Genomic DNA, 55411 nt, shown 5'->3' with positions numbered 1-55411 from the left:
TGGTGGACAAGGGGCTTCGGCGCGAGCTGCCGAGCCGTGAAGAGGCGCTGGCCGTGCTGGCCACGTCCGACGACGATCTCCTGGACGTAGTGGCCGCCGCCGGGAAGGTGCGGCGGCAGTGGTTCGGGCGGCGGGTGAAACTCAACTATCTGGTCAACCTCAAGTCGGGCCTGTGCCCGGAGGACTGCTCGTACTGTTCGCAGCGGCTCGGTTCCAAGGCCGAGATCCTCAAGTACACGTGGCTGAAGCCGGACGAGGCCTCGCAGGCCGCGGCGGCCGGGGTCGCGGGCGGCGCCAAGCGGGTCTGCCTGGTGGCCAGCGGCCGGGGGCCGACCGACCGTGACGTCGACCGGGTCGCGCAGACCATCGCCGCGGTCAAGGAGCAGAACGAGGGCGTCGAGGTGTGCGCCTGCCTCGGTCTGCTCTCGGACGGGCAGGCGGAGCGGCTGCGCGGCGCGGGCGCCGACGCGTACAACCACAACCTGAACACGTCCGAGGCGACGTACGCGGACATCACCAAGACGCACACCTACGCGGACCGCGTGGACACGGTGCGGAAGGCGCACGCGGCCGGGCTCTCCGCCTGCTCCGGGCTGATCGCGGGCATGGGTGAGAAGGACGAGGACCTGGTCGACGTCGTCTTCTCGCTGCGCGAGCTCGACCCCGACTCGGTGCCGGTGAACTTCCTGATCCCCTTCGAGGGCACCCCGCTGGCCAAGGAGTGGAACCTCACGCCGCAGCGCTGTCTGCGCATCCTGGCGATGGTCCGCTTCGTCTGCCCCGACGTCGAGGTGCGCATCGCGGGTGGCCGCGAGGTCCATCTGCGCTCGATGCAGCCGCTCGCCCTGCACCTGGCCAACTCCATCTTCCTCGGGGACTACCTGACCAGTGAGGGCCAGGCGGGCAAGGCGGACCTGGACATGATCGCGGACGCCGGTTTCGAGGTCGAGGGGGCCGACCAGGTCACGCTGCCCCGGCACCGCGCGGACGCGGCGGGCTGCGACTCGCACGGGGAGAGCGGCGGCTGCGGGCCGTGCGGTTCGGCCGGGAGCGAGCCGGTGGCCGGGGCCGAGCCCGCCGAGGCGCGCACGGATCTGGTGGCGGTACGTCGCCGGGGCGCGGGAACGGACCTCGCACCCAATGCGTGACCTGCCCATCGACAATCTGGACGAGCTGGTCGAACTGGATCGCCGTCATGTGTGGCACCCCTACGGCCCGATGCCCGGCCGTCAGGAGCCGCTGGTCGTGGAGTCGGCGAGCGGGGTGCGGCTGCGCCTCGCCGACGGCTCCGGCGAACTGGTCGACGGCATGTCGTCGTGGTGGTCGGCGATCCACGGCTACAACCACCCCGTGCTGAACGAGGCCGTGCGCACGCAGCTCGACCGGATGAGCCACGTCATGTTCGGCGGTCTGACGCACGAGCCCGCCGTGTCCCTCGCGAAGCGCCTTGTCGACATGTCTCCCGACGGGCTCGAACACGTCTTCCTCGCCGACTCGGGCTCGGTCTCGGTCGAGGTCGCCGTGAAGATGTGCCTGCAGTACTGGCGTTCGCTCGGCCGCCCCGAGAAGCGGCGCCTGCTGACGTGGCGCGGCGGCTACCACGGCGACACCTGGCAGCCGATGTCCGTCTGCGACCCCGAGGGCGGCATGCACGAGCTGTGGCAGGGGGTCCTGCCGCGGCAGGTGTTCGCGGACGCGCCGCCGGACGCCTACGACGAGTCGTACGCGCAGCGGCTGCGCGAGCTGGTCGAACGGCACGCGGGAGAGCTGGCCGCGGTGATCGTGGAGCCCGTGGTGCAGGGCGCGGGCGGGATGCGGTTCCACTCCCCCGCCTATCTGCGCGTGCTGCGCGAGGCGTGCGACGCGCACGGCGTGCTCCTGGTCTTCGACGAGATCGCCACCGGCTTCGGCCGCACCGGCGCGCTGTTCGCCGCGGACCACGCGCACGTCACGCCCGACGTGATGTGCGTGGGCAAGGCGCTGACCGGCGGTTATCTGACCCTGGCGGCGACGCTGTGCACGGCGGGCGTCGCCGAGGGCATCTCGCGCGGCGAGGTCCCCGTCCTGGCGCACGGGCCGACGTTCATGGGCAATCCGCTGGCCGCGGCGGTGGCCGGCGCCTCGATCGACCTGCTGCTCGGACAGGACTGGCAGGGCGAGGTCAAGCGCGTCGAGACGGGCCTGCGCGAGGGCCTCGCCGAGGCCGCGGGCCTTCCCGGCGTACGGGATGTCCGCGTCCTCGGGGCCATCGGCGTCGTCCAGCTCGACCACCCGGTGGACATGGCGGCGGCGACGCGGGCGGCGGTGCGCGAAGGCGTGTGGCTGCGGCCGTTCCGGGACCTGATCTACACGATGCCGCCGTTCGTCACGGACGACGACGACGTGGCACGCATCGCACGCGCGGTCGGCGCGGCGGCGAAGGAGGGCTGACGTGACGGTGATCGTGGTGTCCGGCACGGGCACGGAGATCGGCAAGACGGTGACGACGGCCGCGGTGGCCGCCGCCGCCCTGGCGGCCGGGCGGAGCGTGGCGGTGCTCAAGCCCGCGCAGACCGGGGTCGCCCCCGGCGAGGCCGGCGACGCCCAGGAGGTGGCCCGGCTGGCGGGCGGCGGCGTGACCGCGCTCGAACTGGCCCGCTTCCCCGAGCCGCTGGCGCCGGACACCGCGGCCAGGCGGGCCGGGATGGCGCAGGTGCGCCCGTGCGAGGTCGCCGACGCCGCCGGGAAGCTGGCGACCGAGCACGACCTCGTGCTCGTCGAGGGGGCGGGCGGGCTCCTGGTCCGCCTCGACGACGAGGGCGGCACGCTCGCCGACGCCGCACGGCTCCTGGGCGCCCCCGTCCTCGTGGTGGCCTCGGCGGGCCTCGGCACCCTGAACACGACGGCGCTGACGGCCGAGGCCCTGCGGGCGCGCGGGGTCCGGCAGCTCGGCGTCGCCATCGGGAACTGGCCCGCCGCCCCCGACCTGGCATCGCGCTGCAACCTCGCCGATCTGCCCCGGTCCGCGGACGCGCCCCTCCTCGGCGCGGTCCCGCAAGGCGCCGGCTCCCTCGAAGGCGCCGCGTTCCGCGCGGCGGCCGTCGGGTGGCTCGCGCCGGAGCTGGGGGGCACGTGGGACGCGGCGTCCTTCACGCGGCGCGAGGCGCCCCGGGAGCGGTGAGAGAAGCCCTGGTCGGCGTGGGTGCGCTGGGGTGAGGTCCAGCGCACCGGCGCACGGCTCACGGGCCCGGACGGGGGCAATCCGCGCCGTACTTGGGCAGCATGGCGGTAACAGCTCGCCCCGCCGAGGAGGTCCCATGTCTCCGCGCTCCGCCAGGACGGCGTCCCGGGACGCCGTGCACCACCCCGTCTTCGCCCGTTTCTACGCCCGCCAGAGCGTGGCCGCGGAGCCCGTGGTCTCCGGCTACCGAGAGGAGCTGCTCGCCGGGCTCTCCGGCCGGGTGATCGAGGTCGGGGCGGGCAACGGGCTGAACTTCGCGCACTACCCCGGTGCGGTCTCCGAGGTCGTGGCCATCGAGCCGGAGCGGCTGCTGCGGCAGCTCGCCGTGGAGACGGCCCGGCGCGCCGAGGTGCCCGTCGACGTGGTGCCGGGCGCCGCCGAGGCGCTGCCCGTCAAGAGCGAGGCCTTCGACGCGGCCGTCGTCTCGCTGGTGCTGTGCAGCGTGCGGGACGTGCGGCGGGCTCTCGGCGAGCTGCACCGGGTGCTGCGGCCCGGCGGTGAGCTGCGCTTCTTCGAGCACGGCCGGGCGCCGGGCACGCTGATGGCGGGGGTCCAGCGGGTCCTGGACCGCACGGTGTGGCCGCCGCTGTTCGGCGGCTGTCACGTCGCGCGGAGCCCCCTGGACTCCTTGGCCGAGGCGGGCTTCGACGTCGGCCCCTACCGGCGGTTCGTGGTGCCGGCGAAGGGGCCGCGCATGCCCTTCTCGTACTGCGTGCTCGGCACGGCACGGCGGCCGGAGCCGGCCTGACGCGCGGCGTCCGCCGTATGGGAGTGGCCGCTCACAGGCTCCACCGGCGCAGCTCCTCCGCGATGGCCCGCACGCTCGCGCCGTCCTCCTTCACCAGCCGGGCCAGGTCGCGCACCTGCTCGGGGGAGGTGACGACCTTGGTGCCGCTGGAGACGAGGTAGGCGTAGGCGACGGAGGCGGCGAAGAGCGCGTTGGAGCGTTCGAGCGCGGGGATGTGCAGCAGGAGTTGCAGGAGCGCGGCGGCCCTGTCGTACGGGGTCTCGTAGACGGGAACGCCGAATATCTCGGCCTCGTGCCGGCTGACGGCGGCGACGAGGGCGCCCCAGTCCGTGACCGCGGGGTCCCCCGGTGTCTTGTGCTCGGCGATCATCAGGAGCCAGGCAAGATCGATTCTGAGGGTCAACGGCTCAGCGGCGATCTTCACCGAACGGGCGTGTGGCGTCGTGCAGGGCGCGGACGGGAGTGTCGCGGACGGCGCGGCTGCCCTCGCGGTCCCGGCCGAACTCCTCGACGAAGACGCTTTCGTACTGCTTCATGAAATCGGCTGCTGCCTCGACGAACGTGTGGCCTACTTCTCCGGCGTCCTGTTTCACGAGTTCCTCTATGTAGCGGTTGACGCTGATTCCTCGGGCCAAGGCGCGCTCCCGGGCGGCCCGAGCGGTGTCCTCGTCCACCCGTACGTTCAACTGAGTCTTCGCCATTCCTTCAAGCTAGCGCCGAGGTGCTATCACGACAAGGGCGCCTGATCGTGCCCCTTACACGCGCCCCGCTCCCCGACCCCGGAGGGATACCGCGGACCCAGCCCGCCCCACTACTCTGCGCGCAGACACGGGAGTTGGAACGGCCACACACCAGGAGGCGGCCTTGTCCACACCTGCTTCGGCACCGTCCACCGGCCGCCCCGGGACCGCCGCGCGTGCCCGCGGCCTCACCAAGGCCTACGGCTCGGGCGAGACGACCGTGCTGGCCCTCGACACGGTCGACGTGGACATCGCGCGCGAGCGCTTCACGGCCGTCATGGGGCCCTCGGGGTCGGGCAAGTCCACCCTCATGCACTGCCTCGCCGGGCTCGACAGCGTGTCGGCGGGGCAGGTGTGGCTGGGCGGCACGGAGATCACCGGGCTCAGGGAGCGGGAACTGACCCGGCTGCGGCGGGACCGCGTCGGCTTCATGTTCCAGTCCTTCAACCTCATCCCCACGCTCAACGCCCTGGAGAACATGACGCTCCCGATGGACATCGCGGGCCAGCGGCCCGACCGCGACTGGCTGGAGCACGTCATCGACACCCTGGGGCTGCGGGACCGGCTCAAGCACCGGCCCGCGCAGCTCTCCGGCGGACAGCAGCAGCGCGTGGCCTGCGCGCGGGCCCTGGCCTCCAAGCCCGAGCTGATCTTCGCCGACGAACCGACGGGCAACCTCGACTCCCGGGCGGGTCTCGAAGTGCTCGGCTTCCTGCGCGAGGCGGTCGACCAACTGGGCCAGACGGTGGTCATGGTGACCCATGACCCGAGCGCCGCCGCCACCTCCGACCTGGTCCTCTTCCTCGGCGACGGGCGGATCGTGGACGACATGGCGCGCCCGACGGCGGACGGGGTGCTCGAACGCATGAAGCGGTTCGACGCCCTGGGCGCGGCGCCGCCCGGCGCCCCCGCGCGCTCCGGTGACGACGCTGCCGCCGCCGAGCAGGGCTGAGCGGGGCTGCCGTGCTGAAGGCGACGCTCAGGAGCTTCCTCGCGCACAAGGGCCGACTGGCGCTGTCCGCCCTCGCCGTCATCCTCTCGGTGGCGTTCGTGGCCGGCAGCCTGATCTTCTCGGACACCGTGAACCGCACCTTCGACCGCCTGTTCGCCTCCACGTCGGCGGACGTCATGGTCGGACCGAAGGACGACCTCGACGAGGCCGTGCCGTCGGGACAGACCCCGACGGTGCCCGCGAGCCTGCGGGAGCGGGTCGCGGAGGTCGAGGGCGTCGCGGACGCGCACCTCGACGTCTCCGTCGACAACGTCACCGTCGTCGACGGCGACAACGACCCCGTGGGCTCGACGACCGGCGCGCCGACCGTCGCCACCAACTGGTACGTCACCGACCGCAGCCCCGTGGAGCTGACCTCGGGCCACGCGCCGCGCGGCGCCGGTCAGGCGATCCTCGACGCGGACACGGCGGACAAGAAGGACGTGAAGATCGGCGACACCCTCACCGTCCTCGCCCGCCCCGGCTCCTTCGAGGTGGAGATCGTCGGCATCGCCGCCTTCACCACCACCAACCCCGGCGCGGCCCTCGTCTTCCTGGAGACCGGGAGCGCCCAGCGCGAACTGCTCGGCTCGGCCGGGAAGGCGACGAGCATCTCGGTGACCGCCGACGACGGCGTCGACGACACCGCCCTCAAACGCCGCATCGCCGCCGCCCTGGGCTCCGGCCAGCAGCTGGAGACCGCCGACGAGCAGGCCGACTCCGCCGCGTCCGAACTGGGCGGTTTCCTGGACGTCATCACGTACGTGATGCTGGGCTTCGCCGGAGTCGCCGTGCTCGTCGGCGTCTTCCTGATCGTCAACACCTTCTCCATGCTGATCGCGCAGCGCACCCGTGAGCTGGGCCTGCTGCGTGCCCTCGGCGCCGACCGCGGCCAGGTGCGCCGCTCCGTGCTCGTCGAGGCACTGCTGCTCGGCCTGGCCGGTTCCACGCTGGGGCTCGCCGCGGGCGTCGGTCTCGCCGTGGGCCTCATCGAGCTGATGGGCGTCTTCGGGATGAACCTGAAGTCCGCGGAGATGGTCGTGGGCTGGGCGACCCCCGTGGCGGCGTACGTCGTCGGGGTCGGCGTCACGTTCGTCGCCGCCTATCTGCCGTCACGCCGGGCCGCGCGCGTCTCGCCGATGGCGGCGCTCTTCGACGCCGAGATCGCCGGGGTGGGGCGGCCGTTGAAGGTGCGGGCCGCGGTGGGCTGCGTCGTCGCCGTGGGCGGTGCCGCCGCGCTCGTCGGCTGCGCCGCCGCCGAGAAGACCTTAACGGCCGCGTCCCTGCTGGGCCTCGGCATCGTGCTGAGCCTCGTCGCCACCGTCATCGCGGGGCCGCTCCTGGTGCGGCCGGTGATCCGCGTGCTCGGCGGGGCGTTCCCCGCCGTCTTCGGCCCGGTGGGCCGGATGAGCCGGCGCAACGCGCTGCGCAACCCGCGCAGGACCGGTGCGACCGCCGCAGCGCTGATGGTGGGCCTCGCGCTCGTCGGCGGCCTCTCCGTGGCGAGCGCGTCGATGACGAAGTCCTTCGACAAGCAGATCGACGCCACCCTCGGCGCCGACTTCGTCGTGCAGAACAGCAACTTCCTGCCCTTCTCGCCGGAGGTCACCGACAAGGTCGAGGACATCGCAGGCACCGGGCTCGTCGTACGGCAGCGCTTCGCCCCCGTCGAACTGTCCCTGCCCGACGGCGACAGGGTGGAGTCGACCGCCGCGGGCTACGACCCGCGGCTCGACGACGTCGTCGACGTCACGTACGCCGCGGGGAGTTCGCGGGCCGCCCTCGCGCCGGGGCACATCGGCATGGACAGGGAGTTCGCGGCGGAGCACCGGGTGCGCGTCGGCGACGAGCTGCCCGTGGTGTTCCCGGGGAAGCGGAAGGCCGCGCTGACGGTCGGCGCCCTCACCGACCAGGACATGCCCGAGGGCTTCGGCGTCACGGGCGGGCTCTTCCTCGGCCTCGGCACCGTCGAGAAGTACGTGCCGGGCGGCCAGGACGCCGCCGTGTACGTCAACGCCGCCGCCGGGACGGACCCCGACACGCTGCGCGAGCGCTTGGAGAAGGCCCTCGATCCGTACCCGCAGGTGCAGGTCCGCGACCAGGCGGACTACAAGGAACTCATCCGCCGGCAGATCGCCGTGATGCTCTACCTCGTCTACGCCCTGCTCGGCCTCGCCATCGTCATCGCCGTCCTCGGTGTGGTCAACACCCTCGCCCTCTCGGTCGTGGAGCGCACCCGGGAGATCGGGCTGCTGCGCGCCATCGGTCTCGGCCGGCGTCAGCTGCGGCGGATGATCCGCCTGGAATCGGTGGTGATCGCCGTCTCCGGAGCGGTCCTCGGTCTCGCCCTCGGCCTGGTCTGGGGCGTCGCGGTGCACCAGGTTCTCGCGCTCCAGGGCATGAAGGAGCTGGCCTTCCCCTGGCCGACGATCCTGGCGGTGGTGATCGGTTCGGTGGTCGTGGGCCTGGCGGCGGCGCTGCTGCCGGCGCTGCGGGCGTCGCGGATGAATGTTCTGGCGGCGATCGCGCACGAGTGAGGCGCGGGGACGCGTCCCGGAGCCCAGACTCCTCCCTCCGCCCGCGCGGCAGGCTCACGCGGGTCTGCCGCCTCTTCTGCCCCCGCCGTCCGCATCCTGAAAACCTCGCGCGCCCCGCCCGCCCCGGTGGTGGGATGGCGCCCATGGACGATCTTCGGATACGGGCCGCCGGGCCCGGTGACCTCGACGCCGTGCTCGCCTTCTGGAAGGTGGCCGCCGAGGGGACGAGCATCAGTGACGACCGCGCCGGCGTGGAGCGGCTCGTCGGCCGTGACCCCGAGGCGCTGATCCTCGCCGAGCGGCGCGGGGAGCTCGTGGGGACGGTCATCGCGGGCTTCGACGGCTGGCGCTGCCATCTGTACCGCCTGGCCGTCCACCCCGGGCACCGCCGCCGGGGCGTCGGCTCCGCGCTGCTGGCCGCGGCGGAGGAGCGCTTCGTCCGCCTCGGGGGACGGCGCGGCGACGCCATGGTCCTCGACCGCAACGAACTCGCCCACCACACCTGGCGCGCGGCGGGCTACGCCCCGGAGCCCCAGTGGTCGCGGTGGGTGAAGCACCTCGCGGGGTGAGCGCCCGGCCGGCCGTGCCGCACGTCACGATTCGGGGCGCGGATGCGGGCGCGGGCCGGGTACACGGGCGGGATGAGCAGTCTGAACCCACCGACGCGCACGAGCGGCTTTGCTGATCCTTTACCATGGAGTGGTCACCCGTACCCTCGATCGAAAGGTGTGAGCGTCCGCCCATGGGCGAGCCTCCCAGTACCCGACATCGCGCGTTCCTCCCCACCCTGTCCGATCATGGGACGGAGGTGACCCGATGACCGAAGTGCTCCTGCTCCTCGTGGCGGTGCTGCTCTGCCTGGCCTGTGGTGTCTTCGTCGCGGCGGAGTTCTCCCTCACGACCGTCGAGCGCAGTGAGCTGGAGCGAGCCGTCGAACGCGGCGAGCGCGGCGCCGCCGGCGCCCTCAAGGCGGTCAAGAACCTCACCTTCCAGCTCTCCGGAGCCCAGCTCGGCATCACGGTCACCAACCTCGTCGTCGGCATGCTCTCCGAGCCCTCGATCGCCAAGCTGATCTCGGGCCCGCTGCACGGCATCGGTCTGCCCCGTTCGGCGTCGTCCTCGGTGGCCCTGGTCATCGGCACGGCGCTGTCGACGGTCTTCCTGATGGTCATCGGCGAGCTGGTCCCCAAGAACTGGGCGATCTCCTCACCGCTCGCCGTCGCCAAGCGGGTGGCGACGCCCCAGCGGCTGTTCAGCGCGGCCTTCCGGCCGTTCATCGCGCACCTGAACAACACCGCGAACCGTTCCGTACGCCGCTTCGGCATCGAGCCCGCCGAGGAGCTGGCCTCCGCGCGCGGTCCCAAGGAGCTCGTGGCCCTCGCCCGGCACTCCGCCAGGGAGGGCGCGCTGGAGGCGGACACCGCCGAGCTGTTCGTCCGTACGCTGAACCTCGTCGACCTCAGCGCGGAGAACGTGATGACGCCCCGCGTGCAGGTCATCGCCCTCGACGTGCACGCCACCTGCGAGGACGTCGCGAACGCCACGCGCGCGACCGGCCTGTCCCGGTTCCCCGTCTACCGCGGCAACCTCGACTCGGTCGTCGGCGTGGCGCACATCAAGGACGTCCTCGCCATACCGGCCGAGCGCAGGCCACGCGCGTCGGTCGCCGAGATGATGCGCGAGCCGCTGCTCGTGCCGGAGTCGCTGACCGTCGACCGCCTGCTCGACCGGCTCTCCGGCAAGCGCACGATGGCCGTGGTCATCGACGAGTACGGCGGCACCGCCGGGGTCGCGACCCTGGAGGACATCGTCGAGGAGGTCGTCGGCGAGGTGCGCGACGAGCACGACCCGCACGAGACGCCCGACATCGCCACCGCGGGCACCGACGAGGACGGCAGGACGCTGTGGTCCGCCGACGGCGCCGCCCGCACGGACCAGCTCGCGCGGGTCGGCCTGCGCGCGCCCGAGGGGCCCTACGAGACGCTCGCCGGGCTCGTCGCGACCGAGCTCGGCCGGATTCCCGCCGAGGGCGACAGCTTCGAGGTCGGCGGCTGGCGCCTGGTCGTCCAGGACGCCACGGGGCGGCGCGCGGCGCGCGTCCTGTTGCACGCCCCGAAGCCCGCCGATGAGCAGGAGGACGCCCGATGACCGCCATCCAGTTGCTGATCGGCCTGGCGACGCTCGTCGTCAACGCGTTCTTCGTGGGCGCCGAGTTCGCGCTCATCTCCGTGCGCCGCAGCCAGATCGAGCCCTACGCCGAGGACGGCGACCGGCGCGCCAAGAGCGTGATGTGGGGGCTCAAGCACGTCTCCGCGCTGCTCGCGGCCGCCCAGCTGGGCATCACGCTGTGCACCCTGGTGCTCGGCGTCGTCGCGGAGCCCGCGATCGCGCACCTCCTTGAGCCCGTGTTCGACGGGGTGGGCGTGCCGCACGGCCTGGTCCACCCGATCTCGTTCGTCATCGCGCTGGCCGTGGCGACGTATCTGCACATGCTGCTCGGCGAGATGGTGCCGAAGAACATCGCGCTCGCGGAGCCGGTGCGGACGGCGCTGCTGCTCGGGCCGCCCCTCGTGGCGCTCGCGAGGGCGCTGCGGCCGGTGATCTTCGCGATCAACGCGTTCGCCAACGGTCTGCTGAAGCTGCTGCGGGTGGAGGCCAAGGACGAGGTGTCGGCGAGCTTCTCCGACGAGGACCTGGCCCGCATGGTCAAGGACTCCGGTGACGCGGGCCTGCTCGACGACCGCGCGCAGGAGCGGCTGCACGACGCGCTGGAGCTGGGCCGCCGCCCCGTCAGGGACGTGGTCCTGCCGCTGGAGGACGTCGTCTACGCGCGCGTGGGCGTCACTCCCGAGGGCCTTGAGCGGCTCTCCGCGGAGTCCGGGTTCTCCCGTTTCCCCGTGGTGGACGCGGGCCGTCGCATCGTCGGCTATCTGCACGTCAAGGACGCGCTCGACCGCATGCCGCGGGACCTGCCGTTCCGGGTGCCGGACATGCGCAAGATCGCGCAGGTGCGCGAGACGACGCCGCTGGACGACGTCCTGACCGCGATGCGCGGCACCCGGACGCACGTGGCCGCGGTCCTCGGCTCCGACGGCCGCCTCGCCGGCATGGTCACGATGGAGGACGTGCTGCGAGAACTGTTCGGCCAGCCGGTCTGACACCGGGGGCCGGCCGGTCCCGCGTGACGGGGCCGGCCGGTCGGCGTCATCCGTGCGGCGGCGCCGGCCTGCTCTCCAGGCGCCGCTCCGTGAGGCCGGGGCCTTTCGCTCCGGCCTCCGAGGCGCCGATCGCCGTGAGGACGGCGCACGTGGAGTCGGTGCGCCGGTACTTCATCGACCTGCTCAGGCCCGAGCAGATCGAGGCGTTCGCGGAGATCGGCGAGACCCTGGTGGCCCATCTCACGGACCGGAAAGGCCCCGGCGCGGGCCGAGCAGCGCGGCCGGACGGTCGGCAGTGAGGAGGCACGACGTCCGGCCCCCGGGCGGGATACCATCGCAGGCGCCATGCAGATGAATGCCAAGTACAACAGTCTCGTCGCGGTCGGCGACTCCTTCACCGAGGGCATGTCCGACCTCCTGCCCGACGGCACCTACCGCGGCTGGGCCGACATCCTGGCCGGCCGGATGGCCGCCCAGAGCCCCGGCTTCCGGTACGCGAACCTCGCGGTGCGCGGGAAGCTCATCGGCCAGATCGTCGCCGAGCAGGTGGGCGTCGCCGCGGAGATGCAGGCCGACGTGGTCACGCTGGTGGGCGGCCTGAACGACACGCTGCGCCCCAAGTGCGACATGAACCGCGTCTGCGACCTCCTCGAAGAGGCCGTCGAACGGCTCGTGCCCTCGTGCAAGCAGCTCGTGCTGATGCGCAGCCCCGGCCGGAACGGCCCCGTGATGGAGCGGTTCCGCCCCCGCATGGAGGCGCTGTTCACCCACATCGACAACCTGGCCGCGCGGCACGACGCCCTGGTCGTGGACCTGTACGGCGCGACCGTCCTCGGCGACCAGCGGCTCTGGGACGTCGACCGGCTGCACCTCACCGCGGAGGGGCACCGCAGGATCGCCGAGGCCGTGTGGCAGGCCATCGGCTACCCGCCCGAGGAGGACTGGCGGGCCCCGCTGGGCGAGACCGCCCCGCCGAGGTGGGCCGCGCGCCGCGTGTCCGACGTCCGGTTCGCCCGGCAGCACCTCGCGCCGTGGATCGTGCGCCGCCTGACCGGCCGCTCCTCCGGCGACGGTCTGCCGCCCAAGCGCCCCGACCTGCTGCCCTGGGAGGACCCGCGCGTCTAGGCGGGCCCCACTCGTAGTTTCCGACGAACGGGGGCGTTGCGCTGGCCTGCATGAATGCCCAGTAGAATCAGGTCACGTGACTGCCGCGCCCGCAAAGCCCCGTATCCCGAACGTCCTCGCCGGACGTTATGCCTCCGCCGAGCTCGCCACGCTCTGGTCGCCCGAGCAGAAGGTGAGGCTGGAGCGCCAGCTCTGGCTCGCCGTGCTGCGCGCGCAGAAGGACCTCGGCATCGAGGTCCCCGACGCCGCCATCGCCGACTACGAGCGCGTGCTCGACCAGGTCGACCTGGCCTCCATCGCCGAGCGCGAGAAGGTCACGCGCCACGACGTGAAGGCCCGCATCGAGGAGTTCAACGCCCTCGCCGGGCACGAGCACGTCCACAAGGGCATGACCTCGCGCGACCTCACCGAGAACGTCGAGCAGCTCCAGATCCGCCTCTCCCTCGAGCTGATCCGCGGCCGTACCGTCGCCGTCCTCGCCCGGCTCGGCCGGCTCGCGGGTGAGTACGGCGAGCTGGTCATGGCGGGCCGCTCCCACAACGTCGCCGCGCAGGCGACGACGCTGGGCAAGCGCTTCGCGACCGGCGCCGACGAACTGCTCGCCGCCTACCGCCGCCTCGACGACCTCCTCGGCCGCTACCCGCTGCGCGGCATCAAGGGCCCGGTCGGCACCGCCCAGGACATGCTGGACCTGCTCGGCGGCGACGCCGACAAGCTGACCGACCTGGAAGGCCGCATCGCCGGGCACCTCGGCTTCGACCGCGCCTTCACCTCGGTCGGCCAGGTCTACCCGCGCTCCCTCGACTACGAGGTCGTCACCGCCCTCGTGCAGATCGCCGCCGCGCCCTCCTCGCTCGCCAAGACGATCCGCCTGATGGCGGGGCACGAGCTGGTCACCGAGGGCTTCAAGCCGGGCCAGGTCGGCTCGTCCGCGATGCCGCACAAGATGAACACCCGCTCCTGCGAGCGCGTCAACGGCCTCACCGTCATCCTGCGCGGCTACGCCTCGATGACCGGCGAGCTGGCGGGCGACCAGTGGAACGAGGGCGACGTCTCCTGCTCGGTCGTGCGCCGGGTCGCCCTGCCCGACGCGTTCTTCGCGCTGGACGGGCTCCTGGAGACGTTCCTGACCGTCCTCGACGAGTTCGGCGCCTTCCCCGCCGTCGTCGCGCGCGAGCTGGACCGCTACCTCCCCTTCCTCGCCACCACCAAGGTCCTCATGGCCTCGGTGCGGGCGGGCGTCGGCCGCGAGGAGGCCCACGAGGCCATCAAGGAGAACGCGGTCGCCTCCGCGCTCGCGATGCGCGAGCAGGGCGTCGAGCGCAATGAACTCCTGGACAAGCTCGCCGCGGACTCCCGTATCCCGCTGGACCGGGCGCGGCTCGACGAGCTGATGGCCGACAAGCTGTCGTTCACGGGTGCGGCGAGCGACCAGGTCGCCACCGTGGTCGCGCAGATCGAGGCCCTGCTCAAGCAGCACCCGGAGGCCGCCGCCTACACGCCGGGCGCGATCCTCTGACCCTTCCGGAGCACATGGCTCCACGGGATGTCGGGACGAGGGCCCCGGGGTGCGCCACCCCGGGGCCCTCGCGCTCGCCGTCCCCCTGCGCGCCTGTCGTTCCCCGTGCGCCGGAGATCCACTAGCCGTCCGCTCGTCCGAGATCAAGGGCGTCCAGAAGAGGGCAAGGTCACAGCCTGTGGTGGCACCGCGTGCCACGGGTTGAGCCCTAGCATCAGGGCATGACGGTCCTGCCTGACGACGGGCTTTCCCTGGCCGCCGAGTTCCCTGATGCGACCCATGAGCAGTGGCAGCGCCTGGTGGAAGGCGTGCTGCGCAAGTCGGGTAAGGACGTATCGGGGACGGCCGCCGAGGAAGCGCTGTCCACCGCACTCGAGGACGGGCTCATCACCCGCCCCCTGTACACCTCCCGTGACGCCGCGCCCGCCGCGGGCCACCCCGGATTCGCCCCCTTCGTACGAGGCGGCACACCCGGCGGCAGCGCCCCCGCCGGCTGGGACGTACGGCAGCGGCACGCGAGCGCCGACCCCGTGCGCACCAACGAAGCCGTGCTCGCCGACCTGGAGAACGGCGTCACCTCGCTGTGGCTCGGCGTGGGCGCGAACGGCGTGCCCGTCTCCGCGCTCCCCCGGGCGCTGGACGGCGTCTACCTCGACCTCGCGGCCGTCGCGCTCGACGCGGGCGCCGAATTCGCCCCGGCGGCACGTGCCTTGTTCGCGTTGTACGAGGCCGCGGGCGTCACGAAGGACTCCGTCCGCGGCACGCTCGGCGCCGACGTGCTCGGCCACGAGGCCCGCTCGGGCGAGGCGTTGGACGCCGCCGACGCCGTCGAGCTGGCGCGGGTGTGCGCGCGGGAGTACCCGGGCCTGCGGGCACTCGCCGTGGACGCGCTGCCGTACCACGAGGCGGGCGGCTCGGCCGCGCAGGAGCTGGGCGCGTCCCTCGCGACCGGCGTCGCCTACCTGCGCGGGCTGACGGCGGCCGGGCTCTCCGTGCCGGAGGCCTGTGCCCAGCTGGAGTTCCGCTACGCGGCCACCGCCGACCAGTTCCTGACCATCGCCAAGCTCCGTGCCGCGCGCCGCCTCTGGGCGCGTGTGGCCGAGGTGTGCGGCTCCGCCGCCGCCGGGGCGCAGCGTCAGCACGCGGTGACGTCGCCGGTGATGATGACCCGCCGCGACCCGTGGGTGAACATGCTCCGCACGACGGTGGCCTGCCTGGGGGCCGGGGTCGGCGGCGCCGACGCGGTCACCGTGCTGCCCTTCGACCACTCGCTCGGCCTGCCGGACGCCTTCGCGCGCCGCATCGCCCGCAACACCTCCACCATCCTCATCGACGAGTCCCACCTGGCCCGTGTGATCGACCCGGCGGGCGGCTCCTGGTACGTGGAGCGGCTCACCGACGAACTCGCGCAAGCCGCGTGGGCGTTCTTCCAGGAGATCGAGGGTGCGGGCGGCCAGGCCGCCGCCCTGCGCTCCGGGATGGTCGGCGACCGCCTCGCCGCGACCTGGGCGGCGCGCAGCGAGAAGCTGGCCCGGCGCCGCGAACCGATCACCGGCGTCAGCGAGTTCCCGCACCTCGACGAGTGGCCCGTGGAGCGCGAGGCCGCCCCCGCCGCACCGGCCGGCGGGCTGCCGCGGGTCCGGCGCGATGAGGCGTACGAAGCCCTGCGCGCCCGCTCCGACGCGCACCTCGTCTCGGCCGGGGCGCGTCCGAAGGTGTTCCTCGCGGCGCTCGGCCCGGCCGCCGCGCACACCGCGCGCGCCGGTTTCGCCGCGAACCTCTTCCAGGCGGGCGGCATCGAGACCGTGCACGAGCCGGTCACGGTGGACGCGGCGACGGCCGCCGACGCCTTCCTGACCTCCGGCGCACGAATGGCGGTCATCTGTTCGAGCGACGCGCTCTACGCCGAGCAGGCCGCGGCGGTGGCCGGGGCCCTCAAGGACGCGGGCGCCGAGCACGTGTTCCTCGCGGGGCGCGGTGAGTACGACGGCGTCGACACCTGCGTCCACGCCGGCTGCGACGCCGTGGCCGTGCTCTCCTCCACCCTCGACCGCATGGGAGTGGCGTAATGCGCATCCCCGACTTCTCCTCCGTAGACCTGGGGCCCGGCACACCCGCCGCGGGCTCGCACGAACAGTGGCGCACCGCCGTGAAGGAGGCCACCGGCAGGTCCGAGAGCGACCTGCTGTGGGAGACCCCCGAGGGCATCGGCGTCAAGCCGCTGTACACCGGCGCCGACCTGGAGGGCCTCGACTTCCTCGGCGCCTACCCGGGCGTGGCCCCGTATCTGCGCGGCCCCTACCCGACGATGTACGTCAACCAGCCCTGGACGATCCGGCAGTACGCCGGGTTCTCCACCGCCGAGGAGTCCAACGCCTTCTACCGGCGCAACCTCGCCGCCGGGCAGAAGGGCCTCTCGGTCGCCTTCGACCTGCCGACCCACCGCGGCTACGACAGCGACCACCCGCGCGTGACCGGTGACGTCGGCATGGCGGGCGTGGCCATCGACTCCATCTACGACATGCGGCAGCTCTTCGACGGCATCCCGCTGGACAGGATGACGGTGTCGATGACGATGAACGGCGCCGTGCTGCCCGTGCTCGCGCTGTACATCGTGGCCGCCGAGGAGCAGGGCGTACCGCCCGAGAAGCTGGCCGGGACCATCCAGAACGACATCCTCAAGGAGTTCATGGTCCGCAACACCTACATCTATCCGCCGACCCCCTCGATGCGGATCATCTCGGACATCTTCGCGTACACCTCGCAGAAGATGCCGCGGTACAACTCCATCTCCATCTCCGGCTACCACATCCAGGAAGCGGGCGCGACGGCCGACCTGGAGCTGGCGTACACGCTGGCCGACGGTGTGGAGTACCTGCGGGCCGGGCAGAAGGCGGGCCTGGACGTGGACGCGTTCGCGCCCCGCCTGTCGTTCTTCTGGGCGATCGGCATGAACTTCTTCATGGAGGTCGCCAAGCTCCGCGCCGCGCGACTGCTGTGGGCCAAGCTCGTCAAGCAGTTCGACCCGAAGAACGCCAAGTCGCTCTCCCTGCGCACCCATTCGCAGACCTCGGGCTGGTCCCTGACCGCGCAGGACGTGTTCAACAACGTCACGCGCACCTGTGTCGAGGCGATGGCCGCGACCCAGGGTCACACGCAGTCGCTGCACACCAACGCCCTCGACGAGGCGCTCGCGCTGCCCACCGACTTCTCCGCCCGCATCGCCCGCAACACCCAGCTCCTGATCCAGCAGGAGTCGGGCACGACGCGGACGATCGACCCGTGGGGCGGCAGCGCGTACGTGGAGAGGCTGACGTACGACCTGGCGCGCCGGGCCTGGCAGCACATCGAGGAGGTCGAGGCGGCCGGCGGCATGGCCAAGGCCATCGACGCGGGCATCCCGAAGCTCCGCGTGGAGGAGGCCGCCGCGCGCACGCAGGCCCGCATCGACTCGGGGCGGCAGCCGGTCATCGGCGTCAACAAATACCGCGTGGACTCCGACGAGCAGATCGAGGTCCGCTCGGTCGACAACTCCTCGGTGCGCGCCCAGCAGATCGACAAGCTGCGGCGCCTTCGCGAGGAGCGCGACGACACGGCCTGCCGGGACGCGCTGCGCGCGCTGACCGCGGCGGCCGAGCGCGGCTCCGGGCCCGGCCTCGAGGGCAATCTCCTGGCGCTCGCGGTGGACGCGGCCCGTGCCAAGGCCACGGTCGGTGAGATCTCCGACGCCTTGGAGAGCGTGTACGGGCGGCACGCGGGCCAGATCCGTACGATCTCCGGTGTGTACCGCACCGAAGCAGGCCAGTCCCCGTCCGTCGAGCGCACCCGCGCCCTCGTGGACGCCTTCGACGAGGCCGAGGGCCGCCGCCCGCGCATCCTGGTGGCCAAGATGGGCCAGGACGGCCACGACCGCGGCCAGAAGGTGATCGCCAGTGCCTTCGCCGACCTCGGCTTCGACGTTGACGTCGGCCCGCTCTTCCAGACCCCCGCGGAGGTCGCGCGCCAGGCCGTCGAGGCGGACGTGCACATCGTGGGCGTCTCCTCGCTGGCCGCGGGGCACCTCACCCTCGTACCGGCGCTGCGCGAGGAGCTGGCCGCCGAGGGCCGCGACGACATCATGATCGTGGTGGGCGGGGTGATCCCGCCGCAGGACGTCGAGGCGCTGCACGAGGCGGGCGCCACGGCGGTGTTCCCGCCCGGCACGGTGATCCCGGACGCGGCGCACGACCTGGTGAAGCGACTGGCGGCCGATCTCGGCCACGACCTGTGAGCCGGTGAGCCCCCTGCCTGTCACGATCGACATCGACGCGTACGCCAAGGGCGTCCTCGACGGGAAGCGCGCGTTCGTCGCGCGCGCCATCACCCTCGTCGAGTCGACCCGGCCCCAGCACCGGCTGCTCGCGCAGCGGTTGCTGACCGAGCTGCTCCCGCACAGCGGGCGCGCGCGGCGCATCGGCATCAGCGGGGTGCCGGGCGTGGGGAAGTCCACGTTCATCGACGCGCTCGGCACGATGCTCACCTCGCTCGGGCACCGCGTGGCGGTGCTCGCCGTCGACCCGTCTTCCACGCGCACGGGCGGCTCCATCCTGGGTGACAAGACCAGGATGGAGCGGCTCTCGCTCGACCCGGCCGCGTTCGTGCGGCCCTCCCCCTCCGCCGGGACGCTCGGCGGGGTCGCCAAGGCGACCCGCGAGTCGATCGTGGTGATGGAGGCCGCGGGGTATGACGTGGTGCTCGTGGAGACCGTGGGCGTCGGGCAGTCGGAGACGGCCGTCGCGAACATGGTCGACACGTTCCTGCTGCTCACCCTCGCCCGCACGGGCGACCAGCTCCAGGGCATCAAGAAGGGCGTCCTCGAACTCGCGGACGTCATCGCCGTGAACAAGGCCGACGGCCCGCACGAGAGGGACGCCCGCTCGGCGGCCCGCGAACTCGCGGGCGCGCTGCGTCTGATGCACCCCAGCGACGCCGCGTGGACGCCGCCGGTCCTGACGTGCAGCGCGCGGGAGTCGAGTGGTCTCGACACGCTCTGGGAGCGGCTCGAACAGCACCACACGCTGCTCGACTCGACGGGGCGCCTCGCCGCCAAGCGCCGCGACCAGCAGATCGACTGGACGTGGTCGATGGTGCGGGACGAACTGCTCGGCAGGCTCCGCGACCACGCCGAGGTCCGCCGGGTGGCCCCGGAGCTCGAACAGCGCGTCCGGGAGGGCACGCTGACGGCCACGTCGGCGGCCGAGATGATCCTCGACGCGTTCCAGGGGCCGGGCCGGGGCGGCGCTCCGGAGGCGTCCTCGCACTGAACCACGGCTTTGTGCGGGACCGGTGGCTCGCGCCGACGCGCGCCCGCCGGTCCCGCACGGCCGCCTCCGCACCACCGCGCACCACAGGAACGGAGCCACCGCACCATGAACGCCCCCTCCTCCGACGTCCCCTGCGAGGACGCCCCCGTCCTGCTCCGCCGCGAAGGCCGTGCCGCGTACGCCGTCCTGAACCGGCCGCGGGCCATCAACGCCCTCAACCACGCCATGGTCGGCCTCCTTTCCCGTGCCCTCACCGACTGGGAGGGCGACCCTTCGGTGGAGACGGTCGTCCTCACCGGCGCCGGGGAGCGCGGGCTCTGCGCGGGCGGCGACATCCGCTCGATCCACGACGACGTCACAGCGGGGCGCTCGGCGGCCCCCGCCGCGTTCTGGTACGACGAGTACCGCCTGAACGCCCGCATCGCCCGCTTCCCCAAGCCCTACGTCGCCGTCATGGACGGCATCGTGATGGGCGGCGGCGTGGGTGTCTCGGCGCACGGCGGCGTGCGCGTGGTCACCGAACGCTCCCGGATCGCGATGCCCGAGACCGGCATCGGTTTCGTGCCGGACGTCGGCGGTACGTACCTCCTCACGCGCACGCCCGGCGAACTGGGCGCGCACCTGGCCCTCACCGGCTCCCCCGTGACCGCCGGCGACGCGCTGCTCTGCGGGCTCGCCGACCACTACGTGCCCTCGGAGCGCCTGCCGGAGCTCACCGCCGCCCTCGCCGAGCTGCCCGCGGCCGACGCCGTGCGCCGCTACGAGGCCGCCGCCCCCGAGGCCGAGCTGGCCGAGCACCGCGAGTGGATCGACCACTGCTACGCGGCCGGCGCCGTCGAGGAGATCGTGGACCGGCTGCACGCCAGCGGTGACCGGCGCGCCGAGGAAGCCGCCGAGACGCTCCTCGCCAAGTCCCCGACCGCCCTGAAGGTGACGCTCGCCGCGCTGCGCCGGGCCCGTGAACTGCCGGACCTGGAAGCCGTGCTCGCCCAGGAGTACCGCGTGTCCTGCGCCCTGCTGGACGCGCCCGACCTGCCCGAGGGCATCCGCGCCCAGGTGGTCGACAAGGACCGCAGGCCGCGCTGGTCGCCCGCGGAGCTCGCGCGGGTGACGGAGGCGGACGTGGCCCGCTGCTTCACCGAGCCCGCCGGGGGACCGCTGCGCTTCGGCTGACCCGCAGCCCTTGCGGCGGTCCCGTCGCGCGCCGGGCCGGGTGTCAGGGCGGGGGTGTCTCCGTCACCACGGCGAGGAGCTGGAAGGGCAGTTCCTTGTCCCACTGGGCGACGCCGAGCGCTATCCAGCGTCCTTCCACGTGCCACAGGTGCAGATCGGGGACGGACGAGGCGAGCTGGGCCCACGGTTCCGGTATCACCTCGTCCTCGGCGGCGTCGTCGGCGAAGCCGGCGGCCGTCATCCGGTCGAAGAGGCTCGCCAGGCTGAACCGCTGCGGCGGCCCCCAGCGGTCGGCCAGCAGGACCGTGAGGCCGTCGCGCTCGGCCTCGTACTGCTCCTCCGTGAGGTGCCAGCGGGCGCCGTCGTCCTCCCAGAAGGTGTCGCTCGTCAGTAACTCCCCGATGTGGTAACCAGGCCCTGTGGAGCCGCACTCCGACCTGCCGTGCTCCGCGGGGAACTCCCGGGAGCGCAGCAGGTCGATCACGGCGAGATGCTGTGCGGTACTCATGGGGCCCAGTAAAGCGGGCGGCACTGACAATCAGTCATCCGCCGGACGACGCGGAGTCGTCGGCCAACTCACGCGTCGCGCCGGCGCACCGCCCACCAGCCCGCGAGCAGCGCCGCGGCCGCCCAGGCCGCCAGCACGGCGAGTCCCGCCCAGGGCCCCAGCGTTCCCGTGGGGGCCTCGTGCAGCACCTGCTGGCCCGCCTTGTCGGGCAGGAAGGCCGCGACGCCGCTGTCCATGTCCCCGACCACGAACGACACGATGAGCGTGAAGGGGATGAGGATGCTCAGGACGGCGACGCCGCTGCGCAGCACCGCCGTCAGGCCGACCGCGAGGAGCGCCATCAGGGCGAGGTAGATCCCGCCCCCCACGCAGGCCCGCACCGCGCCCGGATGACCGAGACCGAGCCCGTCGTCGCCCAGGAACGCCTGGCCGGTCAGGAACGTGCCGAAGCCGGTGAGGAGCCCCGCGAGCAGCGCGAGACCGCCGACGACCGCGACCTTGGAGCCGTAGAACAGCCCGCGGCGCGGCACCGCGGCGAGGGAGATCCGCAGGGCGCCGCTCGTGTACTCCGACGAGACGGCGGTCGTGCCGAAGCTGATGGCCGCGATCTGGCCGAAGTTGAAGGCGTAGAAGGCGTCGAAGAGAGGTTCGGCGTCGGCGTTGTCCGCCTCGGCGACGCCGACCGTCGCGAACACCAGGGCGGTGATGGCGACGGTCGCCGCGAACACGGTGACCAGCGAGACGAGGCTGGACCGCAGGGACTTGAGCTTGATCCACTCGGCGTGGGCGACGGGCAGCACGGCGGTGCGGGACATGGTCAGGCCTCCTGGACGGACGGGGCGGCGGCCGGAGCGGTCGCCGCGAACTCGGTCTCCGCCGCCGTGAGGGCGAGGTAGGCCTGCTCCAGGGAGGCCCGTTCGTCGGCGAGTTCGAGTACGGGGATGCCGGCGGCCGCGGCGATGGCGCCGATCTCCTCGGCCCTGGCGTCCTCGACCGTCCAGCGGCCGTCGTCCGCGTCCCCGAGCACGTACCCCTTGGCCAGGAGGAGGTCGCGGAGCCGGTCGGGGTCGGTCGTGCGCACCCGCACGCGCGGGTGGCTGTGCGCCTCGATGAAGTCGGGCATCGGGGTGTCCGTCAGGAGCCTGCCGCGGCCGAGGACCACCAGGTGGTCGGCGAAGGTGGCGGTCTCGTTCATGAGGTGGCTGGAGACGAGGACCGTGCGGCCCTCCTGGGCGAGGCGCCGCATCAACTCGCGTATCCAGATGATGCCTTCGGGGTCGAGTCCGTTGGACGGCTCGTCGAGCATCACCACGGCGGGGTCGCCGAGCAGGGCCGCCGCGATGCCGAGGCGCTGCCGCATGCCCAGCGAGAACGTCTTGATCCGGCGTCCGGCCACCGCCGCGAGGCCCGCTTCCGCGAGGACGTCGTCGACGCGGCGCGCGGAGATGCGGTTGCTGACGGCGAGGGCCAGGAGGTGGTTGCGGGCGGTGCGTGAGCCGTGGGCCGCCTGGGCGTCCAGGAGCGCCCCGACGTGGCGCAGGGGGTCGTCGAGGGAGGCGTAGGCGCGACCGCCCACCCTGGCCGTGCCCGAGGTCGGCCGGTCGAGGCCGAGGACGAGGCGCATCGTGGTCGACTTGCCGGCGCCGTTGGGACCGAGGAATCCGGTGACCTTGCCGGGACGGACGCTGAACGAAAGGGCGTCCACGGCCCGGGTCGTGCCGTACTCCTTGGTGAGGTCTTGGACGTCGATGCTGGTCATGGGGCCAGCCTCGCGGCGTGCCGGTCCTGTGGTCTTCCCCCGCCCGGGGAGTCCTTCTCCCCCGGGCGGGGGAGCCGTGCGGCGCGGGCCTGCTGGCACGATGGCGGCATGCCCGGCTTCCTGAGACCCCTGACGCGTGCGTTCACCTATACGCGCTGGCTGCACGTCCTCCTGGGGTCGGCCATCGCGTGGGTGAGCGCGTCGATCTATCCCGGGCTCTCCGAACCCTCGTACACCGACTGGGCGCTCGTCACGGTCGTGCCCGTGCCCCTGCTCGTGGCCGCCGCGATGGTGCCCGTCGTGCGCAGGGCGGAGGGGCTGCAGGCCCGCATGATGCTGTTCCCGGGTCAGCACGCGCGCGTGCCGGGCGAGGAGGTGGAGGAGCCCGGCATCTCCGTGGCCCCTTCCGCCTCGTGGCGTGACCGGGTGCGGACCGCCGTGTGGCTGGTGTTCCGCCTGGAGACCGGCATCGCCCTGGTTCTCGTGACGGGCCAGCTCATCGGGACGGTCTTCGCCGTGACGGGTGCGAACGACCAGCCCCCGGAGAGCGATGGCCTGCTGCTCCCCGTGCCCGGCCCTGGCTGGTCCGTGCTGCCGGTGAGCGTCCTCCTCGTCCTCGCGGAGTACGGCGCGCTGCTGGCGGCCGGACATGTGACGGCCGTGGTGGCCCGCCGTCTGCTCGGCCCCTCCCCCGCCGAACGCCTCGCCGTCATGGAGGAGCGCACCGAGCGGCTCCTGGAACGCAACCGCATCGCACGCGAACTGCACGACTCCATCGGCCACGCGCTGACGGTCGCCGTCGTCCAGGCGGGCGCCGCGCGGGCCGCCGCCGATCCGGAGTTCACCGCGCGGGCCCTTGAGGCCGTCGAGGAGACCGGGCGGGCCGCTCTGGAGGACCTGGAGCGGGTCCTGCGGGTGCTGCGCGAGGGCGAACAGCCCGTGGGCGCCCGGCCGGACCTCACCGACGCCGAGCGTCTCCTGCAGTCGGCGCGCGCCGCCGGGGCGAAGGTGGACGTGGAGGTGACGGGCCCCGTGGAACGGCTGCCCGGCCCCGTCTCACGGGAGGGGTACCGCATGCTCCAGGAGGCGTTGACCAATGTCCTGCGTCATTCGGGACCGGTGCCGGTGCGGCTGCGGATAGCCGCCGACGCCAGCCGCCTGGTGCTGGAGGTGCGCAACGCCCTGCCGGGCGCGGCCGGTTCGACGGGGCGCGGCGGCAGCGGTCTGCGCGGGATCCGTGAGCGGGCCACGCTGCTCGGCGGGCGGGCCACGACGGGCCCGCTGGACGGTGACTGGCAGGTGCACGTCGAACTGCCGCTGCGGTGATCTACGCTGGCCTGATGCCGGTCTCAGTGCTCCTCGTGGACGACGAACCCCTCGTACGCGCGGGGCTGCGTGCCGTTCTGGAGGCGCAGCCCGACCTGCGCGTCGTCGGTGAGGCCGCCGACGGGGCCGCGGTCATCCCCCTCGTCCGCGAGCTGCGGCCCGACGTGGTCGCGATGGACGTCCGCATGCCGCTCCTCGACGGCATCGAGGCCACCCGCGCGGTGCTGCGCACGGTGCAGAACCCGCCGAAGATCCTCGTGGTGACGACCTTCGAGAACGACGAGTACGTGTACGAGGCGCTGCGCGCGGGCGCAGACGGGTTCCTGTTGAAGCGGGCGAGGCCCGCGGAGATCGTCAACGCCGTGCGCCTGGTCGCCGAGGGCGAGTCGCTGCTCTTCCCCGCGGCGGTGCGGCGACTGGCGGGCGAGCACGGCGGACGGCACGGCAACGCCGAGGCGCGGGCCGTGCTCGACCGGGCAGCCCTGACCGAGCGTGAGGCGGAGGTGCTGGGACTGATGACGCGCGGCCTGTCCAACGCGGAGATCGCCGCACGGCTCGTGGTCGGCACGGAGACGGTGAAGTCGCACGTCAGCGCCGTCCTGGGCAAGCTGGGGGCGCGCGACAGGACGCAGGCGGTCATCCTCGCGTACGAGTCCGGTTTCGTGGCGCCGGGATGACGGCCGGGGGCGACGGGAAGGCGGGCCCGGCACTCGCCGGGGCCCTGTCCTGCGAGTACGATCCGGCCATCATGCGCACGAGCTGGAAGGACGGACGTTGGGGCAGCTGACCGGCGGGGACCCCTCCCTGTTGCGGCGGATCAACTCCGCGGTGGTGCTGCACGCGCTGCGTGCCGCGGACTTGGCGACGCTCACGGAGATCACCCGCGTGACCGGGCTCTCCCGGCCCACCGTGGAGGGGGTCGTCGAGGGGCTCATCGAGGCCGGACTCGTGGTGGAGTCCGCGGCCGAGGACGGCGGTGCCCGGCGTCAGGGCCGGCCGGCCAGGAAGTTCCGCTTCCGGGCGGAGGCGGGTCATCTGCTCGGCCTGGAGATCGGCCCGCACCGGGTCGCGGCCGTCCTGTCGGACCTGGACGGCAAGGTCCTGGGGACGGCGTCGAAGGACGTCTCCGAGGACGCCCCCGCCGACGACCGCCTCGAACGGCTGCGCACCACGGTCGCCGATCTGCTGCGCCGCGCGGGCATAGCGCGCAACACGCTGCGCGCGGTCGGCGTGGGCAGTCCCGGCATCCTGGAGGCGGACGGCGCGGTGCGCCTGAGCACGGCGCTGCCCGAGTGGACCGGCCTCCAGCTGGGCGAGCGGCTGCGCCGCTCCTTCAGGTGCCCGGTGCTCGTGGAGAACGACGCCAACGCCGCGGCCGTGGCCGAGCACTGGAAGGGCGCGGCGGCCGGCATCGACGACGTGGTGTTCGTCCTCGCGGGGCTGAGCCCGGGGGCGGGGTCGCTGATCGGCGGGCGGCTGCACCGCGGCTTCGGCGGCGCGGCGGGCGAGATCGGCGCGCTGCACCTGCTCGGCAGGGAGGTCACCCCGGAGACGCTGCTCTCCACCACCGGCGAGCCGTTGCACCCCCTGGACGAGCAGGCCGTCGCCGCGGTCTTCGCACACGCCAAGGAGGGTGACGAGCGGGCCAGGGCGGCCGTGGAGCGCTTCATCCAGCGCCTGGTGCACGACGTGGCCGCCCTGGTGCTCGCCCTCGACCCGGAGCTGGTCGTGGTGGGCGGCTGGGCGGCGGGCCTCGACGGCGTCCTCGGGCCGCTGCACCGCGAGCTGGCGCGCTACTGCCTGCGCCCGCCCCGGGTGGCGCTGTCGCTGCTGGGTGGGGCCGCGGTGGCGACCGGGGCGCTGCGCCTCGCGCTGGACCATGTCGAGGAGCAGCTCTTCGCCGTCGAGGGCACGGTCACCGCACGCCGCTGAGAGCGCGCGACCCCGCCGGGCCTTTCGGGGACCGGGCGGGGTCGTCGTACGCGTGGGAGGTGCGGCGGGGTCAGGAGGCGTCGTGTTCGGGGCCGTGGTGTATCTCCACGGAACCGGAGTCGCCGAAGGTGAGGCGGCAGGTGTCCGCGCGGTAGGTGGCGACGGAGACGGCGGCCGTGCCGCCCTCGGCGAGGAAACGGGTCGTCACGAGCAGGACCGGGGCTCCCGGGAGCCGGTCGAGCGCCTTGGCGTCGTCGGCGCGGGCCGAGCCGAGTTCGACGGCCCTGTCCTGTCCTTCGAGGGTGAGCCGTGCCAGTTCGCGCAGGACCACACGCGCGCGGGCGGCGCCGGAGGGCGCGTCCATGCCGGTCAGCTCGGCGACGGACGACATCGGCACGTACAGCAGCTCGGCGGCGACGGGCTGGCCGTTCGAGACGCGGGTGCGCCTGATGACGTGGGCCTGCTCGTCGGGGAGGGTCTCCAGCATGCGGGCGACGTCCGCCGGGGGGACCGCGGGCGCGCAGTCCGCGGGCTGCCAGGCGTCGCCGGGCGCGCCGGGCCAGGAGCCCTGGGCGGAGCCGACAGCCACGCCCATGCGCGGCGGGGCGACGGTCGTGCCGACTCCGCGGCGGCGCTGGAGCCTGCCTTCCAGTTCGAGCTGTTCGAGCGCCTGGCGGAGCGTGGCGCGGGCGACGCCGAAGCGGGCGGCCAGGTCACGCTCGTTCGGCAGGATCTCCCCGACCGTGAACTCGGAGTCGAGCGCCTCACTGAGCACGGTCTTCAGGTGCCAGTACTTCGGTTCCGGCACCGTTTCGAGCTGCGTGGTCCCCACCCTGTCCTCCGCAATCGCCGTTTACCGGCGGCGTTTTAGCGCCCTTGTTTATTAAAGGTTCCTGCACTATCTCTGCGACCATAGGCCCGCACCCACCCTTGGTCAAGACCAATCCTCGATCCGTAACGGTCCGCACAGGATTGATGCCACAGAGCATTCACGCGGAGTTCGCAAGCGGCCAAGCAGGCCTTATCGGCCACGCCGGCGCCCGCGCGGGGGAAGATCACGTGAGAAAGGGGCTCCCGCCTCTCGGCGGGAGCCCCTTTCTCACGAAACGCGTGCTTTACGCGGAGCTCTCCTCGTCGCGGCCTAAACGGTGAGCGACGTGAGCTTGTCCGGATTGCGGACGATGTAGATGTTCTGGATGCGGCCGTCGAGGACGTCCATCTGGAAGACGCTGTCCGGCTTGCCGTCCACGAGGACCAGCAGGCATTCGGCGCCGTTGAGCTCCATGAAGCGGAACTCCGTCCACTGGACGCCCTCCACGCCCTTGCGGGCGGCGCCGTGCAGGAACCGGCCCACCTTGTCCGCGCTCTCCAGGACGCGCAACGGGGCCTTGGCCTTGCCTCCGCTGTCGCCGACCAGGCGCACGTCCGGGGCGAGGAGCGACATCAGCCCGTCGAGATCGCCCTCCGTCGCCGCCGCGAGGAAGCGCTCGGTCAGGTCGCGGCGCTGGGCGGGGTCCACCTCGTACCGCGGGCGGCCGGCGTCGACGTGCTTGCGGGCCCGCCCGGCGAGCTGGCGCACGGCGGCCTCGCTGCGGTCGAGCGTGGCCGCGATCTCCGCGAAGGGGAACCCGAAGGCCTCGCGCAGCACGAAGACGGCACGCTCCAGCGGGGAGAGGGACTCAAGGACGACGAGGACCGCCAGGGAGACCGACTCGGCGAGCACCGCGCGCTCGGCGGTGTCGGGCACGGTCGGCCCGTAGTCGGTCACGTAGGGCTCGGGGAGCCAGGGGCCCACGTAGGCCTCGCGCCGGGACTGCACGTGGCGCAGGCGGTCGATGGCGAGCCGGGTGGTGACGCGCACCAGGTAGGCGCGGGGTTCGCGGACCTGGGCGTGGTCGGCGGCGGACCAGCGGAGCCAGGCGTCCTGGACGACGTCCTCCGCGTCGACCACCCGCCCGAGCATGCGGTAGGCGACGCCCATCAGGACGGGACGGTGTTCTTCGAAGACGTCGGTCACGCTGTCGTTGGCCACGGTCCCATCCCAGCCCAAGGCGGATCTCCTGTCCAGGAGAAAAAGGGAGGCACACTACCCCTTGAAGTAGAGGCTACCGGGCGGTAATTGTTGCTGACAACGTGTCTAACGATTTGACGAACCGTCGCCCCGCGGCGGGGACAGGAGCAGCCATGGCCGCAGAGGTGTCCTTCGAGGTCGCGTCCCCCCACGGCCCGCGCACCGCGACGCTCTCCTACGCGCGCTCGGGCGCCGGCGAGCCCTTGCTGCTCCTGCACGGCATCGGTCACCACCGGCAGGCCTGGGACCCGGTCGTGGACATCCTCGCCGCCGAGTACGACGTGATCGCCCTGGACCTGCCGGGCTTCGGCGCGTCGCCCTCGCTGCCGGACGGCCTGCGCCACGACCTGCCGACGGTGGTCCCCGCCCTCGGCGCTTTGTGCCGGGCCCTGGGAGTCGAGCGCCCCCACGTCGCGGGCAACTCCCTGGGTGGCCTGCTCGCCCTGGAGATGGGCAGGCGGGGACTCGTGCGGACCGTCACCGCCCTCTCCCCCGGCGGCTTCTGGACACCCGCGGAGCGCCGCTACGCCTTCGGCACGCTGCTCGCGATGCGGCACGGCGCCCGGCTCCTTCCGGTGCCCGCGATCGAGCGCCTCGCCCGGTCCGCCGCCGGGCGCACCGCCCTGACCAGCACCATCTACGCCCGTCCCTGGCGGCGTTCGCCGGAGGCCGTCGTCGCCGAGACGCTCGCGCTGCGCGACGCCACGAGCTTCGAGGCGACCCTGGAGTCCGGGCGCGACCTCCCCATGGGCGAGGACGTGGCGGGGCTGCCCGTCACCGTCGCCTGGGGCGACAGGGACCGGCTGCTCCTGCCCCGCCAGGGCGTCCGCGCCAAGCGGGCCATCCCCGGAGCGCGCCTGGTGCGCCTTGGCGGCTGCGGCCACGTCCCGATGAGCGACGACCCCGCCCTCGTCGCCCGCGTCATCCTGGACACCTGCCGCGCGGGAGGGGCCCGCGGTCAGGAGTTGGACCACGCGCGCGTGGAGAGCACGAGCCGGTAGCCGTCCGGGTCCTCCACCGTGACGCCCCACTCGTTCCAGTACGGGTTCGGGGACGTGACCCGCTTGCCTCCGTGCTCCTCCAGCCGCGCGACGAGTTCCTCGGGCACCCGCCCGTCCACGTAGACGACGAGCAGGTCCTCCTCGGTGGGGCGCGGCCGGACCGGTGCGGCCGCCTCGTTGACGAGTTCGAGGTGCCAGGACGCGTCGGGCCACCCCACCATGAGCAGGGAGTGCTCCCCGGGAGCGGCCCCGCCGTCCGCCCGGTACACCACGCTCAGGCCGAGGCCGTCGACCCAGAAACGTTCCGCCGCCGTGAGGTCGCGCGTCGGGCGGGCGATGCGGATGTGGCTCTGACCGTTGACGGGCATGGTGTTCCCCCTGGGTGTACGGCTCGATGTGGGGCGTGCCCGGTGGCGCGCCGTGGTCAGCAGCGTAGGCAGCCGGGATCTTGCGGGCATCGGTCGCACGGCGGGGCCGCGCGGCCCCGGCATCCGCCCGGGGACCCGCGTCCGACGACCTAGGACCCGGGCGGGCGGCACCGCCGGCCGCCCCGAGGCGATCGCCGCGCGGCGGTTCCCCCGCCCGGGTGGGCAGTTGTTCACTTGTGGTTCGCGTGAAGTCTGTGGCGCGCCCCCGACCGGGCCCCCGCAGACTGGTCGCACCCGTCAACTGGAGGCGCATTCATGTCATCACGTCAGCCGAGCCCGTCCCCCCGTCGCCGCAGCCTGCTGCGCGGATCGCTGGCCGTGCCCGCGGCGCTCGCCGTGCCCGCGCTCGGCGTGCCCACGCCGGCGGGGGCGGCTCCCGCGCTCGCCCGCTCGGGCCGCCCGAGGGCCGAGTGGGGTGTGCAGGCGGGGGACGTGAGCGCGCACTCGGGGCTCGTCTGGGTGCGCTCCGACCGCCCGGCGCGGATGATCGTGGAGACGTCGGCCACCGAGTCCTTCCGCAACGCCAGACGCTGGCGCGGGCCGCTGCTCGGCCCCGGCACGGACTTCACCGGCACGACCCGGCTGCACGGGCTGCCCGCCGGTGAGCAGATCCACTACCGGGTGCGGCTCGCCGATCCCGACGACCCCAGGCGCACCGGCGAGCCGGTCGGCGGCACGTTCCGTACGGCGCCGAAGGGCCGCAAGGACGGCGTGCGCTTCCTGTGGTCGGGGGACATCGCGGGGCAGGGGTGGGGCATCAACCCCGACCGCGGCGGCTGGCGGATCTTCGAGGAGATGCGCCGCCGCGACCCCGACTTCTTCCTGTGCAGCGGCGACAACATCTACGCCGACGGGCCCATCCCGCCCAGCGTGACGCTGCCCGACGGCAGCGTATGGCGGAACGTGACGACGGAGGAGAAGTCCAAGGTCGCCGAGTCCCTCGCGGAGTTCCGCGGCGCGTTCCGCTACAACCTGCTCGACGAGAACCTGCGGCGGTTCAACGCCCAGGTGCCGTCCCTGGTGCAGTGGGACGACCACGAGGTGCGCAACAACTGGTACCCGGGGCAGATCCTGGACGACGCCCGCTACACCGAGAAGAACGTCGACGTGCTCGCCGGCCGCTCCCTGCGGGCGTTCAGCGAGTACTACCCCATCTCCACGCTGCCGCCCGGTGACGAGGACGGCCGGGTCTACCGCGTGCAGCGGCACGGCCCGCTCCTGGACGTGTTCGTCCTGGACATGCGCACCCACCGCAACGCCAACTCCCCGAACAGGCAGCCCGAGGACGCCACCGGCATCCTCGGCGCCCGGCAGCTCGCCTGGCTGAAGCGGGAGCTCTCGCGCTCGCGGGCGGTGTGGAAGGTCATCGCCTCCGACATGCCGCTCGGCCTGGTCGTGGGGGACGGCAGGACGAACTTCGAGGCCGTCGCGCAGGGCGACCCCGGCGCCCCGCTCGGCCGTGAGCTGCAGATCGCCGAGCTGCTCCGGCACATCAAGCACCGGAGGATCACGGGCACGCTGTGGCTCACCGCCGACGTGCACTACACCTCGGCCCAGCACTACGACCCCTCGCGGGCCGCGTTCAAGGATTTCGCGCCGTTCTGGGAGTTCGTGTCCGGGCCGCTGGCCGCGGGCGGATTCCAGGCGACGAAGCTGGACGGAACCTTCGGGCCCGAGCAGGCGTTCATCAAGGCACCGGACCGCGCCAACACCTCACCGGCCGAGACCCCGCAGTACTTCGGCGAGGTCGACATCGACCCAGACAGCGGCGAGCTGACCGTGCGGCTGCGGCAGGAGGGCGGCGGCGTGCTGTTCACCAAGGTGCTCGAGCCCGGCCGCGTGGGGCAGTAGGAGAGGTCAGGGCCAGCAGGAGACGGGGCGCGGAGCGGGCAGGAGGCCGGAGGGGGCGCAAAGCGGGCAGACAGCGCCTTAACCCATCGGTCACAGCACGTTTGTGATCACGCAACACCCGTCCCGCACAGTGGCCGTATGCGCACTGACATGTCTCATATGCCCCGGACCAAGCACGGCCGCCCCGCCCACCACTGGCGGCGCGACGTGGTCGAACTGGCGGCCCTGTTCACCGCCGTGGCGGTCGCGGACGCCGTGGCGAACATGATCGGCCACGGCCCCGGAGGGCCCGCCCTGCTCGTGATCTCGGCCGTGGTGCTCGTCGCCACGGCCGGGTTCCACATCTGGTGGGCCCGGCGCCACAACCACGCGCCGCCGGTGGCCCACGATATCGGCGCCCGGCCGCCCTCCCCCGCGGAGCAGGCCGGGCCCGATCACGCACCGGCGGCCGCGGTCGCGCCCTCCGAAACCCCCTCGGGGACGACGTCGCTCTGGCGGATGCGCACGACCGTACGGGACGAGCCGGGCTCGCTGGCCGCGCTGTGCGGGGTGTTCGCCGCCCGGCGGGTGGACATCCTGAGCCTGCAGACGCACCCGCTGGCCGACGGCACGGTCGACGAGTTCCTGCTGCGCGCCCCCGAGGAACTGGCCGCCGCCGAGATCACCCGGGCGATCGCCCACGCGGGCGGCTCGGGCACCTGGATCGAGCGCGCGGACGCCCACGACCTGGTGGACGCCCCCACCCGCATCCTCGGCCTGGCCACCCGCACCGCCCTCGACGCCTCCGAGCTGCCGCTGGCGCTCCGTCACCTGCTCGGCCGCTGCACCATCCGCTCGCTGCCCGCCGGGTCCCGGGACGTGGCGCCGCTCCCGGCGGACGGGGCGCTGGAGGAGACCGTGCTGCGCCTGCACGGGCCGGACGGCGAGACGATCACCGTGGAGCGGCCGTATCTGCCGTTCACGCCGACGGAGTTCGCACGCGCGCGTGCGCTGGTCGAGCTCGACACGCGGCTCGGCCCGCGCGTCCCGCGCAGCCAAGACGTCCTCACTCTGCCCGAGGGCAACTCCATCACGGTGCGCCGCGCCGACACGGACGACGTGCCGGCCGCCGCCGCCATGCACGCGCGCTGCTCGGCCCGCACCCTCGGCATGCGCTACCACGGCCCGGTGCGGGACGCCGACCGCTACCTCAACCACCTGCTCAGCCCCCGCTTCGGCCGCACCCTGGCGGTGCGGACGGCGTCGGGACGGATCGTCGGCCTCGGCCATCTGCTGTGGGACGGCGACGAGACGGAGGTGGCCCTGCTCGTCGAGGATGAGTGGCAGCGGCGCGGCATCGGCGGCCACCTGCTCGGCCGGCTCGTGGCGATGGCGGTCGAGGCAGGCTGCGAGAGCGTGTACGCGGTGACGCAGGCGTCCAACACCGGCATGGTGGCCGCGATGCGCGGGCTCGGCCTGCCCCTGGACTACCAGATCGAGGAGGGCACGCTGGTCATCACGGCCCGCCTCGAAGCGACCCCGGTCAGCTCGCGCCCGCCGTACGACGGGCTTCACAGCCACGGGGCCGTCGCCGGTCCGCGTCCGCGGACGGAAGGCTGACGGGGCCGAGAGCGCGGTCGAGGTCGCTCCACAGGTCCTCGACGTCCTCAAGGCCGCAGGACATCCGCAGCAGGCGGTCGCTCACCCCGGAGGAGTGCCGGTCGCCGGCGTCCACGATGCGATGGCTGATGGACGCCGGGTGCTGGATGAGCGAGTCGACGCTGCCGAGGCTGACCGCCGGGGTGATCAGCCGCACCCCCGCGGTCACCTCGTGCGGGTCCCCGTACACCTCGAAGGCGACCATGGCGCCGCCGAGCCGCGGATAGTGGACGCGCTCCACGCGCGGGTCGGCGGCCAGGCGCCGCGCGAGTTCCGCCGCGGTCGCCGACGCGGCGCGCACCCGTACGGGAAGCGTGGCGAGGCCGCGCAGCAGCAGGTAGCCGGCGAGCGGGTGCAGCACGCCACCGGTGGCGAAGCGCACCTGGCGCAGCTGCCGCGCGAACTCCTCGTCGCACGCCACCACTCCGCCGAGGACGTCCCCGTGCCCGCCCAGGTACTTGGTGGCGCTGTGCAGCACCAGGCGCGCACCGCTCTCCGCGGGCCGCTGGAGCACGGGCGTGGCGAAGGTGTTGTCGGCCAGGAGCGGCACCTCGCCGCAGGCCTCGGCCACCGCCGCCAGGTCGAGTTCCGCGAGGGTGGGGTTGGCGGGCGACTCCACCATCACGAGCCCCGTGTCGGGCCTGACGGCCTCGGCGATGGCCTTGCCCAGGGCCGTCGCGCCGCCGCCGTCCGGTCCTTCGGCGCCCGCGCCGTCCCACCGGTCCACCCAGGTCACCTCGGTGCCGAGCAGCCCCGCGGTGAGCATGTGGTCGCTGCACCCGTACAGCGGGCGGACGGCCACGACATGGCGCAGGCCCGCTGCACCCCGTACGAGCAGGACCGCGGTGAGCGCCGCCATGCCGCTCGCGAACGCGACCGCGCTCTCGGTGCCTTCGAGCCGGGCGAGGGCGGTCTCGAAGCGGGCCACAGTCGGGTTGCCGAGCCGGGCGTAGACGGGCGGCCCCTCGTCGAGTACCCCCTCGGCGGCGAAGGCGTCGATGCGGTCGGCCTCGCCGCGGCTGTCCCGGGAGGGGTAGGTCGTCGAGAGGTCGATCGGCGCCGCGTGCAGGCCGAGTCCGGCGAGGTCCTCGCGCCCGGCGTGCACGGCTTCGGTGGCCAGGGCCCGGGTGCGGGCCGTGCTGACTGTCTGCGTCGCGTCCATGCCCCACAGACTGAACACACGCCGGACCTTTGCCCCCGAAACCCGTGCTACGTTCGCCCGATGCCCGAATCCGTCGTACTGGACCCGGTGGACCTCCACATCCTGCGCGTCCTGCAGAACGACGCCCGGACCACGTACCGCGACCTCGCGGCGCAGGTCGGTGTCGCGCCGTCCACGTGCCTCGACCGCGTGACGCGGCTGCGGCGCTCCGGGGTGATCCTCGGCCAGCAGCTCCGCCTCGACCCGGCGAAGCTCGGGCGCGGTTTGCAGGCGCTGCTCTCGGTCCAGGTCCGACCGCACCGCAGGGACCTCGTGGTGCCCTTCGTGGAGCGCGTCAGGGAGCTGCCCGAGTCCCTGTCCCTCTTCCACCTCACGGGCCCCGAGGACTTCCTGGTGCACGTGGCGGTGGCGGGCCCCGGGGAACTGCAGCGCCTCGTGCTCGACGAGTTCACCGCGCGGCGCGAGGTGGCACGCTTGGAGACGCGGTTGATCTTCCAGCAGTGGCAGTGCGGCCCGCTGCTGCCTCCCGAGGCGGGCGGGGACACCGGCGGCGCGTGACGCCGGTCCCCCCTTGGCCGCGTGCGGCCGGACCGCGGTGGCCCCGCCCTCGGCTTCCGACGCGGCGAAGCATGCGAAAGCGGACACCTGTGCCCGGCCGCGGCCCAAAGGCACTGGCGCCCGCCGGACCACTGGAGCCAGGATGTCCGCATGCCAGACACCAAGCACGCGCAGTCGAACACCGCCCCTCTGCCCCGCGACATCGCCGACGCCTACGTGGACGAGCTCATCGCCCTCGATCCGATCACCGGCACCTACCTCGGCGTCAAGGAGAGCGACAGCCGTCTCCCCGACACCTCGCCCGCCGGGCAGGAGGCGTTGGCCCGGCTGGCGCGGACGACGCTGGCCCGGCTGGACGAGGCGGAGCGCGGACCCGGTGCGGACAGCGAGGCCGAGCGGCGGTGCGCCCGTCTCCTGCGGGAGCGGCTCACCGCCGAACTCGCGGTGCACGACGCGGAAGAGGGGCTGCGCTCGGTCGGCAACCTGCACACGATGCCGCACCAGGTGCGCGAGATCTTCACCGTGACGCCGATGGAGACCGAGGAGGACTGGGCGACGATCGCCGAGCGGCTGCGGGCCGTGCCCGCCGCGTTCGAGGGCTACCGCGCCTCGCTCGAACTGGGCCTCGACCGCAAGCTGTTCGCCGCCCCGCGCCCCACCGCCACGTTCATCGGGCAGCTCACCGAGTGGACGGGCGAGGAGAGGGGCGGGCGCGGCTGGTTCGAGGACTTCGCCGCCGACGGGCCGGAGGCCCTGCGCGCGGGTCTCGACGCGGCGGCGCGCGCCGCCACCGCGTCCGTCACCGCGCTGCGCGACTGGATGCGGGACGTCTACGCGCCCGCGATCGAGGGCGCCCCCGAGACCGTGGGCCGCGAGCGGTACGCCCGGCTCTCCCGCTACTTCAACGGCACCGACCTCGACCTGGACGAGGCCTACGCGTACGGCTGGGCGGAGTTCCACCGGCTGCTCGCGGAGATGCGGACCGAGGCCGAGAAGATCCTGCCGGGCGCGGCGACCCCCTGGGTGGCGCTCGCCCACCTGGACGAGCACGGCACGCACATCGAGGGCGTCGAGGAGGTCCGGGTCTGGCTGCAGGAGCTGATGGACGAGGCGATCGAGGCGCTGGACGGCACGCACTTCGAGCTCGCCGAGCGGGTCCGCAGGGTGGAGTCCCACATCGCCCCGCCCGGTGGCGCCGCCGCCCCCTACTACACGGCCCCGTCCGAGGACTTCTCGCGCCCCGGCCGCACCTGGCTGCCGACCATGGGCGACACCCGCTTCCCCGTCTACGACCTCGTGTCCACCTGGTACCACGAGGGCGTCCCCGGTCACCACCTCCAGCTCGCGCAGTGGGCGCACGTCGCGGAGAACCTCTCCCGCTACCAGGCGACCGTCGGCATCGTCAGCGCCAACGCCGAGGGCTGGGCTCTGTACGCGGAGCGGCTCATGGACGAGCTGGGCTTCCTCACCGACCCGGAGCGCAGGCTCGGCTACCTCGACGCCCAGATGATGCGCGCGCTGCGGGTCATCGTGGACATCGGCATGCACCTGGAGCTGGAGATCCCGGCGGACTCGCCGTTCCACCCGGGTGAGCGCTGGACGCCGGACCTCGCCCAGGAGTTCTACGACGCGCACTGCAGCCGTCCGACGGACTTCGTGGCGAGCGAGATGACCCGCTACCTCACGATCCCCGGCCAGGCCATCGGCTACAAGCTGGGCGAGCGTGCGTGGCTGCTCGGCCGGGAGAACGCGCGGCGCCGCCACGGGGACGCGTTCGACGCGAAGGCGTGGCACATGGCCGCGCTCTCGCAGGGTTCGCTGGGCCTGGACGACCTGGTGGACGAGCTCTCGAAGCTGTGAGTGCGCCGGCGGCTCCCGTTCAGTGCCGGAAGCCGCCCTCGGAGTCGATGACCTGGCCGGTGATCCACTCGGCCTCGTCGGTGGCGAGCCAGGCGATGAGCCGGGCCGGGTCGTCGGGCATCCCCCAGCGGCCCGCCGGGGACATGGCCTCGACCTGGGCGTAGGCGTCGCCCGTGAGGTAGCCGGTGTCGACGGGGCCGGGGTTGACGGTGTTCACGGTGACGGCGAGGTCGGCGAAGGTGGTCGCGAGCGAGCGGGTGGCCGAGGCGAGGGCGCCCTTCTGGAGGGCGTAGGCGATCTCGTCCGGCATGCCGCCCGCGGTGTCCTGCCCGGACGTCATCATGACGACGCGGCCTCCGGGCGACCGGGGCGGCAGCTCGGCCCGCAGCCGGGCGTACGCCTGGACGAGCAGGATCACCGACCGCGTGTCGACCGCCCAGTGCGCGTCGAGCACGGCCGCGTCGATCGCGTCGAGCGTCCCGTCGCTGCCGCTCAGGGCGTGGTTGGCGACCAGGACGTCGATCCGCCCGCCGAGCGCCCGGGCGGCGGTGTCGATCAGCGCGGCGGGGACGTGGGGTTCGGAGAGGTCTCCGGGCCCCGCGCAGACCGCGGCGTCCGGATCACCGGCCGCGGCACGCACTCCGTCGACGACGTCCTCGATCCGGTCGGCGCCCCAGGGCATCGCGGCGTCGTGCGGCACATGGTGGTGCAGATAGACCCCGGCCCCGTACGCGACGAGCCGCCGGGCCACGGCATACCCGATGCCGCCGCGCCGGCTGGCCCCGGTGACGAGCGCGGTCCTCCCCCGCAGGGGGAGCGGGTCGCGGCGGAGCTGGGCGGGGGTGGGAGGTGGCAGCTGTGGCATGCGGCCCATGATGGGGTGCCGGGACGGCGTCGCGCACGCCATTTCGGGACGGGGAGCGAGGGGCTGGCCGACGGTTCGGGGACGCGCCGCGGGGGTCGCTCCCCGGCGGCGGACCTCGGCGGAGTCGGCGGCCGTCAGCAGCCGCAGTCCGCCGCGTCGACCGGGGCCGTGAACGGGTCGGCGGGGCGTCGCTCCCTGCCCCGCCAGGTCTCGAAGGCGAAGCCTTCCCGCACCCAGTACTCGAAGCCGCCCAGCATCTCCTTGACCCGGAAGCCGCGCTGGGCGAGGGCGAGGGCGGCGCGGGTCGCGCCGTTGCAGCCGGGGCCCCAGCAGTAGGTGACCACCGGCGTCGACGGGTCGAGGAGTTCCGTCGCCTGCTCGGGGATGAGCGCGGTGGGCAGGTGGATCGCGCCCGGTACGCGGCCCTGGTCCCAGGACGCCGTCGAGCGGGTGTCGATCACGACGAAGCCCGGGTCGCCGTCGACGGCGAGCGCGGACGCCACATCGGAGACATCGGCATGGAAGGCCAGGCTCGCGCCGAAGTGGGCGGCGGCCGCCGCCGGCGACGCCGCACCGAAAGACCCCGCGCTGACCTGCGTGTTCGTGGCCGGATCGGCGCCCTCGGCTCCGTGACGACGAGCGTCGTCTACTCCTCTCCCCTGCCGAGGCGCCCCCTGGGCCGCTGAGCCCGCTCCCCCTCAGCCCCCGCCCCGCTGCCGCACGGACGAACCGGCGCGGCCCTTCACGACCTCCAACTGCGCGTGAACCCGCCGCCGCAGGTCGGCGACATGGCTGACGATGCCCACGCTGCGGTCCCGCTCGCGCAGGGAGTCCAGGACGTCCAGGACCTCGTCCAGGGTCTGGTCGTCGAGGCTCCCGAAGCCCTCGTCGATGAAGAGCGTGTCGAGCCGTACGCCGCCCGCCTCGTCCGTGACCACGTCGGCGAGGCCGAGCGCGAGCGCCAGCGAGGCGAAGAACGTCTCACCGCCCGAGAGCGTCGCCGTGTCGCGCTCGCGGCCCGTCCACGCGTCGACCACGTGCAGCCCGAGGCCCGAACGGCCGCGCCCCGTGCGGTCGTCGGAGTGCACGAGGGTGTAGCGCCCCGAGGACATCCGCCGCAGCCGCACCGTGGCCGCCGCCGCGACCTGTTCGAGCCGGGCGGCGAGCACGTACGACTCCAGGCGCATCCTGCGTTCGTTCTCCGCCGATGTGCCCGCCGTGAGGCCCGCGAGCCGCGCCACCCGGTCGTACGCGGCGCGCAGCGGCGCCAGTTCGCGGCTCGCCGCGGCCGTGCGGGCGGAGAGCCGGTCCAGCTCGGCGCAGCGCCGCGCCGCCGCGTCGCACGCGGACCCCGCGGCCCGCAGGCGTCGTCCCGCGTCCTCGGCAGCCGCCCGCGCGGCCGCCAGGTCCACGGCGGGCCGCTCGGCGGCGGCCACGGTCTCCGGCTCGGCGAGGACGGAGCGCACCGCGGCCTCCTCGTTCCGCCAGGCGTCGATGCGGTGCTGGACCTCGCGGTACCGCACGTCGTCGAGCAGGGCGGCGGCAGCGGCGGCGGGCGTGTCGAAACCGGCGCGGAAGGCCGCGTCGGACAGCCGCGCGTCCGCGTCCTTCAGACGCTCGGCGGTGTCGTCGGCCGCGCGCGCGGCTTCGGCGGCCTCGGTGAGCAGCGCGGCTTGCCGCTCCAGTTGCGCGGCGCGGTCGGCGACGCTGCCGGCCGTCCCGCGCGCGCGGGTCAACTCCCGCTCCAGGCCCTCCTGCTCGCGGTCGAGGGCGTCCCGCAGGGTGGTCCGCGAGGCGGCCCTCCGCGCGGCCTCCTGCTGACCGGCGAGCCTGCGCTCGTACTCGCGCTCGGCCCGCGCGAGTGCTTCCCGTGCCGCGTGCAGCCCGGAGGCCTGGTCCCTGGCCTCGGTGTGGGCGCGGCGCAACGCGTCGACGGCGGCGGCCAGTTCATCCGCCGCGGGGTCCTCGTCCGCGTCGGCCTCGCCCCCCTGCCCGCCGCGCGCGGCGGCGGCCTGGGCGGCGAGCGCCTCTCGTACGTCACCCAGGGCGCGCTCAGCGGCGGTGCGGGACTCCTCGGCGGCCCGGTGGGCGGCCAGGGCCGCCTCCTCGGCGCCGCGGTCCACGTGCCCGGCGCCCTTGCGCGCGGGGGCGGGGTGCTCCGTCGCCCCGCAGACCGCGCAGGGTGCGCCGTCCATCAGGTGCGCGGCCAGCTCCGCCGCGATGCCGTTGAGGCGCTGCTCCTTGAGGTCGAGCCAGCGCTCGTGGGTGGCGGTGGCGTGCTCGCGGGCGGCGAGGGCGCGCTCCCGCGCGGCCGTCGCGTCCCGGGTGAGCCGGTCGCGGCGCCGGGCCGCGTCGAGCCGGGCCTGGGCGGGTTCCAGGCGCCCGGCGAGACGCTCGGCGTGGGTCACGGCCTCCTGGGAGGTGGCCATGCGTTCCTGGAGGGCGGTGCGGGTGGTCTCCCAGCCGTCGAGCCACGCCGTCGCGTCCTGCAACAGCTCGTCGTCGGCGCGTTCCTGGCGGTCGAGGGACGCGCGCTCCTCCGCGATGCCGGCGAGCCGTCGCTCGGCGCGGCGGGCGGACGCGAGGCCGCCCAGCTCCTCGGCGGCCTTGCGCGCGGCGGCGGCGAGCCCGGCCGCCCCGGAAGCCGCGAACGTCCCGGGCAGCAGGGCACGCGTGCGTGACTCCTCGCGCGCGGCAGCGCGGTGCTCCGCCTCGGCCGCGTCGCGCAGGTCGAGCGCGGGCGCGACCGTCTCGGCCTTGCGGGCGCGCTCCAGGCGCCGCTCCCACTCGCGCAGCTCGTCCTCGCGCGCGTGCAGCCGTGCCGCGCGCTCCCGAGCCTCGGCGAACCGGCCCTGGAGCCGGTCGAGGTCGCGCGCCTCGGCGAACCGGCGGTCGGCCGCGGCCTGCGCGGACTCCGCGGCCGTGAGCGCGCACCGCGCGATGGTGAGGCGCTCCCGGGCGTCCGCGCGGGCGACGGCCGCCCAGGCGAGGACCTCCGCCGCGAGGCCGGGGTCGCCGGGCGCGAGGTCCGGCAGCGGCGGCCCGGTGCCCCCGCCGTCGTCCGCGGCGGCCTGCTGCATGCGGTGCGCGTCCGCCATGAGGGCCGCGTCGCCCGCCTTGACCTCGGCTTCCGTGGCGCGCCGCTGCTCGGCGAGGCGCTGCTCGACGGCGGCGAAGCGGTGGGTGTCGAAGAGCCGTCCGAGGAGTTTGCCGCGGGCCTCCGCGTCCGCCCGCAGGAAGCGCGCGAAGTCGCCCTGGGGCAGGAGCACGACCTGGCAGAACTGCTCCTTGCTCATGCCGAGCAGCTGGGTGATCTCCTCACCGATCTCCTGGTGGGAGCGGCTGAGGTCCTTCCAGGCTCCGTCCGCGCCGGGTCCCGGCCCGCTCTCGTACTCGCGCAGCCAGCTCTGCGCCTTCTCCGTGGTCGTGCCCGTCCCGCGCTTCTTGGGGCGCTCCCAGGGCGGCTGCCGGGTGATCTCCAGGCGGCGCCCCGCGACGGTCAGTTCCAGGCGGACCTCGGTGCGCGCGCCCGAGCGTGCGTGGTCGCTGCGCAGGGTCATGCCCTGCTTGCCGCCCTGCCGCTCGCCCGGCACCGATCCGTACAGCGCGAAGCAGACGGCGTCGAGGACGGAGGTCTTGCCCGCCCCCGTCGGGCCGTGCAGCAGGAAGAGCCCGGCGGCGGAGAGGTCGTCGAAGTCGATGTCCTGCGGGTCGCCGAAGGGCCCGAAGGCGGTGAGGCGGAGCCGGTGGAGTCTCATCGGGCGACCTCGCGCAGCGTGTCCTGAGTGCGGACCGCGTCGAAGGCCGAGCGCAGCACGTCCCGCTCGGCCTCGTCGGGGCCCGCCCCGCGCACGTGGACGACGAAGTCGTCGGCGATCTGCTCGTCGCTGCGGCCCTTCAGGCGCTGGGCGTAGGAGACGTCCGGGTCGTCGGGTGCCCGGTCGGGGTCGAAGACGAGGCTGAGCGTGTGCGGGAAGCGCGCGCAGAGCCTGGCCATGGGGTCGTCGGGCCGGAGAGCGTCGGTGAGGGTGGCCTCGACCCACGCCGTCTCGTGCCGGTCGAGCGCCGGGTCCTCCAGGAGCTCGTCCAGGGTGCCCCTGATGCGGGCCAGCGCGCGCGGCACCGGGCAGTCGACGCGCTCGGCCTCGATCTCCCCTTCGGGGCCGATGTCGACGAGCCACATGGTCTTGCGGTGGTCGGCCTCGGAGAAGGAGTACGGCAGCGGGGAGCCGGAGTAGCGCACGCGCGTGCCGAGCGTCTGGCTGCCGTGGAGGTGGCCGAGGGCCACGTAGTCCACGCCGTCGAAGACCTCCGAGGGCACCGCCGCGACCCCGCCGACCGTGATGTCCCGCTCGCTGTCGCTGATCGTGCCGCCGCTGACGAAGGCGTGGGCGAGGACGACGGAGCGGGTGCCGGGCGCGCGGGTGGCGAGATCGGCGCGGACGCGGTCCATGGCGGCGCCGATGACCGCCTCGTGACCGGCCTTCGCCACGCCGAACTCGTCCTTGACCAGGGCCGGTTCGAGATAGGGCAGGCCGTAGAAGGCCACGTCCCCGTGGGCGTCGGCGAGGATCACGGGCCGGTCGCAGGCGGCGGGGTCGGTGCGCAGATGGATGCCCGCGCGGTCGATGAGCCCGGCGCCGACACCGAGGCGCCGCGCCGAGTCGTGGTTCCCGGAGATCATCACCGTGGGCGCCCCGAGGTCGGCGAGCCGGTGCAGCGCGTCGTCGAACAGCTCGACCGCGGCGAGGGGCGGCACCGCCCTGTCGTACACGTCGCCGGCCACCACGACGGCGTCGACGCCGCGCTCGCGGACGGTCGACACCAGGTGGCCGATGAAGGCGGCCTGGGCGTCCAGCATGTTCACGCGGTGGAACGAGCGGCCCAGGTGCCAGTCGGACGTGTGCAGCAGCCTCATGATCCCCGAGACTAACGGGCGGGTCGGACATCACGGGCGGCTACCGCCGTATCCGCTCTCGACCGGGCCCCCGCTTCCCCGGGGGCACCGCGCGTCAGGCGTCTCCGTACGCCTCTCCGCCGAGTTCGAACTCCGCGGCGCCCGCGGTGACATCGGCGAGCCAGCCGCGGAAGGCGTCCACGTCGGCGTCGGGCAGGCCGATCTCGATCGTGACCGCGTCGCCGTAGCGGACGTCGCGCACCTCACGTCCCGCCGTGCGCAGATCGTTCTGCACCCGGCCCGCGCGCTGGTGGTCGACGGTGACCGTGGCGAGGCGGAAACGGCGGCGGGTGACGGTGCCGAGGGCGTCGAGCGCCTCGCCGACCGCGCCCCCGTAGGCACGGATGAGGCCGCCCGCGCCGAGCTTGACGCCGCCGTAATAGCGGGTCACGACCGCCACGACGTACCGCATGTCGCGGCGCGTCAGCATCTGGAGCATCGGCACACCCGCGGTGCCGCCGGGCTCGCCGTCGTCGCTCGCCTTCTGCACCGCCGCGTCGGCCCCGATCACGTACGCGAAGCAGTTGTGCGAGGCCGTCGGGTGCTCCTTGCGGACGCGGGCCACGAAGTCCTGCGCCTCCCGCTCGGTGGCCGCGGGCGCCAGGGCGCACAGGAAGCGCGAGCGGTTGATCTCGGTCTCGTGCACGCCCTCACGGGCCACTGTGCGGTACTCGTCCTGCATCACGCCAGCGTATGCGCTTCACCCTCCCCTCCCGAACCCCGGCGGCCGGGGCTCCGGAGTACGGGTATCTGCTACGCGCGCGTGCCGCCCGCCCGGTACGGTGATCTCTCGTGACGTCACCCTCGATATCCGTGCGCCGGGTCCCTGAGTCCGCCGGGCCCCTGGCTTCCCTGCTCGCCTCCGTGCCCGTCACCGTCGAAGAGACCCATGACGACCCCGCCGACGCCGTCCTCTTCCCCGAGGAGGAGGCGGTGGTGGCGAACGCCGTGGCCAAGCGGCGCAACGAATTCACCACCGTCCGGCACTGCGCCAGGGCCGCTTTGTCCCGCATCGGGGTGCCGCCCGCGCCGATCCTGCCGGGGCAGCGGGGCGCGCCGCGCTGGCCTGCCGGCGTCGTCGGCAGCATGACCCACTGCGCCGGGTACCGCGCGGCGGTCGTGGCCCGCGCCGACCAGGTCGTCTCGCTCGGCGTCGACGCGGAGCCCGGCGAGCCGCTGCGCGACCCCGGGGTCCTGGACCTGGTCGCCGACGAGACGGAGCGTGCCGCGCTCGCGGCGCTCGGCGCCCGGCAGCCGGCCACGCCGTGGGACCGGCTGCTGTTCAGCGCCAAGGAGTCCGTCTACAAGACGTGGTTCCCCCTCACCGGCCGCTGGCTCGGCTTCGAGGAGGCGCGGGTGGACCTCGCGGCCGACGGGACGTTCACCGCGCGGCTGCTCGTCGAGGGCCCGGTGGTGGAGGGCGTCGAGGTGAAGGTGTTCTCCGGCCGGTGGGTCGTGCGCGACGGCATCGCGGCCACGGCGATCGTCCTGCCGGTCACGACGCGTACGTAGGGTCCGCGGACCGTCCCTCCGCAGACGTGCCCGCCCGCGCCCGGTGGGTGGCACGGCCGCCCAGCCAGGTGCCGAGCACGCGCGCGTGGCGGATCTCCATCGGATCGCCCGCGCGCGGATCGGCGGAGAGCAGGACCAGGTCGGCGGGGGCGTCCGGGGCGAGGGACAGCCGCTCGTCGGCGCCCGCCTGATGGGCGACGCCCGTGGTGGCCGCCGTCAGCGCCTCCTCGACGGTGAGCCGCTGCCGGGGAATCCAGCCTCCGCGCGGCTCCCCCGCGAACGTGCGCCGGGTGACGGCGACTTGGACGCCCTCCAGCGGGAGGTGCGAGCTGACGGGCCAGTCGCTGCCGAAGGAGAGGCGCACGCCGTCCCGTGCCAGCTCCCCCATGGGGTACTGCAGCTCCGCCCGGTGCGCGCCGATGCGCGGGATGGACAGTTCGGTCTGGACCGGGTCGGGCTGGGCCCAGAGCGGTTCGAAGTTGGCGATGACGCCGAGCGCGGCGAACCGGGGCAGGTCGGCGGGGTCCACCACCTGCACGTGCGTGATCACCGGGCGTCGGTCCCAGGGCGGGTTGGCGCGCAGCGCGGCCTCGATCGCGTCGAGCGAGGCGCGCACGCCGGCGTCGCCGATCGCGTGGATGTGCGTCTTGAAGCCCGCCGCGTCGAAGGCGCACACGGCTTCGGCGAGTGCGCCCGGTTCCCAGACGGGCATGCCGCAGCTGTGCGGCGCGTCGACGTAGGGGGCGAGCATCGCGGCCGTGCCGCCCTCGACGACGCCGTCGCTGAAGAACTTCACCGTCCGTGCGGTCAGCAGCTCGCCGCCCTCGGCGGCCACGCGCGCCCGGGTGTCGGCGAACGGGCCGAGCTGGTGGGGCCAGCGGTCGGGGTCGGCGCGCTGGGCGAGGTCGACGCGGACGGTCAGCGCGCCGGCGCGGACGGCCGACAGATAGGCGTCGGCCATCTCCGGCTCGACCCAGGCGTCCTGGACCCAGGTGACGCCCGCGCGCGCGTACGCGTGCCCGGCCCTGCGCACGGCTTCGACGAGTTCGTCCACCGCGCGTGCGGGCACCTGGTCGAGCACGAGGTCGCAGGCGTGCCATTCGCGCAGTGTGCCGAGCGGGGTGCCGTCGGGGCGGCGCACGACGGTGCCGAGCCGCGGTTCCGGGGTGGACCGCGTCACGCCCGCTCTGCGCAGCGCCTCGGTGTTGCACCACACCGTGTGGTAGTCGTGGGCGCGCAGGACGACCGGGCGGTCGGGGACGGCGGCGTCCAGCCAGCGGGCGTCGAACTCGCCGCCGGGCGCGAGCGCCGGGTCGTAGGAGGCGCCGACGATCCACTCGGCCCCGGGGTGCTCATCGGCCCACCGCCGGACCTCGGCGACGATCGCGGCCACCGAGTCGAGCTGCTTGACCTGCGGGCCGAAGCTCTCCAGACCGCCGAAGAGCGGGTGAGCGTGGCCGTCGCCGAAGGCGGCCATCAGGAGCCCGTCGCCGATGTCGACGACCTCGTCGGCGGTCGGGGCGAGGCCGCGGGCGTCGTCGCCGAGGGCGAGAATCCGGCCGTCGCGCACGGCGAGCGCCGTGCTGTCGCCGTGGGCGCCGCTGCCGGTGCGGACCGGCCCGAGAAAGACCAGGGTCGTCGAGGTCATGCCGTCGGTTCCTCCTTGCGCTCACGGGTGGGGCAGGGGTGCGCGATGCGGGTGCGGTGGGTGAGGGCATCAGCCTCGCTCGGCGTCCACCGAGGTCAGACGCTCGTACGCGGCCGGGTCGCGCTGTTCCCTCCGCAGGGCGACGATCGCCCCCGTCGCGAAGAGGACCGGCAGCGGTGCGATCAGGGCGGCGTTCACCGCGCGGGAGGCGCCGGTGAGCAGATCGAGGTCGGCGCAGACCAGGACGCTCATCACCGTGAGCCCCGCGCAGGCCACGAGGGGCGCGGCGACCACCCGCCAGGCCGGCATCGCCCGCCGGTCGCGGCGGAAGAAGCCGTACACCGCGAGGGCGGCCAGCGCCTGCATGAGCATCACGCCGAGGATGCCGGAGCCGCTGCTCCACAGGAACGTGACGGTGTAGGGGTCGGCCCCGGCGAGCGCCGTCACGACGAGCACGGCCAGGGCGAGCAGCGACTGCAGGGCCACGGCGGCGGCCGGGGCCCGCGTGCGCGCGGAGACGGCGCCGAGTCGGGCCGGGAGCAGGCCCTCCCTGCCGAGGGCGTAGAAGTAGCGGGCGGCGCCGTTGTGGAAGGCGAGGGTGGCCGCGAAGGCGCTGGTGATGATCAGCACGTGCATGGCGTCGGCGGTCCAGGCCCCGGCGAGGCGTTCGGTGGCCGCGAAGACCATGTCGGCGCCGCCGTCGCCGTTCGCGACCCGCTGGGCGCGGTCGGCTCCGTACGCGCTGATGATCATCCAGACGGTGAAGGTGTAGAAGAGGGCGAGGAAGGCCACGGCGACGCAGGTCGCGCGGGGGACGGTCCGCTCCGGGCGGCGTGCCTCCTCGGCGTAGATCGCCGTCGCCTCGAACCCGATGAAGGCGCCGATCGCGAGGACGAGCATGCCGCCGACGCCGGAGTCGCCGAGGTGCGCCGGCGAGAGCGCCGTCAGCTCGATGCCCCGCGGGCCGCCGCCGTGGGCGAGGACGCCCGCTTCGAAGACGAGCAGGACCAGGACTTCGAGGACCAGTGCGACGCCGAGGACCTTGGCGCTGAGGGTCACCTTGAGGTAGCCGAGCACGCCGATGGCGACGAGCCCGGCGGACGCCCACACCCACCAGGGCACAGACACGCCGGTGAGGTCCCCGAAGCCGGACTCGGTGAACCATCCGAAGGCGGCGAGCAGCCCGACCTCGATGGCGTTGTACGAGAAGAGCGCCACGTAGGCGGAGCCCGCTCCCGTCACCCGTCCGAGGCCCCGGCCGATGTACGCGGAGAAGGCTCCCGCGTCGCGCACGAAGCGGCTCATCGCCGTGAACCCGGCGGCGAAGACGACGAGGAGCAGCCCGGAGAGCAGATAGCCGAGGGGCGCCGCGCTGCCCGCCATCGCGATGGCCAGGGGAGCCACCCCTGCCATGACGGTCAGGGGCGCGGCGGCCGCCACGACGAAGAAGACCAGGTCACCGGTGCCGACGGCGCCGTCGCTGAGGCCGGGGCCCGCGCCGCGGCCGGGGCGGGTCGCGGGGGTGGCCGGGCGGGCGTCGCTCAATGGCCCCGCACCGCCTCGTCGCCGCTCGCGAGCGTCGCCCAGAACATCTCTTCGTAAGCCTGCACGAGGCGTCCGTAGCGCAGGTGCGCCGCCGTGACGCGCCGGCGGTCGAGGCCGGCCTGTACGGCGGCGAGCGCCTGCCGGTCCAGCTCGGGGGCGGGCTCGGCGAACAGGTCGAAGAAGCCGCGGGCCTCGTCCGCGAGGCCGTAGCGTTCGCGCAGCGCGCGGGAGATCACCGCGCAGCACGCTCCCCAGGACGCGAAGTTGGCGGTGAGGGCGATGACGGCGTCGGCCGGTTCGGCGTTCAGCGCGAGCCAGGCCGCGTACGCGGGGTAGGCCTGGCAGCCGGCCCGCGGTTCGTAGGTCGCGCTCTCGGCGGCGGTGACGCCGAGGACGTCGAGCAGCGGGACGAGCCGCTGCTCCGCGAGGGACTCGCCGTCCGCGAGGGTCTGGAAGAAGGCGGCGGACTCCGGGTCCTTGCTCTTGGCCGCGCGCTCGGCGAGGTGCTGGAAGGAGCGCCGGTCGGCGGGGATGACGTGCCACTGCTCGAGGGCGAGCACGGCGAGTGTGCGCGGCGCCGCCGTGCCGTCGGCGACGCGGGGGACGAGTGGATTCGTTCCTGGGTCGAGGGCGAGGCGGGCGGCCGTGGCCCGCATGAGCTCTTGTGCCGTCGGCGTCATCGCGCGCACCTTCCGCTGGGCGGGAACTTCTCGGTTCGACTGCTAGTTTCTACAGTGCTGTAGAAATTGCCGTGATCACCGGCCCCGCACCGCGTGGGCCGTGGACCGCGCCAGCACCCCTGACACACCGATAGTTTATGGAGTTCTCCATGGCCCTGTGGGATCGCCTCAAGGAATCCGCGTCGACGATGCAGACCCAGCTGATGGCGAAGAAGAATGACCTGAAGAGCGGCGCGTTCCGCGACGCCAGCATGGCCATGTGCGCCCTGGTGGCCGCCGCCGACGGCAGCGTCGACCCCTCGGAGCGCCGACGCGTCGCCCAGCTCATCGGGACGAACGAAGTCCTGCAGAACTTCCCCGCCGACGACCTCCGCCGCCGCTTCGAGGGGTACGTGGACCAGCTCACCGCCGACTTCGCGTTCGGCAAGGTGAGCGTCATGCAGGAGGTAGCCAAGGCGAAGAAGAAGCCCGCGGAGGCCCGCGCGGTCGTCCAGATCGGCATCATCATCGGCGGCGCCGACGGCGACTTCGACAAGGACGAGCAGGCCGTCGTGCGCGAGGCGTGCTTCACGCTCGACCTGCCGCCGCACGAGTTCGACCTGTAGCCGGGGGGACGGCCGCGGCGCTTTCAGGGCCCGTGTCACGCCGCAGGCCCCGAGGGGCGCCTAGAGCGGCGTGGCCGCCCGCAGGATGAGGACCATCGTGACCGCGGAGTTCGCCGAGGACATCGCGGACACGGCGGTGCCGAAGGCCGCGCACCACAGCGCGAGCCCCATCGAGGTGAAGACCGAGGGGCGGATGCGGGCGGCGGGCGCCGGGGCGAGCAGCGCGGCGACGCGGCGCGGCACCGGCCCCGGCGCCGCGAGCCCCGCGAGGGTCGGCGCGGGCACGCCCCGGGAGACCAGGGCGGCCTTGCCGATCGCACGGGCCACGGTCCGCCGGTCCCTGACGGCGCGGGCCGCGCTCTCGTCGGCCCACCGCTCGGCGGTGAAGGCGACGGAGGTGCGCAGCGGCCGCAGGAAGGGGTTGGCGCGGGCCGCGAGCTGCGTGATGAGCAGGTGCCGGTGGTGCCGCGCGGTCAGATGGGCCCGCTCATGGGCGAAGAGCGCGCGCCGCTCGGGCGCCGTGAGCTCGGCCAGCATGCCGCTGGTGACGACGACGCGGCCGCCGTCGCGCGAGGGCAGGGCGTAGGCGTACGACGCCTCGTCGGCGAGCACGGCGACGGAGGTGCCGCGCAGCCCCGTCAGGGCCCGGTGCGCCCGTCGGCGTACGCGCGCGTGCCGCCACAGCAGGCGGGCGCACGCCGCGCAGACGGCGAGCAGGGCGGGGATGGCCGCCCGCCCGGCGATCTCGTCGTAGGGGACGGCGGCCCGCACCTCGGGGTCGGACCAGCCGTCCGGCAGCGGGTTGCCGGGGAGCTGGGCGGTGCCGACGACCATGAGCAGCGCCAGGCAGAGCGTGCTGCACACGGCCATGACACCGGCGACGGCGGTGAGCACGCGCGTGGCGGCGCGCGGGTGCAGATGCTGCTCGGCGAGGCGGGCGACCGGCCACGCGGTCAGCGGCAGCACCAGCGGCAGGAAGACGAAGACGCCCATCGAAGAAAACCCCTTTCGGGCGTCAGTCGTCCGCTTCGGCGTCCGCCCGGCCGAGCAGGTCGCGCAGGAGCTGCTCGTCGTCGGGCGTCAGCGTGGTGACGAAGCTGGCGAGGACCGCCTCGCGGTCGCTCTCGCCGTCGAGCACCTTGCGCATGCGGAAGGCGGCGAGTCCGGCCTCGTCGGAGGCGGAGGACCAGGCGAAGGAGCGGCCCGCGCGCTCCCGGGTCACCACGTCCTTGGCGAGCAGGCGGGTCAGGATGGTCATCACCGTCGTATAGGCGAGGTCACCGCCTATCCGCTCCTGCACCCAGGCGGCGCTGACCGGCCCGGGCGCGGCGCGCAGCGCGGCGAGCACCTGCTGCTCCAGTTCGCCCTGCGCGCGGCGGCGCAGCCGGGGCTGCCCCTCTTCGTGCTCGTCGTCGTGATGCTTCATGCCCGGCTCCCTCCAGCCTCGTCACGCTCCGCGGGGAGCGCCACATCGTAACGGGCCGCCATCGGACAACCGACTTCTACAGTCCTGTAGATTTTACTGGACCGGTTCATTCGGCACCCCTGTCTTCAGTACCCCTATCTCAGGAGGACATCATGGGAGTTTCCCTGGCCAAGGGCGGCAACGTCTCGCTCAGCAAGGAGGCCCCCGGCCTCACCGCCGTACTGGTCGGTCTGGGCTGGGACGTGCGCACCACGACCGGCACCGACTACGACCTGGACGCCAGCGCGCTGCTCTGCGACGCGTCGGGCAAGGTCCTCTCGGACCAGCACTTCATCTTCTACAACAACCTGACGAGCCCGGACGGCTCGGTCGAGCACACCGGCGACAACCTCACCGGCGAGGGCGAGGGCGACGACGAGGCGGTGAAGGTGAACCTCGCGCAGGTGCCCGCCGACATCGACAAGATCGTCTTCCCGGTCTCCATCCACGACGCCGAGAACCGCGGCCAGAGCTTCGGCCAGGTCCGCAACGCCTTCATCCGCGTGGTGAACCAGGCGGACAACGCCGAGATCGCGCGCTACGACCTCTCCGAGGACGCCTCGACGGAGACCGCCATGGTCTTCGGCGAGCTCTACCGGCACGGTGCGGAGTGGAAATTCCGCGCGGTCGGCCAGGGTTATGCCAGCGGGCTGCGCGGCATCGCGTCGGACTTCGGCGTGAACGTCTGACCGGCGGGCGGCCCCGCGGCCGGCCGGCCGCACTTCACCGAGGAGGCAGGGCATGTACGGCGACCAGGAGACGGTACACAGGATCCTGACGGAGCACGGGGACACCTGGGCGGTCGTGGGCCTGTCCGAGAACCGCGAGCGCGCGGCGTACGGCGTCGCGGACGTCCTGCGGCGCTTCGGCAAGCGCGTCGTGCCGATCCACCCCAAGTCCCCCACGGTCCACGGCGAGCAGGGGTATCCGTCCCTGGCCGCCGTGCCGTTCCAGGTCGACGTGGTCGACGTCTTCGTCAACAGTGCCCTGGCGGGCCAGGTCGCCGACGAGGCGGTGGCGGCCGGCGCCGCGGCCGTCTGGTTCCAGCTCGGCGTGATCGACGAGGCGGCGTACGCGCGTACGCGCGCGGCCGGCCTGGACATGGTCATGGACCGCTGCCCGGCCATCGAGATCCCGCGCCTCGGCCGCTAGGGCGACCCGGCCGCTAGAACTGCGTGTCGGGCCAGTCGAGCAGGCGCGCCCCGATGACCGCCGTCTGCAGCGTGTAACGGTGCACGGGATCGGCCGGGTTGGCGCCCGTGAGCTTGTGGATGCGCTCCAGGCGGTAGGTCAGCGCGCGCACGCTCAGGGCCAGGGCGCGGGCCGTCTCCGCGGCGACACAGCCCGAGTCGAAGTACGCGGTGAGCGTGTCCAGGAGCGGCCCGGCCCCGCCGCGGGCCTCCCGCAGCGGACCCAGCGTGTGCAGCACCAGCTCGGCCATGGCCTGCCGGTCGCGGGTGAGCACGGGGTAGACGAGCAGGTCCGCGGCGCGCAGCACGGGGGCGTCGAGTTCCAGCCGCTCCGCGAGGTCCAGCGCGCCCAGCGCCTCCTCGTAGGACTGGACGACTCCCCCGGGGCCCGGCCGAGGGCGGCCGATGGCGACGCGGCAGTCGTCGGTGGCGGCGTAGGCCTGCTTGGCGAAGAAGGTGAGCACCTCGGCCTGGTCGCCCGGCGCGACGCAGACCAGGCGGCCGTCCTTGGTGGTGAGCAGGATGCTCCGGTCGCCGAACCTGCCGATCAGGGCACGCTCCACCTCGCGGGGGACGGCGTGGCCTTCCTCGTAGCCGTGCCGGTCCTGCGCGACGGCGACCGCGTGTTCGTAGGACAGACGCAGGCCGAAGCGTTCCGCGCGCTCGGCGAGCAGGCCGAGGTCGCTGCGCCCGTACAGCAGGTCGTCGATGAACTCCCGCCGCGCCGCCTCCTCTTGGCGCACCGCCAGGCGCTGGGCGCGTTCGTAGCCCTCGGCGAGGGCGTCGACCGCCTGCTCCGCCGCGGCGAGGACGCTGTCGGCGGCGTCCGGCCGCCCGTGCGGCCAGTGGTCGCGGGTCGCCGCCAGATGGGCGCCCACCAGGGCGCGCAGGCCGTGCCCCGCGTCGGCCGCCCGCTCCCCCAGGGCTCGCCGCGACTCCAGCTCCTCGCGGGTCAGCCTGCGGCCCGTGCGGGAGGCCGCGGCGAGGATGTCGGCATAGCCGTCGAGGTAGTCGTCCGGTATGCCGTGCCCCGCCATGTTCGCCCCGGTGTCTCGTTGGATCGTCGCCGCCCTATCCTGACACCCACCGCCTCCTGACCCCCGTTTGGAGCCCCGCCATGACGTCCGAGCCCCCGGCGACCGGATACTTCACGTCGGTCGACGACGTCGCGGCCCGCCTCGCCGGCACCGGGTATCTCGCCTCCCCCGCGGTCGCCACCACCGTCTTCCTCGCCGACCGGCTCGGCAAGCCGCTGCTCGTGGAGGGCCCGGCGGGCGTCGGCAAGACGGAGCTGGCGAAGGCCGTCGCCGAGGTCGCGGGCGCCCGCCTGGTCAGACTCCAGTGCTACGAGGGCGTCGACGAGTCCCGCGCGCTCTACGAGTGGAACCACGCCAAGCAGTTGCTCCGCATCACCGCGGGGCGCGACGAGTCGTGGGACGAGACGCGCACCGACATCTTCACCGAGGAGTTCCTGCTCGCGCGCCCGCTGCTCACCGCGATCCGCGGCGACGAGCCGAAGGTGCTGCTGATCGACGAGACGGACAAGGCGGACGTCGAGGTCGAGGGCCTGCTCCTCGAAGTGCTCAGCGACTTCCAGGTGACGGTGCCCGAGCTGGGCACGATCGGCGCGGAGCGCCGCCCGTTCGTGGTCCTCACCTCCAACGCCGGCCGTGAGCTGTCCGAGGCGCTGCGCCGCCGCTGCCTGTTCCTGCACATCGGCTTCCCCGACGAGGAGCTGGAGCGCCGCATCGTCCGGATGAAGGTGCCCGGCCTGGACGAGGCGCTCGCCGCGTCGGTGGTGCGGGTGGTGGGGGCGCTGCGCGCGATGGACCTGCGCAAAACGCCCTCGGTCGCGGAGACCATCGACTGGGCGCGCACGCTGCTCGCCCTCGGCGCGGACACCCTGGACGAGGGCGTCGTGCGCGACAGCCTCGGCGTCGTCCTCAAGCACCAGGACGACGTGCTGAAGGCGACCGCAAAGCTGGACCTGGACACCGTGTGACCACCGGGGAAGGCGGTCTTCCCGGGCGTCTCACCGGCCTGGTGGCGGCGCTGCGTTCGCACGGTCTGCGCTTCGGCCCCGGGGAGACCGTCGACGCCGCGGAGGCGCTGCGGGCACTCGGCCTGGACGACCGGGAGCGGGTCAGGGAGGGCCTGGCCGCCGCCCTGCTGCACCAGCAGGGCCAGCGGGCGGTCTTCGACCCCGTCTTCGACCTGTACTTCCCGTCGGCCATCGGCGCTCCCGGCGGCGAGGCGGACCGGGGCGCCCCGCCGGACCGCGAGGCGCTGCGCGAGCGCCTGGTCGCCGCGCTGGCGGCCGATGACCGAGCGCTCCTGGACCGGTTGGCGGCCGAGGCCGTCGACGGCTTCGGCGGGTACGGCTCGGGGCAGGGGGGCTCCGACGGCTGGTCCTCGTACCAGACCCTGGACCGGCTGCGGCCCGAGACGCTCCTCGCGCGCGTGCTCGCCGCCCTGCGCGCGGAATCCGGTGAGGACGCCGCGTTCACGGACCGTCTGGAGGCCGACGAGATCCGGCGCCGCATCGAGGGCTTCCGCGAGCGGGTCGGCGCGGAGGCGCGCCGCCGGGTCGCCGAGCGGCGCGGCCCCGAGGAGATCGCCCGCCGCGCCGTGGTGACCACCGCCGACCGGATCGACTTCCTGGTGGCGGGCCGCGCCCAGCTGGAGGAGCTGCGCAGGACCGTGCACCCGTTGGCCCGCAAGCTCGCCGCCCGTCTGGCCGCCCGCCGCAGACGGGCCGCGCACGGCTCCATCGACCTGCGCAGGACGTTGCGCGGCTCCCTGTCCACCGGTGGGGTGCCGATGCGGCCCGTGCTGCGCCGCCGCCGTCCCGGCCGCCCGGAGCTGGTGCTGCTCTGCGACGTGTCCGGTTCGGTGGCCGGCTTCGCGAACTTCACGATGCTGCTGGTGCAGGCGCTGCACGACCAGTTCAGCAAGGTGCGCGTGTTCGCGTTCGTCAACCGTGTCGACGAGGTGACCGGGCTGCTCGGGCACGGGACGGCGGACCCGGCGGCCCTCGCCGCCCGCATCGCCCGCGAGGCCGCGGTCACGGGCCGGCACGGCAGCAGCGACTACGGCACCGCGCTGGGTGAGTTCGCCGAGCGGTATCTCGACGCGGTCGGCCCGCGCTCCACGGTCTTCGTGCTCGGTGACGCCCGGACGAACATGAGCGACCCCAACCTCCCGGCGCTGCGGCGCGTCACCGAGCGGGCCCGCCGGGTGTACTGGCTCAACCCCGAGCCGCGCTCGCAGTGGTCGACCGGGGACTCGGCGGCGCACGCGTACGCCGAACTGGCCGAGATGCACGAGTGCCGCACCGCACGCCGGCTCAGCTCGCTGATCGCCCGGCTGCTCCCGGTCTGAACCGGCCGGCCGCCTCGGCCGGCCACCTCACAGGTCGTCCGCCGTGCGCTTGTCCAAGGACGCCCTGACCAGCGCGGCCGAGAGGACCGCGGGCTCCGCCTTCCCCGCGAGCCGCAGCAGCTCGTCCGGGTCGTCCGGGAGCCCGAGCCGCCGCGCCCCGTCCAGGGCCTTGTCACCGAAGTAGGGCCCCACCCCCGGCCACACCCGCTGTACCTCGCGCAGGAAGATGGCGGCGCCCGTCGGGCCGAGCCCCGGCACCTTCTGCAGGCTCTTGGCCAGCGCCTGCGCGTCGCCGCCCGCCTCGTCCCGCATCCGGCGCAGATCGCCGCCGTAGTCCCGCTGGACGAGCCGCGCGCCGTCGCCGAGCCGCGTGGCGGTGCTCTCGTCGTAGCGCCGGTAGCCGCCCCGGCCCAGCGCGTCGACGCGTTCCTGCCAGGTGGCCCCCGCCATGCGCCGGGGATCGCGCATCCCGGCGTCGAACAGCTCCCTGGCCGCGCCCACCGCCGCACTGCCGCGGATCGGCGCGCTCAGCAGGACGGCGAGGACCAGCAGCTCGTACAGCGGCTGTGGCGTGTCCCGCAGCCGGATGCCGGCCTCCTCGGCGTAGGTGCGGCCCTCGGCGTCGAGAAGCGCTTTGACCAGGGCCTTTCCCCCGTCACGTGGTCCGTCGCCTCGGGCGGTCATGGTGCTCCTTCCGGTCGGATGGATTCCGCTTACCCAGGATGGCCGACGTGTGCGCCGACGGCCTGCGGGTACTCAGCCGCCTTGACGCCGTCTAGCGAAGGAGCATTTGTGTCAGCGCGCCAGAAGAACGTCTTCGTCATCGGACTGGACGAGGCGAACCTGCCGGCGATGAGGGACATACCGGACGCGGCGGACTATCGGTTCCACCCGCTGCTCACGATCGAGGAGCTGCAGGGCGGCGAGGTCTCCGTACCGGACCTCATGGCCAAGG

The 55411-nt window shown here is 73.7% G+C and carries 52 protein-coding genes and 1 pseudogene (2 of these 53 only partly in view); 32 read left to right on the top strand and 21 right to left on the bottom strand.

What is annotated here, in order from left to right:
• The 4 genes from bioB to DCW30_RS15830 form a co-directional block, all read left to right on the top strand.
• On the top strand, positions 1-1148 hold the 3' portion of the coding sequence (gene bioB / locus DCW30_RS15845) for a biotin synthase BioB (protein WP_076687482.1). It extends 19 nt beyond the left edge of the window; the window shows 1148 of its 1167 coding nt (coding positions 20-1167); its start codon lies off the left edge, out of view; the stop codon is at positions 1146-1148.
• Positions 1141-2430: an adenosylmethionine--8-amino-7-oxononanoate transaminase gene (locus tag DCW30_RS15840; RefSeq protein ID WP_076687481.1), complete on the top strand. Its 1290-nt coding sequence runs from the start codon at positions 1141-1143 to the stop codon at positions 2428-2430. Before bioB ends, DCW30_RS15840 begins: the two co-directional genes overlap by 8 nt.
• Before the next feature lies 1 nt (position 2431).
• On the top strand, positions 2432-3160 hold the full coding sequence (gene bioD / locus DCW30_RS15835) for a dethiobiotin synthase (RefSeq protein ID WP_076687480.1): 729 nt from the start codon (positions 2432-2434) through the stop codon (positions 3158-3160).
• Between the two features lie 136 nt (positions 3161-3296).
• Positions 3297-3968 (top strand): class I SAM-dependent methyltransferase, encoded by a 672-nt coding sequence (locus DCW30_RS15830; protein ID WP_076687479.1) that lies wholly within the window; start codon positions 3297-3299, stop codon positions 3966-3968.
• A 31-nt stretch (positions 3969-3999) separates the two neighbouring features.
• On the opposite strand, the gene DCW30_RS15825 is transcribed toward DCW30_RS15830, so the two are convergent.
• Both DCW30_RS15825 and DCW30_RS15820 read right to left on the bottom strand, forming a co-directional pair.
• Positions 4000-4371 carry a fic family toxin-antitoxin system, toxin component gene (locus tag DCW30_RS15825; protein WP_198501858.1) on the bottom strand — a complete coding sequence of 124 codons (372 nt, stop codon included), beginning with the start codon at positions 4369-4371 and terminating at the stop codon, positions 4000-4002.
• A 4-nt stretch (positions 4372-4375) separates the two neighbouring features.
• On the bottom strand, positions 4376-4669 hold the full coding sequence (locus DCW30_RS15820; protein WP_232626608.1) for a toxin-antitoxin system HicB family antitoxin: 294 nt from the start codon (positions 4667-4669) through the stop codon (positions 4376-4378).
• A gap of 163 nt (positions 4670-4832) precedes the next feature.
• Here DCW30_RS15820 and DCW30_RS15815 point away from each other — a divergent pair, with 163 nt between their 5' ends.
• From DCW30_RS15815 to DCW30_RS15765, 12 genes are all read left to right on the top strand, one after another.
• Entirely contained in the window at positions 4833-5660 is an 828-nt protein-coding gene (locus DCW30_RS15815) for an ABC transporter ATP-binding protein (RefSeq protein ID WP_076687478.1), read from the top strand.
• A gap of 11 nt (positions 5661-5671) precedes the next feature.
• A complete protein-coding gene (locus tag DCW30_RS15810) occupies positions 5672-8236 on the top strand; it encodes an ABC transporter permease (RefSeq protein WP_076687477.1) in 2565 nt (854 codons plus the stop codon).
• A gap of 143 nt (positions 8237-8379) precedes the next feature.
• Positions 8380-8805: a GNAT family N-acetyltransferase gene (locus DCW30_RS15805; protein WP_198501859.1), complete on the top strand. Its 426-nt coding sequence runs from the start codon at positions 8380-8382 to the stop codon at positions 8803-8805.
• A gap of 247 nt (positions 8806-9052) precedes the next feature.
• Entirely contained in the window at positions 9053-10384 is a 1332-nt protein-coding gene (locus tag DCW30_RS15800) for a hemolysin family protein (protein ID WP_076687475.1), read from the top strand.
• Positions 10381-11394, top strand: a complete 1014-nt coding sequence (locus tag DCW30_RS15795) for a hemolysin family protein (RefSeq protein ID WP_076687474.1) — start codon at positions 10381-10383, stop codon at positions 11392-11394. Before DCW30_RS15800 ends, DCW30_RS15795 begins: the two co-directional genes overlap by 4 nt.
• Before the next feature lie 134 nt (positions 11395-11528).
• Entirely contained in the window at positions 11529-11693 is a 165-nt protein-coding gene (locus DCW30_RS36695) for a hypothetical protein (protein ID WP_162933600.1), read from the top strand.
• 46 nt (positions 11694-11739) lie between these two features.
• Positions 11740-12519, top strand: a complete 780-nt coding sequence (locus DCW30_RS15790; protein ID WP_076687473.1) for an SGNH/GDSL hydrolase family protein — start codon at positions 11740-11742, stop codon at positions 12517-12519.
• Between the two features lie 76 nt (positions 12520-12595).
• Positions 12596-14038, top strand: coding sequence for an adenylosuccinate lyase (purB, locus tag DCW30_RS15785; RefSeq protein WP_076687472.1), 1443 nt, complete (start codon positions 12596-12598; stop codon positions 14036-14038).
• Positions 14039-14259: 221 nt separating this feature from the next.
• Positions 14260-16107, top strand: a complete 1848-nt coding sequence (locus DCW30_RS15780) for a methylmalonyl-CoA mutase family protein (protein WP_076687471.1) — start codon at positions 14260-14262, stop codon at positions 16105-16107.
• Positions 16107-18308 (top strand): methylmalonyl-CoA mutase, encoded by a 2202-nt coding sequence (gene scpA / locus DCW30_RS15775; protein WP_076687470.1) that lies wholly within the window; start codon positions 16107-16109, stop codon positions 18306-18308. Before DCW30_RS15780 ends, scpA begins: the two co-directional genes overlap by 1 nt.
• 13 nt (positions 18309-18321) lie before the next feature.
• A complete protein-coding gene (gene meaB, locus DCW30_RS15770; RefSeq protein WP_103557677.1) occupies positions 18322-19341 on the top strand; it encodes a methylmalonyl Co-A mutase-associated GTPase MeaB in 1020 nt (339 codons plus the stop codon).
• A gap of 105 nt (positions 19342-19446) precedes the next feature.
• Positions 19447-20514 carry an enoyl-CoA hydratase/isomerase family protein gene (locus tag DCW30_RS15765; protein WP_076687469.1) on the top strand — a complete coding sequence of 356 codons (1068 nt, stop codon included), beginning with the start codon at positions 19447-19449 and terminating at the stop codon, positions 20512-20514.
• A 43-nt stretch (positions 20515-20557) separates the two neighbouring features.
• Here DCW30_RS15765 and DCW30_RS15760 read toward each other — a convergent pair whose 3' ends face one another.
• The 3 genes from DCW30_RS15760 to DCW30_RS15750 form a co-directional block, all read right to left on the bottom strand.
• Positions 20558-21022 carry a hypothetical protein gene (locus tag DCW30_RS15760; RefSeq protein ID WP_076687468.1) on the bottom strand — a complete coding sequence of 155 codons (465 nt, stop codon included), beginning with the start codon at positions 21020-21022 and terminating at the stop codon, positions 20558-20560.
• A 68-nt stretch (positions 21023-21090) separates the two neighbouring features.
• Positions 21091-21837, bottom strand: a complete 747-nt coding sequence (locus DCW30_RS15755) for an ABC transporter permease (RefSeq protein WP_103557544.1) — start codon at positions 21835-21837, stop codon at positions 21091-21093.
• Positions 21838-21839: 2 nt separating this feature from the next.
• A complete protein-coding gene (locus DCW30_RS15750; protein WP_076687466.1) occupies positions 21840-22781 on the bottom strand; it encodes an ATP-binding cassette domain-containing protein in 942 nt (313 codons plus the stop codon).
• A 108-nt stretch (positions 22782-22889) separates the two neighbouring features.
• Between DCW30_RS15750 and DCW30_RS15745 the strand changes: the two genes are divergently transcribed.
• The 3 genes from DCW30_RS15745 to DCW30_RS15735 all read left to right on the top strand — a co-directional run bounded on the left by DCW30_RS15745 (position 22890) and on the right by DCW30_RS15735 (position 26039).
• Positions 22890-24107, top strand: a complete 1218-nt coding sequence (locus tag DCW30_RS15745; RefSeq protein WP_076687465.1) for a sensor histidine kinase — start codon at positions 22890-22892, stop codon at positions 24105-24107.
• Positions 24108-24121: 14 nt separating this feature from the next.
• Positions 24122-24784: a response regulator transcription factor gene (locus tag DCW30_RS15740; RefSeq protein ID WP_076689632.1), complete on the top strand. Its 663-nt coding sequence runs from the start codon at positions 24122-24124 to the stop codon at positions 24782-24784.
• 97 nt (positions 24785-24881) lie between these two features.
• Positions 24882-26039, top strand: a complete 1158-nt coding sequence (locus tag DCW30_RS15735; protein WP_076687464.1) for an ROK family transcriptional regulator — start codon at positions 24882-24884, stop codon at positions 26037-26039.
• 70 nt (positions 26040-26109) lie between these two features.
• Here DCW30_RS15735 and DCW30_RS15730 read toward each other — a convergent pair whose 3' ends face one another.
• Together DCW30_RS15730 and DCW30_RS15725 are read right to left on the bottom strand one after the other, a co-directional pair.
• Entirely contained in the window at positions 26110-26871 is a 762-nt protein-coding gene (locus tag DCW30_RS15730; RefSeq protein WP_076687463.1) for a GntR family transcriptional regulator, read from the bottom strand.
• A gap of 309 nt (positions 26872-27180) precedes the next feature.
• Complete coding sequence (locus DCW30_RS15725; protein ID WP_076687462.1) at positions 27181-28071, bottom strand: RNA polymerase sigma-70 factor; 891 nt, start codon at positions 28069-28071, stop codon at positions 27181-27183.
• A gap of 152 nt (positions 28072-28223) precedes the next feature.
• On the opposite strand from DCW30_RS15725, the gene DCW30_RS15720 reads away from it, so the two are divergent.
• Entirely contained in the window at positions 28224-29111 is an 888-nt protein-coding gene (locus tag DCW30_RS15720) for an alpha/beta fold hydrolase (RefSeq protein WP_079250226.1), read from the top strand.
• Here DCW30_RS15720 and DCW30_RS15715 read toward each other — a convergent pair.
• Positions 29069-29479: a VOC family protein gene (locus DCW30_RS15715; protein WP_076687460.1), complete on the bottom strand. Its 411-nt coding sequence runs from the start codon at positions 29477-29479 to the stop codon at positions 29069-29071. The two genes, DCW30_RS15720 and DCW30_RS15715, sit on opposite strands and share 43 nt — an antisense overlap.
• Positions 29480-29794: 315 nt before the next feature.
• Between DCW30_RS15715 and DCW30_RS15710 the strand changes: the two genes are divergently transcribed.
• Together DCW30_RS15710 and DCW30_RS15705 are read left to right on the top strand one after the other, a co-directional pair.
• A complete protein-coding gene (locus DCW30_RS15710; RefSeq protein ID WP_076687459.1) occupies positions 29795-31390 on the top strand; it encodes an alkaline phosphatase D family protein in 1596 nt (531 codons plus the stop codon).
• 138 nt (positions 31391-31528) lie between these two features.
• Complete coding sequence (locus DCW30_RS15705) at positions 31529-32989, top strand: GNAT family N-acetyltransferase (RefSeq protein WP_237283466.1); 1461 nt, start codon at positions 31529-31531, stop codon at positions 32987-32989.
• Here the strand turns inward: DCW30_RS15705 and DCW30_RS15700 are convergent.
• Positions 32913-34190, bottom strand: a complete 1278-nt coding sequence (locus tag DCW30_RS15700; RefSeq protein ID WP_076689630.1) for a trans-sulfuration enzyme family protein — start codon at positions 34188-34190, stop codon at positions 32913-32915. The two genes, DCW30_RS15705 and DCW30_RS15700, sit on opposite strands and share 77 nt — an antisense overlap.
• Positions 34191-34250: 60 nt before the next feature.
• Between DCW30_RS15700 and DCW30_RS15695 the strand changes: the two genes are divergently transcribed.
• On the top strand, positions 34251-34748 hold the full coding sequence (locus DCW30_RS15695) for an Lrp/AsnC family transcriptional regulator (protein ID WP_076687457.1): 498 nt from the start codon (positions 34251-34253) through the stop codon (positions 34746-34748).
• 150 nt (positions 34749-34898) lie between these two features.
• The gene (locus DCW30_RS15690) at positions 34899-36608 is read left to right on the top strand and encodes a DUF885 domain-containing protein (protein ID WP_076687456.1); all 1710 of its coding nucleotides are present in this window, start codon (positions 34899-34901) and stop codon (positions 36606-36608) included.
• Between the two features lie 19 nt (positions 36609-36627).
• On the opposite strand, the gene DCW30_RS15685 is transcribed toward DCW30_RS15690, so the two are convergent.
• On the bottom strand, positions 36628-37473 hold the full coding sequence (locus DCW30_RS15685) for an SDR family oxidoreductase (protein ID WP_076689628.1): 846 nt from the start codon (positions 37471-37473) through the stop codon (positions 36628-36630).
• A gap of 134 nt (positions 37474-37607) precedes the next feature.
• Positions 37608-38003 carry a rhodanese-like domain-containing protein gene (locus DCW30_RS15680; RefSeq protein WP_076687455.1) on the bottom strand — a complete coding sequence of 132 codons (396 nt, stop codon included), beginning with the start codon at positions 38001-38003 and terminating at the stop codon, positions 37608-37610.
• 69 nt (positions 38004-38072) lie between these two features.
• On the opposite strand from DCW30_RS15680, the pseudogene DCW30_RS15675 reads away from it, so the two are divergent.
• Positions 38073-38159 (top strand): annotated as a pseudogene (locus DCW30_RS15675) (Lrp/AsnC family transcriptional regulator); the annotation flags it as partial.
• Between the two features lie 12 nt (positions 38160-38171).
• Here the strand turns inward: DCW30_RS15675 and DCW30_RS15670 are convergent.
• From DCW30_RS15670 to DCW30_RS15660, 3 genes are all read right to left on the bottom strand, one after another.
• The gene (locus DCW30_RS15670) at positions 38172-41231 is read right to left on the bottom strand and encodes an AAA family ATPase (protein ID WP_076687454.1); all 3060 of its coding nucleotides are present in this window, start codon (positions 41229-41231) and stop codon (positions 38172-38174) included.
• Positions 41228-42391: an exonuclease SbcCD subunit D gene (locus tag DCW30_RS15665; RefSeq protein WP_076687453.1), complete on the bottom strand. Its 1164-nt coding sequence runs from the start codon at positions 42389-42391 to the stop codon at positions 41228-41230. Before DCW30_RS15665 ends, DCW30_RS15670 begins: the two co-directional genes overlap by 4 nt.
• Positions 42392-42485: 94 nt before the next feature.
• Positions 42486-43112, bottom strand: coding sequence for a YigZ family protein (locus tag DCW30_RS15660; protein WP_076687452.1), 627 nt, complete (start codon positions 43110-43112; stop codon positions 42486-42488).
• A gap of 161 nt (positions 43113-43273) precedes the next feature.
• Between DCW30_RS15660 and DCW30_RS15655 the strand changes: the two genes are divergently transcribed.
• Positions 43274-43942 carry a 4'-phosphopantetheinyl transferase family protein gene (locus tag DCW30_RS15655; protein WP_076689626.1) on the top strand — a complete coding sequence of 223 codons (669 nt, stop codon included), beginning with the start codon at positions 43274-43276 and terminating at the stop codon, positions 43940-43942.
• Here the strand turns inward: DCW30_RS15655 and DCW30_RS15650 are convergent.
• From DCW30_RS15650 to DCW30_RS15640, 3 genes are all read right to left on the bottom strand, one after another.
• The gene (locus DCW30_RS15650) at positions 43926-45590 is read right to left on the bottom strand and encodes an amidohydrolase (RefSeq protein ID WP_076687451.1); all 1665 of its coding nucleotides are present in this window, start codon (positions 45588-45590) and stop codon (positions 43926-43928) included. The two genes, DCW30_RS15655 and DCW30_RS15650, sit on opposite strands and share 17 nt — an antisense overlap.
• A 69-nt stretch (positions 45591-45659) precedes the next feature.
• A complete protein-coding gene (locus tag DCW30_RS15645; RefSeq protein WP_076687450.1) occupies positions 45660-47135 on the bottom strand; it encodes an APC family permease in 1476 nt (491 codons plus the stop codon).
• Positions 47132-47815, bottom strand: coding sequence for a thiaminase II/PqqC family protein (locus DCW30_RS15640; protein WP_076687449.1), 684 nt, complete (start codon positions 47813-47815; stop codon positions 47132-47134). Before DCW30_RS15640 ends, DCW30_RS15645 begins: the two co-directional genes overlap by 4 nt.
• Before the next feature lie 149 nt (positions 47816-47964).
• Between DCW30_RS15640 and DCW30_RS15635 the strand changes: the two genes are divergently transcribed.
• Complete coding sequence (locus DCW30_RS15635; RefSeq protein WP_062776123.1) at positions 47965-48420, top strand: tellurite resistance TerB family protein; 456 nt, start codon at positions 47965-47967, stop codon at positions 48418-48420.
• Between the two features lie 60 nt (positions 48421-48480).
• Here the strand turns inward: DCW30_RS15635 and DCW30_RS15630 are convergent, their stop codons facing one another.
• The gene (locus DCW30_RS15630; protein ID WP_076687448.1) at positions 48481-49413 is read right to left on the bottom strand and encodes a M56 family metallopeptidase; all 933 of its coding nucleotides are present in this window, start codon (positions 49411-49413) and stop codon (positions 48481-48483) included.
• A gap of 22 nt (positions 49414-49435) precedes the next feature.
• The gene (locus DCW30_RS15625; RefSeq protein ID WP_076687447.1) at positions 49436-49846 is read right to left on the bottom strand and encodes a BlaI/MecI/CopY family transcriptional regulator; all 411 of its coding nucleotides are present in this window, start codon (positions 49844-49846) and stop codon (positions 49436-49438) included.
• Positions 49847-49998: 152 nt separating this feature from the next.
• Here DCW30_RS15625 and DCW30_RS15620 point away from each other — a divergent pair, with 152 nt between their 5' ends.
• Positions 49999-50574 carry a TerD family protein gene (locus DCW30_RS15620; RefSeq protein WP_076687446.1) on the top strand — a complete coding sequence of 192 codons (576 nt, stop codon included), beginning with the start codon at positions 49999-50001 and terminating at the stop codon, positions 50572-50574.
• Positions 50575-50626: 52 nt separating this feature from the next.
• Entirely contained in the window at positions 50627-51037 is a 411-nt protein-coding gene (locus DCW30_RS15615) for a CoA-binding protein (RefSeq protein WP_076687445.1), read from the top strand.
• Positions 51038-51050: 13 nt separating this feature from the next.
• On the opposite strand, the gene DCW30_RS15610 is transcribed toward DCW30_RS15615, so the two are convergent.
• On the bottom strand, positions 51051-52112 hold the full coding sequence (locus DCW30_RS15610; RefSeq protein WP_076687444.1) for a PucR family transcriptional regulator: 1062 nt from the start codon (positions 52110-52112) through the stop codon (positions 51051-51053).
• 80 nt (positions 52113-52192) lie between these two features.
• Between DCW30_RS15610 and DCW30_RS15605 the strand changes: the two genes are divergently transcribed.
• Positions 52193-53077: an AAA family ATPase gene (locus DCW30_RS15605; protein WP_076687443.1), complete on the top strand. Its 885-nt coding sequence runs from the start codon at positions 52193-52195 to the stop codon at positions 53075-53077.
• A complete protein-coding gene (locus tag DCW30_RS15600) occupies positions 53074-54456 on the top strand; it encodes a vWA domain-containing protein (protein WP_076687442.1) in 1383 nt (460 codons plus the stop codon). The genes DCW30_RS15605 and DCW30_RS15600 overlap by 4 nt, the downstream gene beginning before the upstream one ends.
• 27 nt (positions 54457-54483) lie before the next feature.
• Here DCW30_RS15600 and DCW30_RS15595 read toward each other — a convergent pair whose 3' ends face one another.
• The gene (locus tag DCW30_RS15595; RefSeq protein ID WP_076687441.1) at positions 54484-55140 is read right to left on the bottom strand and encodes an HhH-GDP family DNA glycosylase; all 657 of its coding nucleotides are present in this window, start codon (positions 55138-55140) and stop codon (positions 54484-54486) included.
• A gap of 168 nt (positions 55141-55308) precedes the next feature.
• On the opposite strand from DCW30_RS15595, the gene DCW30_RS15590 reads away from it, so the two are divergent.
• Positions 55309-55411, top strand: the beginning of a protein-coding gene (locus tag DCW30_RS15590; protein WP_237283594.1) for an ATP-grasp domain-containing protein. The gene runs 1151 nt beyond the window's last position; only the first 103 of its 1254 coding nucleotides appear in the window; the start codon lies at positions 55309-55311; its stop codon lies beyond the right edge, outside the window.

This window comes from Streptomyces alfalfae (genome assembly GCF_004127445.1).
GTDB classification, from domain to species: Bacteria; Actinomycetota; Actinomycetes; order Streptomycetales; family Streptomycetaceae; genus Streptomyces; species Streptomyces alfalfae.
Note: the sequence above shows the minus strand (reverse complement) of the source record. Positions and strands in the feature narration are given on the sequence as shown.

Bases quoted from the DNA above. Each gene is read 5' to 3' on its own strand.
- DCW30_RS15640 (WP_076687449.1), bottom strand. From the start codon at position 47,815: ATGACGCCGACGGCACAAGAGCTCATGCGGGCCACGGCCGCCCGCCTC.
- DCW30_RS15720 (WP_079250226.1), top strand. From the start codon at position 28,224: ATGGCCGCAGAGGTGTCCTTCGAGGTCGCGTCCCCCCACGGCCCGCGC.
- DCW30_RS15670 (WP_076687454.1), bottom strand. From the start codon at position 41,231: ATGAGACTCCACCGGCTCCGCCTCACCGCCTTCGGGCCCTTCGGCGAC.
- DCW30_RS15625 (WP_076687447.1), bottom strand. From the start codon at position 49,846: ATGAAGCATCACGACGACGAGCACGAAGAGGGGCAGCCCCGGCTGCGC.
- DCW30_RS15765 (WP_076687469.1), top strand. From the start codon at position 19,447: ATGAACGCCCCCTCCTCCGACGTCCCCTGCGAGGACGCCCCCGTCCTG.
- DCW30_RS15800 (WP_076687475.1), top strand. From the start codon at position 9,053: ATGACCGAAGTGCTCCTGCTCCTCGTGGCGGTGCTGCTCTGCCTGGCC.
- DCW30_RS15615 (WP_076687445.1), top strand. From the start codon at position 50,627: ATGTACGGCGACCAGGAGACGGTACACAGGATCCTGACGGAGCACGGG.
- DCW30_RS15745 (WP_076687465.1), top strand. From the start codon at position 22,890: ATGCCCGGCTTCCTGAGACCCCTGACGCGTGCGTTCACCTATACGCGC.
- DCW30_RS15665 (WP_076687453.1), bottom strand. From the start codon at position 42,391: ATGAGGCTGCTGCACACGTCCGACTGGCACCTGGGCCGCTCGTTCCAC.
- DCW30_RS15760 (WP_076687468.1), bottom strand. From the start codon at position 21,022: ATGAGTACCGCACAGCATCTCGCCGTGATCGACCTGCTGCGCTCCCGG.
- DCW30_RS15695 (WP_076687457.1), top strand. From the start codon at position 34,251: ATGCCCGAATCCGTCGTACTGGACCCGGTGGACCTCCACATCCTGCGC.
- DCW30_RS15840 (WP_076687481.1), top strand. From the start codon at position 1,141: ATGCGTGACCTGCCCATCGACAATCTGGACGAGCTGGTCGAACTGGAT.
- DCW30_RS15630 (WP_076687448.1), bottom strand. From the start codon at position 49,413: ATGGGCGTCTTCGTCTTCCTGCCGCTGGTGCTGCCGCTGACCGCGTGG.
- DCW30_RS15705 (WP_237283466.1), top strand. From the start codon at position 31,529: ATGCGCACTGACATGTCTCATATGCCCCGGACCAAGCACGGCCGCCCC.
- DCW30_RS15750 (WP_076687466.1), bottom strand. From the start codon at position 22,781: ATGACCAGCATCGACGTCCAAGACCTCACCAAGGAGTACGGCACGACC.
- DCW30_RS15830 (WP_076687479.1), top strand. From the start codon at position 3,297: ATGTCTCCGCGCTCCGCCAGGACGGCGTCCCGGGACGCCGTGCACCAC.
- DCW30_RS15595 (WP_076687441.1), bottom strand. From the start codon at position 55,140: ATGACCGCCCGAGGCGACGGACCACGTGACGGGGGAAAGGCCCTGGTC.
- DCW30_RS15820 (WP_232626608.1), bottom strand. From the start codon at position 4,669: ATGGCGAAGACTCAGTTGAACGTACGGGTGGACGAGGACACCGCTCGG.
- DCW30_RS15610 (WP_076687444.1), bottom strand. From the start codon at position 52,112: ATGGCGGGGCACGGCATACCGGACGACTACCTCGACGGCTATGCCGAC.
- DCW30_RS15690 (WP_076687456.1), top strand. From the start codon at position 34,899: ATGCCAGACACCAAGCACGCGCAGTCGAACACCGCCCCTCTGCCCCGC.
- DCW30_RS15710 (WP_076687459.1), top strand. From the start codon at position 29,795: ATGTCATCACGTCAGCCGAGCCCGTCCCCCCGTCGCCGCAGCCTGCTG.
- DCW30_RS15660 (WP_076687452.1), bottom strand. From the start codon at position 43,112: ATGCAGGACGAGTACCGCACAGTGGCCCGTGAGGGCGTGCACGAGACC.
- DCW30_RS15780 (WP_076687471.1), top strand. From the start codon at position 14,260: ATGACGGTCCTGCCTGACGACGGGCTTTCCCTGGCCGCCGAGTTCCCT.
- DCW30_RS15700 (WP_076689630.1), bottom strand. From the start codon at position 34,190: ATGGACGCGACGCAGACAGTCAGCACGGCCCGCACCCGGGCCCTGGCC.
- DCW30_RS15805 (WP_198501859.1), top strand. From the start codon at position 8,380: ATGGACGATCTTCGGATACGGGCCGCCGGGCCCGGTGACCTCGACGCC.
- DCW30_RS15755 (WP_103557544.1), bottom strand. From the start codon at position 21,837: ATGTCCCGCACCGCCGTGCTGCCCGTCGCCCACGCCGAGTGGATCAAG.
- DCW30_RS15650 (WP_076687451.1), bottom strand. From the start codon at position 45,590: ATGACCTCGACGACCCTGGTCTTTCTCGGGCCGGTCCGCACCGGCAGC.
- DCW30_RS15795 (WP_076687474.1), top strand. From the start codon at position 10,381: ATGACCGCCATCCAGTTGCTGATCGGCCTGGCGACGCTCGTCGTCAAC.
- DCW30_RS15620 (WP_076687446.1), top strand. From the start codon at position 49,999: ATGGGAGTTTCCCTGGCCAAGGGCGGCAACGTCTCGCTCAGCAAGGAG.
- DCW30_RS15605 (WP_076687443.1), top strand. From the start codon at position 52,193: ATGACGTCCGAGCCCCCGGCGACCGGATACTTCACGTCGGTCGACGAC.
- scpA (WP_076687470.1), top strand. From the start codon at position 16,107: ATGCGCATCCCCGACTTCTCCTCCGTAGACCTGGGGCCCGGCACACCC.
- DCW30_RS15740 (WP_076689632.1), top strand. From the start codon at position 24,122: ATGCCGGTCTCAGTGCTCCTCGTGGACGACGAACCCCTCGTACGCGCG.
- DCW30_RS15635 (WP_062776123.1), top strand. From the start codon at position 47,965: ATGGCCCTGTGGGATCGCCTCAAGGAATCCGCGTCGACGATGCAGACC.
- DCW30_RS15685 (WP_076689628.1), bottom strand. From the start codon at position 37,473: ATGCCACAGCTGCCACCTCCCACCCCCGCCCAGCTCCGCCGCGACCCG.
- DCW30_RS15715 (WP_076687460.1), bottom strand. From the start codon at position 29,479: ATGCCCGTCAACGGTCAGAGCCACATCCGCATCGCCCGCCCGACGCGC.
- DCW30_RS15790 (WP_076687473.1), top strand. From the start codon at position 11,740: ATGCAGATGAATGCCAAGTACAACAGTCTCGTCGCGGTCGGCGACTCC.